At 43.5% G+C, this 57,671-nt stretch carries 53 protein-coding genes and 1 other annotated feature (2 of these 54 running past the window's edge); of the genes, 52 read left to right on the top strand and 1 reads right to left on the bottom strand.

The window, feature by feature from the left end:
* The 43 genes from ACR65H_RS07925 to ACR65H_RS07715 form a co-directional block, all read left to right on the top strand.
* A protein-coding gene (locus tag ACR65H_RS07925; protein ID WP_440499607.1) for an enoyl-CoA hydratase/isomerase family protein crosses the window boundary here: on the top strand, window positions 1-629 show its 3' portion. Its footprint begins 130 nt before the window's first position; 629 of the gene's 759 nt are visible here — the last part of the coding sequence; its start codon lies off the left edge, out of view; it ends in the stop codon at window positions 627-629.
* 137 nt (window positions 630-766) lie between these two features.
* The gene (locus ACR65H_RS07920) at window positions 767-2,128 is read left to right on the top strand and encodes an acetyl-CoA carboxylase biotin carboxylase subunit (protein WP_440499606.1); all 1,362 of its coding nucleotides are present in this window, start codon (window positions 767-769) and stop codon (window positions 2,126-2,128) included.
* Window positions 2,125-2,340 carry a biotin/lipoyl-binding carrier protein gene (locus ACR65H_RS07915; RefSeq protein ID WP_440499605.1) on the top strand — a complete coding sequence of 72 codons (216 nt, stop codon included), beginning with the start codon at window positions 2,125-2,127 and terminating at the stop codon, window positions 2,338-2,340. The genes ACR65H_RS07920 and ACR65H_RS07915 overlap by 4 nt, the downstream gene beginning before the upstream one ends.
* Before the next feature lie 65 nt (window positions 2,341-2,405).
* Complete coding sequence (locus ACR65H_RS07910; protein WP_440499665.1) at window positions 2,406-3,947, top strand: acyl-CoA carboxylase subunit beta; 1,542 nt, start codon at window positions 2,406-2,408, stop codon at window positions 3,945-3,947.
* A 66-nt stretch (window positions 3,948-4,013) separates the two neighbouring features.
* Window positions 4,014-4,904, top strand: coding sequence for a 2-dehydropantoate 2-reductase (locus ACR65H_RS07905; protein ID WP_440499604.1), 891 nt, complete (start codon window positions 4,014-4,016; stop codon window positions 4,902-4,904).
* A 5-nt stretch (window positions 4,905-4,909) separates the two neighbouring features.
* A complete protein-coding gene (locus ACR65H_RS07900) occupies window positions 4,910-5,302 on the top strand; it encodes a DUF3397 domain-containing protein (protein ID WP_440499603.1) in 393 nt (130 codons plus the stop codon).
* A gap of 93 nt (window positions 5,303-5,395) precedes the next feature.
* Window positions 5,396-7,003 (top strand): bacillithiol biosynthesis cysteine-adding enzyme BshC, encoded by a 1,608-nt coding sequence (gene bshC, locus ACR65H_RS07895; protein ID WP_440499602.1) that lies wholly within the window; start codon window positions 5,396-5,398, stop codon window positions 7,001-7,003.
* Between the two features lie 258 nt (window positions 7,004-7,261).
* The gene (mraZ, locus tag ACR65H_RS07890; protein ID WP_060209308.1) at window positions 7,262-7,693 is read left to right on the top strand and encodes a division/cell wall cluster transcriptional repressor MraZ; all 432 of its coding nucleotides are present in this window, start codon (window positions 7,262-7,264) and stop codon (window positions 7,691-7,693) included.
* A 39-nt stretch (window positions 7,694-7,732) separates the two neighbouring features.
* On the top strand, window positions 7,733-8,665 hold the full coding sequence (rsmH, locus tag ACR65H_RS07885) for a 16S rRNA (cytosine(1402)-N(4))-methyltransferase RsmH (RefSeq protein WP_440499601.1): 933 nt from the start codon (window positions 7,733-7,735) through the stop codon (window positions 8,663-8,665).
* Window positions 8,666-8,681: 16 nt separating this feature from the next.
* The gene (gene ftsL / locus ACR65H_RS07880) at window positions 8,682-9,062 is read left to right on the top strand and encodes a cell division protein FtsL (protein WP_440499600.1); all 381 of its coding nucleotides are present in this window, start codon (window positions 8,682-8,684) and stop codon (window positions 9,060-9,062) included.
* A 35-nt stretch (window positions 9,063-9,097) separates the two neighbouring features.
* Window positions 9,098-11,293, top strand: coding sequence for a penicillin-binding transpeptidase domain-containing protein (locus ACR65H_RS07875; RefSeq protein WP_440499599.1), 2,196 nt, complete (start codon window positions 9,098-9,100; stop codon window positions 11,291-11,293).
* 131 nt (window positions 11,294-11,424) lie between these two features.
* Window positions 11,425-13,266, top strand: coding sequence for a penicillin-binding transpeptidase domain-containing protein (locus ACR65H_RS07870; protein WP_474762017.1), 1,842 nt, complete (start codon window positions 11,425-11,427; stop codon window positions 13,264-13,266).
* 106 nt (window positions 13,267-13,372) lie between these two features.
* Window positions 13,373-14,347, top strand: coding sequence for a phospho-N-acetylmuramoyl-pentapeptide-transferase (gene mraY, locus ACR65H_RS07865; protein ID WP_440499597.1), 975 nt, complete (start codon window positions 13,373-13,375; stop codon window positions 14,345-14,347).
* Entirely contained in the window at window positions 14,348-15,697 is a 1,350-nt protein-coding gene (gene murD, locus ACR65H_RS07860; RefSeq protein ID WP_440499596.1) for a UDP-N-acetylmuramoyl-L-alanine--D-glutamate ligase, read from the top strand. It begins immediately after the preceding gene.
* 36 nt (window positions 15,698-15,733) lie between these two features.
* Window positions 15,734-16,825 carry a putative lipid II flippase FtsW gene (ftsW, locus tag ACR65H_RS07855; protein ID WP_440499595.1) on the top strand — a complete coding sequence of 364 codons (1,092 nt, stop codon included), beginning with the start codon at window positions 15,734-15,736 and terminating at the stop codon, window positions 16,823-16,825.
* 14 nt (window positions 16,826-16,839) lie between these two features.
* Window positions 16,840-17,634 carry a cell division protein FtsQ/DivIB gene (locus ACR65H_RS07850; protein ID WP_440499594.1) on the top strand — a complete coding sequence of 265 codons (795 nt, stop codon included), beginning with the start codon at window positions 16,840-16,842 and terminating at the stop codon, window positions 17,632-17,634.
* A complete protein-coding gene (locus ACR65H_RS07845) occupies window positions 17,609-18,334 on the top strand; it encodes a DUF881 domain-containing protein (RefSeq protein ID WP_440499664.1) in 726 nt (241 codons plus the stop codon). The genes ACR65H_RS07850 and ACR65H_RS07845 overlap by 26 nt, the downstream gene beginning before the upstream one ends.
* Window positions 18,335-18,360: 26 nt before the next feature.
* Complete coding sequence (locus tag ACR65H_RS07840; RefSeq protein ID WP_440499593.1) at window positions 18,361-19,080, top strand: DUF881 domain-containing protein; 720 nt, start codon at window positions 18,361-18,363, stop codon at window positions 19,078-19,080.
* Between the two features lie 2 nt (window positions 19,081-19,082).
* The gene (locus ACR65H_RS07835) at window positions 19,083-19,454 is read left to right on the top strand and encodes a small basic family protein (protein WP_440499592.1); all 372 of its coding nucleotides are present in this window, start codon (window positions 19,083-19,085) and stop codon (window positions 19,452-19,454) included.
* Window positions 19,455-19,548: 94 nt separating this feature from the next.
* Complete coding sequence (gene ftsA / locus ACR65H_RS07830; RefSeq protein WP_440499591.1) at window positions 19,549-20,832, top strand: cell division protein FtsA; 1,284 nt, start codon at window positions 19,549-19,551, stop codon at window positions 20,830-20,832.
* A 40-nt stretch (window positions 20,833-20,872) separates the two neighbouring features.
* A complete protein-coding gene (gene ftsZ, locus ACR65H_RS07825; RefSeq protein WP_440499590.1) occupies window positions 20,873-22,045 on the top strand; it encodes a cell division protein FtsZ in 1,173 nt (390 codons plus the stop codon).
* Window positions 22,046-22,439: 394 nt separating this feature from the next.
* Window positions 22,440-23,300 carry a sigma-E processing peptidase SpoIIGA gene (locus ACR65H_RS07820; protein ID WP_440499589.1) on the top strand — a complete coding sequence of 287 codons (861 nt, stop codon included), beginning with the start codon at window positions 22,440-22,442 and terminating at the stop codon, window positions 23,298-23,300.
* Window positions 23,284-23,997 (top strand): RNA polymerase sporulation sigma factor SigE, encoded by a 714-nt coding sequence (gene sigE, locus ACR65H_RS07815; protein WP_440499588.1) that lies wholly within the window; start codon window positions 23,284-23,286, stop codon window positions 23,995-23,997. Before ACR65H_RS07820 ends, sigE begins: the two co-directional genes overlap by 17 nt.
* A 96-nt stretch (window positions 23,998-24,093) precedes the next feature.
* Entirely contained in the window at window positions 24,094-24,873 is a 780-nt protein-coding gene (sigG, locus tag ACR65H_RS07810; protein ID WP_440499663.1) for an RNA polymerase sporulation sigma factor SigG, read from the top strand.
* A 305-nt stretch (window positions 24,874-25,178) separates the two neighbouring features.
* Window positions 25,179-25,421 (top strand): PRC-barrel domain-containing protein, encoded by a 243-nt coding sequence (locus ACR65H_RS07805; RefSeq protein ID WP_440499587.1) that lies wholly within the window; start codon window positions 25,179-25,181, stop codon window positions 25,419-25,421.
* Window positions 25,422-25,492: 71 nt separating this feature from the next.
* The gene (locus ACR65H_RS07800; RefSeq protein WP_440499586.1) at window positions 25,493-26,188 is read left to right on the top strand and encodes a YggS family pyridoxal phosphate-dependent enzyme; all 696 of its coding nucleotides are present in this window, start codon (window positions 25,493-25,495) and stop codon (window positions 26,186-26,188) included.
* A complete protein-coding gene (locus ACR65H_RS07795; RefSeq protein ID WP_440499585.1) occupies window positions 26,185-26,640 on the top strand; it encodes a cell division protein SepF in 456 nt (151 codons plus the stop codon). Before ACR65H_RS07800 ends, ACR65H_RS07795 begins: the two co-directional genes overlap by 4 nt.
* A 19-nt stretch (window positions 26,641-26,659) precedes the next feature.
* On the top strand, window positions 26,660-26,956 hold the full coding sequence (locus ACR65H_RS07790) for a YggT family protein (RefSeq protein WP_440499584.1): 297 nt from the start codon (window positions 26,660-26,662) through the stop codon (window positions 26,954-26,956).
* Between the two features lie 56 nt (window positions 26,957-27,012).
* Window positions 27,013-27,789: a YlmH family RNA-binding protein gene (locus tag ACR65H_RS07785; RefSeq protein ID WP_440499583.1), complete on the top strand. Its 777-nt coding sequence runs from the start codon at window positions 27,013-27,015 to the stop codon at window positions 27,787-27,789.
* 94 nt (window positions 27,790-27,883) lie between these two features.
* Complete coding sequence (locus tag ACR65H_RS07780) at window positions 27,884-28,390, top strand: DivIVA domain-containing protein (protein WP_440499582.1); 507 nt, start codon at window positions 27,884-27,886, stop codon at window positions 28,388-28,390.
* Window positions 28,391-28,447: 57 nt separating this feature from the next.
* Window positions 28,448-28,661: a binding site (T-box leader), on the top strand.
* A 224-nt stretch (window positions 28,662-28,885) separates the two neighbouring features.
* Entirely contained in the window at window positions 28,886-31,648 is a 2,763-nt protein-coding gene (gene ileS / locus ACR65H_RS07775) for an isoleucine--tRNA ligase (protein ID WP_440499581.1), read from the top strand.
* 139 nt (window positions 31,649-31,787) lie between these two features.
* Window positions 31,788-32,264 carry a signal peptidase II gene (lspA, locus tag ACR65H_RS07770; protein ID WP_440499580.1) on the top strand — a complete coding sequence of 159 codons (477 nt, stop codon included), beginning with the start codon at window positions 31,788-31,790 and terminating at the stop codon, window positions 32,262-32,264.
* Entirely contained in the window at window positions 32,264-33,169 is a 906-nt protein-coding gene (locus tag ACR65H_RS07765) for an RluA family pseudouridine synthase (protein WP_440499579.1), read from the top strand. Before lspA ends, ACR65H_RS07765 begins: the two co-directional genes overlap by 1 nt.
* Window positions 33,170-33,373: 204 nt before the next feature.
* Window positions 33,374-33,916 carry a bifunctional pyr operon transcriptional regulator/uracil phosphoribosyltransferase PyrR gene (gene pyrR / locus ACR65H_RS07760; protein WP_440499578.1) on the top strand — a complete coding sequence of 181 codons (543 nt, stop codon included), beginning with the start codon at window positions 33,374-33,376 and terminating at the stop codon, window positions 33,914-33,916.
* A gap of 22 nt (window positions 33,917-33,938) precedes the next feature.
* Window positions 33,939-35,231 (top strand): uracil-xanthine permease family protein, encoded by a 1,293-nt coding sequence (locus tag ACR65H_RS07755; RefSeq protein ID WP_440499577.1) that lies wholly within the window; start codon window positions 33,939-33,941, stop codon window positions 35,229-35,231.
* A 152-nt stretch (window positions 35,232-35,383) separates the two neighbouring features.
* A complete protein-coding gene (locus tag ACR65H_RS07750) occupies window positions 35,384-36,298 on the top strand; it encodes an aspartate carbamoyltransferase catalytic subunit (RefSeq protein ID WP_440499576.1) in 915 nt (304 codons plus the stop codon).
* Entirely contained in the window at window positions 36,265-37,563 is a 1,299-nt protein-coding gene (pyrC, locus tag ACR65H_RS07745) for a dihydroorotase (RefSeq protein WP_440499575.1), read from the top strand. The genes ACR65H_RS07750 and pyrC overlap by 34 nt, the downstream gene beginning before the upstream one ends.
* 52 nt (window positions 37,564-37,615) lie before the next feature.
* Complete coding sequence (gene carB, locus ACR65H_RS07740) at window positions 37,616-40,813, top strand: carbamoyl-phosphate synthase large subunit (protein ID WP_440499574.1); 3,198 nt, start codon at window positions 37,616-37,618, stop codon at window positions 40,811-40,813.
* Window positions 40,810-41,586, top strand: a complete 777-nt coding sequence (locus ACR65H_RS07735; RefSeq protein ID WP_440499573.1) for a dihydroorotate dehydrogenase electron transfer subunit — start codon at window positions 40,810-40,812, stop codon at window positions 41,584-41,586. Before carB ends, ACR65H_RS07735 begins: the two co-directional genes overlap by 4 nt.
* Window positions 41,583-42,497, top strand: coding sequence for a dihydroorotate dehydrogenase (locus ACR65H_RS07730; protein ID WP_440499572.1), 915 nt, complete (start codon window positions 41,583-41,585; stop codon window positions 42,495-42,497). Before ACR65H_RS07735 ends, ACR65H_RS07730 begins: the two co-directional genes overlap by 4 nt.
* On the top strand, window positions 42,494-43,213 hold the full coding sequence (gene pyrF, locus ACR65H_RS07725) for an orotidine-5'-phosphate decarboxylase (RefSeq protein ID WP_440499571.1): 720 nt from the start codon (window positions 42,494-42,496) through the stop codon (window positions 43,211-43,213). Before ACR65H_RS07730 ends, pyrF begins: the two co-directional genes overlap by 4 nt.
* Entirely contained in the window at window positions 43,206-43,832 is a 627-nt protein-coding gene (gene pyrE / locus ACR65H_RS07720) for an orotate phosphoribosyltransferase (RefSeq protein ID WP_440499570.1), read from the top strand. Before pyrF ends, pyrE begins: the two co-directional genes overlap by 8 nt.
* 130 nt (window positions 43,833-43,962) lie before the next feature.
* A complete protein-coding gene (locus tag ACR65H_RS07715; RefSeq protein WP_440499569.1) occupies window positions 43,963-46,215 on the top strand; it encodes an S-layer homology domain-containing protein in 2,253 nt (750 codons plus the stop codon).
* 38 nt (window positions 46,216-46,253) lie between these two features.
* On the opposite strand, the gene ACR65H_RS07710 is transcribed toward ACR65H_RS07715, so the two are convergent.
* Window positions 46,254-47,945 carry an Rqc2 family fibronectin-binding protein gene (locus ACR65H_RS07710; protein WP_440499568.1) on the bottom strand — a complete coding sequence of 564 codons (1,692 nt, stop codon included), beginning with the start codon at window positions 47,943-47,945 and terminating at the stop codon, window positions 46,254-46,256.
* A 131-nt stretch (window positions 47,946-48,076) separates the two neighbouring features.
* Here ACR65H_RS07710 and gmk point away from each other — a divergent pair, with 131 nt between their 5' ends.
* The 9 genes from gmk to pknB all read left to right on the top strand — a co-directional run.
* Window positions 48,077-48,694: a guanylate kinase gene (gene gmk, locus ACR65H_RS07705; RefSeq protein ID WP_440499567.1), complete on the top strand. Its 618-nt coding sequence runs from the start codon at window positions 48,077-48,079 to the stop codon at window positions 48,692-48,694.
* Between the two features lie 4 nt (window positions 48,695-48,698).
* Window positions 48,699-48,923: a DNA-directed RNA polymerase subunit omega gene (gene rpoZ, locus ACR65H_RS07700; protein ID WP_381443280.1), complete on the top strand. Its 225-nt coding sequence runs from the start codon at window positions 48,699-48,701 to the stop codon at window positions 48,921-48,923.
* A gap of 160 nt (window positions 48,924-49,083) precedes the next feature.
* Window positions 49,084-50,289: a bifunctional phosphopantothenoylcysteine decarboxylase/phosphopantothenate--cysteine ligase CoaBC gene (coaBC, locus tag ACR65H_RS07695; RefSeq protein ID WP_440499662.1), complete on the top strand. Its 1,206-nt coding sequence runs from the start codon at window positions 49,084-49,086 to the stop codon at window positions 50,287-50,289.
* Window positions 50,286-52,697 carry a primosomal protein N' gene (priA, locus tag ACR65H_RS07690; protein ID WP_440499566.1) on the top strand — a complete coding sequence of 804 codons (2,412 nt, stop codon included), beginning with the start codon at window positions 50,286-50,288 and terminating at the stop codon, window positions 52,695-52,697. The genes coaBC and priA overlap by 4 nt, the downstream gene beginning before the upstream one ends.
* 33 nt (window positions 52,698-52,730) lie before the next feature.
* The gene (def, locus tag ACR65H_RS07685) at window positions 52,731-53,228 is read left to right on the top strand and encodes a peptide deformylase (protein WP_440499565.1); all 498 of its coding nucleotides are present in this window, start codon (window positions 52,731-52,733) and stop codon (window positions 53,226-53,228) included.
* Window positions 53,225-54,166: a methionyl-tRNA formyltransferase gene (gene fmt, locus ACR65H_RS07680; RefSeq protein WP_440499564.1), complete on the top strand. Its 942-nt coding sequence runs from the start codon at window positions 53,225-53,227 to the stop codon at window positions 54,164-54,166. Before def ends, fmt begins: the two co-directional genes overlap by 4 nt.
* Window positions 54,163-55,518, top strand: a complete 1,356-nt coding sequence (rsmB, locus tag ACR65H_RS07675) for a 16S rRNA (cytosine(967)-C(5))-methyltransferase RsmB (protein WP_440499563.1) — start codon at window positions 54,163-54,165, stop codon at window positions 55,516-55,518. The genes fmt and rsmB overlap by 4 nt, the downstream gene beginning before the upstream one ends.
* Before the next feature lie 69 nt (window positions 55,519-55,587).
* Entirely contained in the window at window positions 55,588-56,355 is a 768-nt protein-coding gene (locus ACR65H_RS07670; RefSeq protein ID WP_440499562.1) for a Stp1/IreP family PP2C-type Ser/Thr phosphatase, read from the top strand.
* Window positions 56,345-57,671: the 5' portion of a Stk1 family PASTA domain-containing Ser/Thr kinase gene (gene pknB, locus ACR65H_RS07665; protein WP_440499561.1), read on the top strand. The gene runs 638 nt beyond the window's last position; 1,327 of the gene's 1,965 nt are visible here — the first part of the coding sequence; it begins with the start codon at window positions 56,345-56,347; the stop codon falls past the right edge of the window. The genes ACR65H_RS07670 and pknB overlap by 11 nt, the downstream gene beginning before the upstream one ends.

The raw sequence follows: 57,671 nt of genomic DNA, 5'->3' as shown, positions 1-57,671 counted from the left end.
CTAGCATAGCGTATGCAGTCGTAACAGGTGAAGGCGACCGTGCATTTTGTTCGGGCGGTGACCTATCTGAATTCCATGGATTCCGTACCGCGGACGAAGCTTACCCGATGTTGAGCAAGATGGCAGGGCTATTGTACAGATTGGCGTCATTGCCTGTACCTGTCATAGCACTCGTCAACGGAGCTGCAGTCGGTGGCGGATGCGAAATTGCCACAGCATGCGATTATAGGCTTGTCTCATCGAAAGCGAAAGCGGGATTCATCCAAGGTACATTAGCGATCACGAGCGGATGGGGAGGAGCTTCTCAACTATTCGTTAAAATGAACAATCACGGTACAGCATTAAAATTATTATCAGAAGCAAAAGTACATACAGCGGAACAATTGCAAACAATCGGTTGGGCAACAGGAATTTACGAAGGAAATGCACAAGATGCTTTAGAAGAATTCATTTGCGATATGAAGAAAATACATCCATCCGTTCATAAAGCGTATAAAAAGATAGCGATAGTGGATTGGGAGCAAAAAGGGCTTAAAGAAAGAATGCTCGAAGAATCAGCGCAATGCGCAAAACTATGGGAAAGCGATGCCCACCATGAAGCCGTTGCAAATTTCTTAACTAGAAAATAAATGAAATCCGTTATGTAAGAATATATGCAAGATCAGATTTTCAAAGGAATTCAGACAAATAGTTGAAAACGGTTTCATTCATCGTATAAACTAGTAATGGGGAGAAGTTTAAACAATGCAGCTTGGGGGGTTACTATATGAATAAAATACTTATTGCGAATCGTGGGGAAATCGCATTAAGGATCATGAAGACGTGCAAACGGCTTGGCATAAAGACTGTCGCTGTCCATTCTGAAGCCGATGTGCATATGCCGTTTGTCAAGTACGCGGATGAGGCAATTAGTATCGGACCTGGTCCTGTAGTGCAATCCTATTTGAAAGCGGAAGACATTATCGACGTAGCTTTGAAAGTTGGGGCGGACGCTGTTCATCCTGGCTACGGACTGTTATCCGAAAATGCATCCTTTGCACGTAAAGTGCGGGACGCAGGTTTGACATTTATTGGACCGGATGCGGAAACGATCGAATTGATGGGCGATAAAATTGCCTCGAGAATAAAAATGAAAAATGCGGGTGTACCGGTTGTGCCTGGCACAGATGAAGGAGTCTCCTCTATTGAGGAAGCGATTCAGGCTGCAGAAACGATTGGATATCCGATCATGTTAAAAGCGAGTGCGGGTGGTGGCGGCATCGGAATGGTGCGATGTGAAAATGAGCAAGCGCTCAGTCAACATTTTCAATCTGTTAAAAGCCGAGCGAAAGCGTATTTTGGTGATGATATCGTTTTTCTTGAAAAGTTCGTCGAAAACGCACGCCATATTGAAGTGCAAATTTTCGGGGATGATAAAGGGAATATCGTCCATCTATTCGAACGTAATTGTTCCGTACAGAGAAGGAATCAGAAAGTGATCGAAGAATCTCCATCGCCTTCCTTGAAGGGAGAAGTGGCTGAGCGGCTATATAAGGCTGCTGTTGCCGCGGGGGAAGCGGTCGGGTACCGGAATGCTGGTACTGTCGAATTTATTTTATCGGAAAATGATGAGTTTTATTTCCTCGAAATGAATACCCGTCTTCAAGTGGAGCATCCCGTTACGGAAGAAGTAACCGGATATGATTTAGTCGAGTGGCAGATTGAAGTGGCCAAAGGTAATGAATTGCCGGTAAAGGATCAGCAACAGATCAAAAGCCATGGGCATGCGATTGAATTCCGTATTTATGCGGAGGATCCAGTTACGTTCATGCCTTCCCCAGGGACAATCCGTAAAATGGCTTGGAATAATCATGCAAATGTGCGCATTGACTCGGGCTATGAAGAAGGCGGAAATATAACACCGTTTTATGATCCAATGATAGCGAAGGTGATCATACATGCGGAAGGACGACAAGAAGCGATTAGCGAAGCGGTTAATTTTTTTGACACTTTCACGATTGAAGGAGTGAAATCAAATATTCCACTCTTTAAACATTTCATAGGTTCAGTAGAATTTAAGGAAGGCAATTATAATACGAATGTACTGACAGAATGGTTGAAAACCGAAAAGGAGGAAGCGGAAAAATGACACAGATAAAAGCGGCAATGGCAGGTACGGTATTTACAGTGAATGTATTTGAAGGGGAAGAAGTGCAAGCGGGCCAAGTGGTCATCGTTCTGGAGTCGATGAAGATGGAGATTCCTGTCGAGACGGAGGTTTCTGGAAAAGTGACATCCATTAATGTCCAAGTTGGAGATTTTGTAAATGAAGAGGATGTATTGGCGGTAATTGAGGGATAAAAACTGTTTTGGTAAAGCAATGAACTGATGGGAATGTGATCGGAGGGGGTATAACGATGACGAATATGACAAAACAGACTAGTTATAACGAAAAGCTGGGAAAAAGAATTGAGAAGGTGCTCTCAGGAGGACATCCAAAATATCATGAAAAATTAAAAGAGCAGGGTAAACTGTTTGTACGCGATCGCCTCAAGCTGCTATTCGATGATGGCAAGTATATGGAGGATGGACGGTTCGCAAATTGTGAAGCTGAAGATTTACCGGCGGATGGCGTTGTTACTGCTATTGGGAAAGTGAATGGGCAAACTGTTTGCGTTATGGCAAATGACTCGACGGTAAAAGCGGGTTCTTGGGGATCGAGAACTGTTGAGAAAATTATCCGCATCCAAGAAATTGCTGAGAAGAACAGAGTGCCGATGTTATACCTTGTCGATTCCGCAGGAGCGCGTATAACAGATCAGCTTGAAATGTTCCCAAACCGCCGTGGTGCGGGAAGGATATTCCACAATCAAGTAAGATTATCGGGTTTCATACCGCAAATCTGTCTGTTATTCGGACCTTCAGCTGCCGGAGGGGCTTATATTCCAGCGTTTTGCGATATAGTCATCATGGTGGAAGGCAATGCTTCCATGTATTTAGGGTCTCCACGGATGGCGGAAAAAGTGATTGGCGAAAAAGTGTCACTGGAAGAGATGGGCGGCGCTAGAATGCATTGCACTGTAAGCGGATGCGGCGATGTGCTCGTAGAAAGCGAAGAACAAGCGATTAGCGAAGCGCGGCGCTATCTCAATTATTTTCCAGCTAACTACACTGAAAAACCTTCCATGAAAGAGGCAATTGCAGCTAAGGCGGGCAGGTCTTTGGAAGAGATTATTCCTGAAAACCAAAATGCACCGTTTGATATGTATGAAGCAATTGGTGCTTTGATTGACGAAGGTAGTTTCTTTGATATTAAGAAATTATTCGCACCGGAACTTATTACAGGACTCGCTCGGATTGAAGGGCAGTCAGTAGGAATTATCGCAAATCAGCCAAAAGTGAAAGGAGGCGTCCTTTTCGTCGATTCGGCGGATAAAGCGGCCAAATTCATTAACTTATGCGATGCATTTTCTATCCCGCTATTGTTCTTGGCGGATGTCCCTGGCTTCATGATCGGTACAAAAGTGGAGCGTGACGGTATTATCCGGCATGGTGCGAAATTGATTATGGCGATGAGTTCGGCAACTGTTCCTAAAATTTCTGTCGTCGTCCGGAAAGCTTATGGTGCTGGACTTTATGCAATGGCAGGACCTGCTTTCGAGCCCGATGTATGCATTGCGCTGCCGACTGCGCAGATTGCAGTGATGGGTCCAGAGGCTGCGGTCAATGCAGTCTATTCAAATAAAATCGAAGCGATCGAGGATCCGAAAGAGAAAATAGCTTTCGTTCAGGCGAAACACAAAGAATATAAAGAGGAAATCGATATTTATAAAATGGCTTCTGAGCTGATTATCGACGAGATTGTCTCGCCTTCGGATTTGAGAAGCGTACTTGCCGATCGTTTCCGCTTTTACTCAACAAAAGAACTTCCATTACCACCTAAAAAACATTCTGTCTTTCCTGTATAATTGAATATAAGGAAAAATAAAGGGCGCCTTTCTAGAGGTCGCCCTTTTAAAAAAGGGGAGAAATGGATGGAGGTTGTTATCGCAGGTGCGGGTTCTATTGGTTTGCTCATAGGCTCCTATTTAATAGAGACGGGGGCAAAAGTTGTGTTTTATGTAAGACGCGAAAAACAGGCGGCTACTATTAGAGAGCATGGAATAAGGCGGATCAATAGCGACGGTTCAGAAGTGGATTTGAACGCGGAAGCAGAAACCGATATTGAAAAATTGCCAGGAAATGCCCCGTGGATCGTCGCGACGAAGTACGGTGGAGTCGCATCGATTGTTGATGACATTCTTGAAAGAAATATAAAGAGTCCAGTCATGTTCGTTCAAAATGGATATGAACATTTCCATTTTGTAAGCGAAACTTCAATGCCCAATGTGTTTTTTGCGACTGTTGAACATGGCGCGGGACGTTTGGATGATCGCACTGTATCACATAACGGAGTAGGTACTATAAAGATTGCTCCTTACAGAGGAGATGGGACAAGTTTTGATTTTATGAAGGATGCAAATTCATCTTTGTTTCCAGTGGCGTTTACAAATGACGCACAACAAATTGTTTTGCGCAAAGTATTGATAAATTGCATGATCAATCCATTAACAGCTATTTTGCAAGTGAGGAACGGGGAATTAGTGGAGAATAGGTACGCTAAAACACTCTTTGATCAATTGTTTGAGGAAATCAATGCTGCTTTTCCTGAAATGCAAGGAGATTTATCGAAAGCGGTCGTTGAAGAAGTTTGTATTAGAACCGCAAAAAATAAATCATCCATGTTGATCGATCGGATGAATGGGAATCCGATGGAGATTGAAACGGTTGTTTCGTCAGTTATTCAAATGGGCGAGAGGCGTGGGGCGCGTTTGGGTTTATTGCAAACTCTCGAAAAAATGCTGCTTGCGATAGATAGGAGTTGATCGGCATGATAAATGGCTTCTTGTCTATACTTACAGGAATCATCGTTTTATTTCCATTTCTCATAACGATTCTATTCCTGATCGGAATGAGGAAAATGGGCACAGCGCCTGCCGCAGTTATCGGGAAAGCGGCAGACTTTACAACCCCTTTTTTGTTTTTATCGGTGTATATTACATCTATGACGATTTTTGGTAAAGGAACTGGTTTTTATATTTCAGCTATCGCCATTTTGATCGCCATTCTCTTTACGGTTGTTGAAAGGCTGAAGGAAAAGGAGTTCCAAATAACTCGTGTCATGCAGAAAACCTGGAGATTGTACTTTCTCGTATTGTCCTTTACTTATATCGTACTTCTCATTATCGGTCTTAGCTTTAAAATATCGGAATATGTAAAATGACGTAATTCAGTTCAGATGGTAAGCGTATATTTTTCATTCCGATGATTGAGAATGATATACTCTGTTCATACAAGTAAAAAAGGGGCATCAATGATGGAAATCAAGTCAATGACATTGAATAATGGAAATAAAGTAATGCAAGCTTACAATCATGATGAACAATTCATACATAATTTTTTTGATTATAGAAATGAAAGCAGGTCCTATCCAGAAAGGTTGAAGGAATTATCCAATCGGCCGTTTCTTAGGAAAGAGCTTTCTTCAGTAATTCGTTCCTTCATGGAGCCATTTGGTATTTCAAAAAAGGCATCTATGCATCTTGAAGAACTTACTGGAAATGGAGTTGTCGTTATTGGCGGGCAGCAAGCAGGCATCATGACTGGACCGCTCTATTCCGTTCACAAAGCGATTACAGTTATTCTACTTGCAGAGGAGAAAAGGAAAGAGCTTGGGGTTCCTGTCATCCCTGTGTTTTGGGTCGCGGGGGAAGATCATGACTTGAATGAAATCAATCATGTCTATACAGAATCCTCCCAAGGAACGACAAAACATAAGTACCCGGAGAAATTCATTCTGAAATTAATGGCGTCCGATGCAACATATAATCGCAAGGAAATGACTTCATTCGTAGAAGGTGTGTTTCGCCAATTCGGTGAAACGGCGCATACTCGTGAATTGCTTGTGGAAGTGTTGACTGCAGTCGAGGCAGAAGAAACTTTCACTAGTTTTTTCGTTCGATTAATGAATGGTCTTTTCCAAGAGCAAGGACTCCTCTTCATCGATTCAGCGTACAAGCCGTTGCGTGAAATCGAAAAAAGCCATTTTGAAAAAATGATAACGGGATCTGATGAGATTGCCCGATTGGTCGTCGAAAAGGAAGAACAATATTCCGGTTTAGGATTTGGAAAGCCAATCGAAGCAGAAAAGGATGGGGCGCATCTGTTTTATGTACATGAAACTGGCCGAGTCCTTCTGTCCAGGGAGGATGGGCATTTTGTGAACGACAGTACAGGCATCCGCTTCACTCGCGAAGAAATGCTGAATATCGCTGTCGAAAAGCCTTGGCTATTAAGCAATAATGTTGCCACACGTCCTATCATGCAGGACCTTGTGTTTCCGGTGCTTGCATTCGTCGGAGGACCTGGTGAAATTGCATACTGGGCTTTATTGAAAGACGCTTTTCATCTTTTCGGAATTCAGATGCCGATCATCGTTCCCCGTGTATCGATGACATTGGTTTCCAAACGGGCAAAGCAGGCAATGGAGTCAGTTTCTTTGACGCTGGAAGATGTGTTCTCTGGAAAAGTTCTAGAAGTCAGAGAGCAATTTATTGATTCGTTACAAAACGAACAATTTGAAAAGCTGCTTACGGAAACGGAAATGCTATTAAAAGGGAAATACGAAAAGCTCAGAGAAGGCTCAAGCACGGCAATGTTGCAGTTGCTAGAGAAAAATCTGAAGTTCCATGAAAAGCAGTTGGATTATATAAGGAAGAAGGCGGAGGAGGAGTTGTTGATTCAACACGAAACGGCCCTTCGCAAATATAGCATCCTTGAAAACGAGCTATTGCCGGAAGGATCTTTGCAAGAGCGTATTTTTACTCCATACATTTTCATGAATCAATATGGACCTGAATTAGTACAAGACTTGCTTCGCCAGCCGATTACAATGGACGGAACTCACCAAATCGTATATTTGTAAATAATGAAGAACGCCGATGCGGGCATTTGTTGTCTGCATTTGGCGTTTTTTTGTTTGTTTAAGACAGGGAATGCGAAACTTTTTTTGAGCAATTATGAGCTATTTAGAGAGTTAATGCATTTATGTAATCTAAGCGTGAATTTTATCGATATCTCAATGAAACAAGTACTATATACACATTTTACAAGGAAAATAGAATTTGAGTGGAGGAATGTGGAGGGATGTGGTACATTAAAAACATATAGTGGGGTGAAGAGTATGTTCATGGGCGAATATCAGCACACTGTAGATGCAAAAGGCCGTTTGATAGTCCCTTCGAAATTCAGGGAATATCTAATGGATGGTTTTGTGCTGACTCGTGGATTGGATAACTGCCTCTTCGGTTACCCTATGGAGGAATGGAAGCGACTAGAGGAAAAATTGAAGGCGTTGCCGGTTACGAAAAAGGATGCCCGCGCATTCGCCCGATTCTTTTTCTCAGGTGCCACAGAAGTTGAAATTGACAAGCAGGGCCGTGTCAATATTCCATCCTCATTACTCGATTACGCGAAAGTTGAAAAAGATTGTGTCGTTATCGGTGTTTCAAGCCGCATAGAAATTTGGTCAAAATCGTCTTGGGATTCTTATTACGACGAGTCGGAGCAATCATTCAATGAAATCGCGGAAAACATTATTGATTTTGATTTTTAACTTGATGATTTATTAAAAAATGGAAAGTAGGCGGTTTCAATGTTCGATCACACAACAGTATTACTTCACGAAGCCGTCGATGGGCTCAACATTAAACCTGATGGCATTTATGTCGATTGCACGCTTGGTGGTGCAGGGCATAGCTTAGAAATTGTGAAGAAGCTAACAGCTGGCGGCAGATTGATTTGCTTCGATCAAGATACGACAGCTATTGACGCTGCGGAAGTGAAGTTGAAGGATTATTTGGAGCAAGTTACATTTATCCATTCAAATTTCAGGAATTTGAAATATGAATTGGAGAAGATTAATGTTCATTCGGTGGACGGCATTCTATATGATTTAGGTGTTTCCTCGCCCCAGCTCGACACTCCGGAACGAGGATTCAGTTACAATCATGATGCTTTGCTTGATATGCGCATGAACACTGAGGCGGATTTGACTGCATTTGACGTAGTGAATGAATGGTCTTATGAAGATTTGGTTCGCATCTTTTTCAGATATGGGGAAGAGAAGTTCTCCAAAAGTATTGCCCGAAAGATCGAAGAGGCACGGAAAAACGCACCCATCAAGACAACGGGCGAGCTTGTCGAATTGATCAAAGAAGGGATTCCTGCCGCAGCACGCAGAACTGGTGGACATCCAGCGAAAAGGGTTTTCCAAGCAATCAGAATAGCTGTGAACGACGAACTTGGAGCAGCGGAAGATTCCTTGACCGAAGCATTGACGGTTATGAATCCGGGTGGACGCATTAGTGTCATCACTTTCCATTCACTTGAAGACAGATTGTGCAAGACGATTTTTAAAGAAGCGTCATCCATGCCGGAACTGCCGCCTAATTTGCCAATTGTTCCTGAAGGTATGGAGCCCGATTTTAAATTAATCACAAGGAAACCGATCCTTCCAAGCGAGGAAGAAATCGAAGTGAATAAAAGATCCAGATCTGCAAAATTGCGGGTCATAGAGAAAAAATAAAGGGGGAACTTGTTAAATGGCATTGGAACAGAGAAGCTTTCAAATGAATACAATACATGAAGTACATGCACCTCAACAACCTAAGACACATGAGACCCAACAGCCTGCGAGGCGTTCACGAAAACTATTCTCGACAGGGGAAAAATTCCTGTTCGTGCTGTTCGCGGCAGTTCTCGTTATCCTCTCTACAATGGTTTTGCATACACAAGCTCAAATTAATGATACAAACAAGGAAGTACAAGAAATCAACAAAGAAATTGCAGAAACTACAAAACAAAATACAGAGTTGTCCATACAAGTGAGCGAAAAATCTACATATGAAGTAATTTGGAATAAAGCGAAGGAGCTCGGCTTGAATCTTAACGAGAAAAACGTAAAGGTCGTGCCTGGACGATGAAAAAGAAGTTTCGATTTCAATGGGGAGCCTTTCTGATGTTCGTAGTTTTCGGAGGGCTCTTTTTTCTTTTGTTTGGGCGGTTGTTAAGCATTCAAATCACGGGACAGGCCGAAGGAAGACAGATGGCTGCCATGGCTGAAGCGAAATATGCAAGGGAGTCCATCCTTAAAGCCGAAAGAGGCAAAATCGTCGATCGAAATGGTGAATTAATTGCTTCCGATACTTTGAGCTATCGATTGATCGCAATATTGAATGAAAAAGCGACTGAAAAAGGCGCAAAAAAGAAAAGGCATGTAACTGACTTTGATAAGGCTGCGGATTTGCTAAGCAGGTTCATCCCGATGGAGAAAGAAAAAATGATCCAGATTAGGGATTCGGCTGTAAAGAAAAATTCGGAAGTCTACCAAATCGAGTTTGGAAAAGCAGGACGCGACATTAGTCATGAAACGATGCTAGCCATTAAAGAAGCTGCGGAAAAAGAAGGCGTTACGGGTCTGCAATTCATTGAAGATAAAAAACGTTTTTATCCAAATGGTGATTTCGCATCTTATTTGATTGGGTTTGCGATGCGAGAAGAAGATAAGGACAAGAATGTGTCTACAGTTGGTAAAATGGGTCTCGAAAAGACATATAACGAAGCGTTAACCGGAACGGACGGTAAGGTGGATTATAAAACTGATATATGGGGATATCTCTTGCCAAAATCAGAGGAGAAAATTGTTGCGGCAAAAGATGGAATGACGATTCAATTGACGATTGATAAAACGATCCAGAACTTTGTCGAAGATGCAATGAATCAAGTCAATCAGAAATATTCTCCTAAAAAAATGCTTGTCGTCGTCACCAATCCGAAGACCGGGGAAATCTATGCGATGAGCCAACGTCCTTCTTTCCATCCTGCCACTCGTGAAGGATTGACGGAAAACTGGCTGAATGAAGCAGTTCAGAATACGATTGAGCCTGGTTCTACGATGAAAATGTTTACATTGGCCGCTGCAATCGAGGAGAAGAAATGGGATCCATACGCCGAGTATCAGTCAGGACAATATACAATCTATGATAAAACAATTAGGGACGTTAATCGTACCGGCTGGGGTAGAATCACTTTCTTAGAAGGGTTCCAAAGATCATCGAACGTATCGATGGCCTATTTGTTAGAAAGAATGGGCGACCGGACATTCATCGAATATTTACATGGTTTCGGCTTTGGTGAAAAGGTCGGAATCGACTTACCAAATGAAGTACCGGGCATAATTTTGGATATTAATCCAAGTGAAAGATTAACAACTTCATATGGACAAGGATCTACTGTCACCCCTATCCAAATGATCCAAGCCGCGAATGCAATTGCGAATGACGGCAAGATGATGAAGCCGTATGTCATCGATAAAATTGTTGATCCGAACACTGGTGAAGTCGTAGAGGATCATAAGGCGGAAGAGAGGAAATCCCCGATCTCAGCGGAAACTGCGAAGCAGGTCCGAGAGGTTTTAGCTTCTACAGTCACTTCTGACGTTGGTACAGGGCGGAAATTTGCGCTTTCTGGATATTCCGTCGGTGGAAAGACGGGAACTGCTGAAATTTCGGAAGGCGGGGGCTATCTGTACGGGGACGGCAATTATCTTTATTCATTCCTCGGAATGGCTCCAATCGATGATCCGCAATTATTGACATATGTAATTGTCCAACAGCCAAAACTTGAACCAGGACAATATGGATCGGATCCCGTCGCCGAGTTGTTTACTTCCATAATGGAAAGCAGCTTGAAGTATATGAATATACTTCCAGAGGATAGTCAAACATCATCGACAAAATCACTCTCAAACCATATTGGAGAAGATGCAGCATCCTCGATGGCAACACTTGAACAACAAGGATTTTCTCCGGTGTTGATCGGTGAGGGGGGCAAGGTGAAAAGCCAATACCCAGAAGAGGGTACAAAGTTGAGTGATGGCTCACTAGTCTTGTTGGAAACTGAGGGAGATACAACCCTTCCAAATTTTTCCGGGTGGTCGAAAAAAATGGCTCTATCATTTAAAATGTTATCTGGACTTGATATTCGATTGAACGGCGATGGATTTGTGACCGAACAAAGTCTTTCTGCGGGAGCTGTCATTAGTAAAAATGATCCCGTTGTACTTCAGCTAAAATCACCCGAAGATCAGCATACACCAATTGAACAAAATGAAGCGGAAGAAGATGAGGAAGTAGAAGAGATAATTGGTGGATGATGTATAGCTGTCCCCGCCCATTCATAGGTTGATAGAAAAACGAAAGGTGTGGGGCTCTGCGTAAATATGCTGATTTGCAATCAAAGAAGCGATTGCGGGCAGTTTTCATCATTTTTCTCATATCCATTTCCATGGTTATAGCAAAGCTCTTCCACGTTCAAATCATTAAACATGAATGGTTGAAAGCGCGTGCGGAAGAGAACTGGGATCGGGAAATCCCTTTTGGCGCAATCAGGGGGGAAATCCAAGATCGAAACGGTCAGCTGATCGTTGGAAACCAACTTGCTCCGACGCTATATTTTATGCCTTCTCAAAACAAAGAACCGGAAAAGGCGGCAGCACTGCTAGCGGATATATTGCAAGTCGACAAGGAAGTATTGTTGAAAAAGATGACAAAGAAATCTTATATGAACAAGTTGGCTCCTGAAGGCAAAAATATCACTCAGGAACAGGCGACAGAAATTTCCAAGTTGCAAATCGATGGCTTGTATACGGGAGTGGATTTTGTTAGGAACTACCCGTATGGTGAAATGCTTTCGAGGCTGATCGGTTTTACGGGTTTCGATGGAACAGGCCTTGCGGGCATTGAATATGCGTACGATGAAATTTTGCAAGGCACAGGTGATAAAATTCGCCTTTACACTGATGCGAAGGCGATACCGTTGCCACATGTCGATGATGGTTTCCAAACAGGTAAGAATGGTGCTACATTAGGACTGACAATTGATGTCGATATGCAAAAAGTTATGGAACGGGAACTTATTCAGGCGATGGAAAAATATGATGCGACACAGGCAATCGGAATTATTATGAATCCGAAAACAGGTGAAATTCTTTCGTTAGTTTCAATGCCTACTTTCCATCCTGCGGAATACCAAGATACAGATCAGGCGATTTATAACCGGAATTTGCCGGTATGGATGACATTCGAACCGGGATCGACTTTTAAAATCGTTACACTCGCTGCTGGCCTTGAGGAAAAGGTGATCGATCTTCATAATGATTTTTTTAATGACCCTGGCTACACGATGGTTGCCAACGCTAGACTGCGTTGCTGGAAGCGGGAAGGGCATGGTCACCAGTCATACTTAGAAGTTGTAGAAAACTCCTGCAACCCAGGATTCATCGAAATCGGCCAGCGTTTAGGCGGTGTAAAGCTTGATCAATATATACGGGATTTTGGCTTTGGCGAAACGACAGGCTCTGGTATAGCCGGCGAAGCAAAAGGGATTCTTTTCTCAAAAGATGCATTCGGCCCAGTTGAACAAGCAACGACTGCCTTTGGCCAAGGGATTTCCGTAACACCGATTCAACAAGTGCAGGCTGTGGCGGCTGCTATAAATGGCGGATATTTGTATCGTCCGTATATTGTAAAGGAAATTAAGAATGATAAGGGAGAGACGTTGCAAACGTTTGAACCTGAAATGAAACGCCGCGTCATTAGCGAGGAAACTTCTGCCCAAGTAAGAGAAGCATTGGAATCTGTTGTCGCGAATGGCTCCGGCCGAGGCGCGTTCAACGATGGTCTCCGTGTCGGCGGCAAAACAGGGACTGCACAGAAAGTCGTGAATGGCACTTACAGCGACGGCGATTACATCGTTTCATTCATGGGGTTTGCTCCAGCAGACGATCCCGAATTACTTGTCTATGTAGCAGTTGATAGCCCGAAAAATTCAATTCAATTCGGCGGAGTCATTGCAGCACCGATTGTCGGCAGGATTATCGAAGAAATCGCGCCAATTGCCGGTATTGAAAAGAGAGAAGGGCAAATTGAGAAAGAATATAGATGGGGCGACCCTATTACACATCGAGTTCCTGATTTGACGGGCATGACGAAAGGAATGGTTGCCCGCCAATTACACACGTATCGTATAGAATGGCATGGTGAAGGCGACGTCATTAAATACCAAATGCCAGTCCCAGACTCATTAATGTCGGTGGACGATATCATCCACGTTTATACCGAAGAGTAGAAAAGCGGAAGGCGTTAGAAATGAAAAAACTTTCTAGCGCCTGAAGCTGGACAATAAAAATTAAGACAAACAACTACAGTTTCAAAACAGGTAAGGAGAACATACTATGACACTCGTCAATACAATTACGGTTATTGCCGTAGCATTTGTTATAACAGCAATTATCGGGACCGCTATCATTCCGTTGCTTAGAAGACTGAAATTCGGTCAGAGCATTAGGGAAGAAGGTCCTGAAGCCCATAAAAAGAAAGCGGGCACGCCTACAATGGGCGGCCTTATTTTCCTGGGCTCCATTATCATTACGATGATTGTCCTATCATACATATATGAAGACGTACTGACTACACAATCCATCGTATTGATGATTGTGCTTGCCGGCTTCGGTGTGATCGGATTTTTTGACGATTTCATCATAGTCGTCATGAAACGGAATTTAGGATTGACTTCCATCCAAAAACTTATTGGTCAAATCATTATTGCGGTTATCGCGTTTTTCTTATTAAAGATGGGTCCATTTGAAACGACGGTTGTAATTCCTTTCACGAATTTCACAGTAGATCTCGGCATTTTCTATGTCGCTTTCCTCATTTTTTGGCTTGTCGGTTTCTCGAATGCAGTCAACTTGTCGGATGGTCTCGATGGGCTTGTTGCAGGTACATCAACAATTGCTTTTGCCGCATTCGGTGTGCTTGGACTTGTTTATGAGCAATACGACATTGCAACTTTCGCATTTGTTGTAGCCGGGGCGATGCTTGGCTTTTTATTATTTAATATGAAGCCTGCTAAAGTATTTATGGGAGATACGGGTTCTTTAGCGCTAGGCGGTACGATTGCAATGCTTTCGATCCTTGTGAAACAGGAACTTCTCCTCGTTGTAATAGGGATTGTATATGTAATCGAAACATTATCTGTCATGATTCAAGTGACAAGCTTTAAGTTAACCGGAAAACGGGTATTTAGAATGAGCCCGATTCATCATCATTTTGAATTGTCGGGCTGGTCTGAGTGGAAAATCGTCATCGTTTTTTGGGGTGTGGCCCTTTTGGCCGCAATGATCCCTATTCTGTGGGAGGTGATGTAAATGCGAGAGCGATATGAATTCGAGGGCAAGAGATTTCTTGTGCTTGGTCTTGCTAAAAGTGGCTATGCCGCAGCGGATCTACTACATTCGCTAGGGGCTGATGTGGTCGTCAATGATTCATCTCCAGAGACGGGCAGCAAAGAAGTAACAGCATTGCGGGAAAAAGGGATTACAGTAATTTGTGGCGGACATCCGGAAAATATTTTGGATAAAGGCTTCGATACAATTGTTAAAAACCCGGGAATCCCGTATCATAATCCGGTTCTCAAACAAGCTGTGCAAAAAGGGATTCCGATTTGGACTGAAGTCGAGCTTTCTTACTTAATTAGCGAAGCTCCAATCATCGCCATCACTGGTTCCAACGGTAAGACAACAACGACTACACTTCTTTATCACATATTAAATATTGGTGGTAAACAGCCGTTAATCGCAGGAAATATAGGAACTGTTGCATGCACAGTCGCACAAAATGCAAAACCAGATGAAGTGATCGTCATGGAAGTATCCTCTTTTCAATTGGCAGGTACGGAAAGCTTCCGTCCAAAGATCGCCGTATGGACAAATTTATATGACGCGCATCTTGATTACCACGGAACGTCTGAAGAATATGCATTAGCTAAAGCGAAAGTGACAGATAATCAGACCGAGGAAGATTTCTTTATTTATAATGCCGATCAACATGAAATGCTGCCATATATCGAACGATCTGCTGCCATGAAGATCCCTTTTTCATTACAAGGGAAAAAAGCGGAAGGAATTTCCGCAGACGATGAGATGATCTATTGGCAAGGGGAACCGTTTGTGAAAAGATCGATCATCAAATTGCTCGGTCAGCATAATTTGGAAAATATTTTGGCTGCTACAGCTTCTGCAATTCTTATGGATTGCGACAAAGAAACGATAGAAAATGTTTTAAGTTCATTTACAGGGGTACGTCATCGGATGCAGTTTGTCAAAGAATTGAAAGGTAGGACGTTCTACAATGATTCGAAGGCAACAAATACATTGGCAACGAAAAGCGCTCTTTCCTCCTTTCAATCACCTGTCGTACTAATAGCTGGCGGATTGGATAGAGGGCACTCATTCGAGGAATTGCGACCTTATATGGGAAGAGTGAAAGCTGTCCTAGCACTCGGAGAAACTGCTGAAAGGCTCGTCGATTTCGCTGCTACATGTGGTGTCCCGCTTGCGGTAAAAGTGAGGTCAATGGAGGAGGCGGTACAGGAAGCCTATGGGGTCTCAGTTGAAGGGGATCAAATCTTGCTGTCGCCGGCTTGTGCCAGCTGGGACCAATATCCGAATTTTGAAGAACGTGGCGATGCATTTATAGAGGCTGTAATAAAACTTTAAGTCTACCATTCACTCCTTTACCAATAAGACGGAAGGATGCGTTCACTGGATCAAAAATTAAAAGCTGCCTTTATTATTTCGGCAGTGTCGTTATCGTTAATCGGATTAGTTTTTGTACATTCGGCAGGCTCTTACTGGGGGCAGGTCCATTATGCGGATTCATCTCCATTTATCGTGAAGCAAGGAATTTACATGGCTGTTTCAATATTTGTTGCCTTTATGCTAATGAAAGGGCGGTGGACTTCCAGTGAGTCATTTTGGACTGCCTTTTATTACATAACAATCTTATTGTTAGTTGCCGTTATGATTCCAGGCATAGGCGCTGTAAGGAACGGTTCCCAAAGTTGGATAGCTCTTGGTCCTTTTAGCATTCAGCCTGCTGAGTTCGTAAAAGTGGCGCTCATTGGTAAACTCGCTTGTAATATGAAGCAATCTTCTGGAAGGAATCCATTTAGGCTAAGCCATTTTGTTTTAATTTTATTGCCTGCAGCCTTAATCATGCTCCAACCAGACTTAGGTTCAGCAGTAATTATGATTGTTTCAGCTTTCGTCATTTTGTTTTTGGCGGGGTATCCGCTATCGTTCTTCGGTATACTGGGCCTCACAGGAATTGGGGCATTTGTTGCACTTATCGCAGCAGCTCCTTATCGTTTGGAACGCATAAAATCGTATATCGATCCGTGGAATGATCCGCTTGGAGCAGGCTTTCAAGGGATTCAGTCTTTATTCGCGATAGCGCCTGGAGGGTTGTTCGGTCACGGCTATGGCAATAGTAGGCAAAAGTATTTGTATTTGCCGGAACCGCAAAATGACTTTATATTTTCGATCATAGCCGAAGAGACAGGTTTCATTGGGGCGACATTCATTTTAGTCCTCTTTTCTGTTCTTCTTCTGTCTGCATTCGGAATTGCCATTCGGACGCATGATTATAAATCATTCTTAATGACGGCAGGGATGGCTTCAATGATCATCTTTCAAACATTCCTGAATGTCGGTGTTGTCTCTGGTTTATTGCCGGTTACAGGTGTGACATTGCCGTTCATTAGCTATGGAGGTTCATCGTTGCTAACAACTTGGATGGCGGCGGGGACTATTTTGCATTTTGCTTTTTATAGAGAACGAAGTTGAGGGGAGGGCAGCATATGGATAAAGTAATAGACATCGAAGAACGAATTCCATCCATGAGGGAAAAACGGAGAAGGAAGACGAATAAAAAATTTTTATTCATCATCGCCATATTCTGTATCGCCCTCCTTGTACTTTTGTATTTCCAATCTCCTCTAAGCAAAGTTGGTGAAGTGAAAATCCATGGGGCTGCACTTCATGATGACCAATTTTACTATGAAAAAAGTGGGGTTTTAAAAGGAACATCATTTTGGGGATTTACAACAAAAGAAGTGGAAGAAGAACTTTTGAAGCTCGATGGCGTCAGTAGTGTTGCTGTTACGAGGAAATGGATAAGAGATATCGATATTACAATTAGTGAATGGAAAACGGTCGCGTATATGGAGAGCGGGGGAGAGTATGGATTATTGCTCGAAAACGGAGAAGTTTTTCCGGAAGACGGAAACTATCCGAACGTACCGATTTTAAATCATGTGGACAACCCTGACCTTCGGAAAAGACTGACGAAACAATTGTTAAAAATGGATAAAAATGTTCTCCAATTGATTTCCGAAATCATCTATACTGGGACAGAGGAGAATCCTGATACGATTGTTGCTTATATGGATGATGGTTATGAAGTCCATGCAATCCTCCAAACCTTTGCAGAAAAAATGGAATATTACCCGGATATCATATCCCAGCTAGGTGATATGGAAAAAGGAATTGTCAATATGGAAGTTGGTATATTCTTCACGCCTTTTAGCGAAGTTTATGGAAAAGATAGCGTGGAGGAAGGGGAAGGTGATGAAGTTGGCGAAGAAAATGAGTGAGGACTACAAAAATAGAGGAAGATATATCTTATACTCTTTTGTCTTTCTCATCCTCGGTTTCATCTTCGCATTCTCCTATCGAACATTAGGGAAGGACAATGGAGAATCAGCTCAATCTCCTGCGCTTCAACAGGAAGAACAATATCGGGAAGAATTGATTGTTCAGAAAGAGAGAAATAAAGAGCTCGCTGATGAAATTCAGGCAAAACAAGATGAAATTAGAGACTTTGAAAAATCTTTTTCGGAGAATGAAGACAATCACACCGTGCTAGTTGAAGAGGCAAAAGATCTTCGATTGCTTTTAGGGGTTATTCCGGCTAAAGGACCTGGAGTACGTGTCACATTGAAGGATGGCGATTATGATCCTGTAGAACAAAACCCTAATGATTATATCGTTCATGAAAGCCATGTGCTGCGTGTTGTAAATGAATTGAAGATTTCCGGTGCACAAGGAATTGCGATAAATGGGCAGCGAATTTCTTCAAATTCAAATATTAAATGTACTGGCCCCGTCATTACAATCGACGGTAGAACACTTCCCGCTCCGTTTGTCATCGAGGCGGTAGGCGATACAGATGTCTTGTCAGCATCATTGAATTTAGGCGGCGGAGTGATTGATGGATTAGTGCATGACAATATAGTTGTCACTTTAGAGCAGTTGAAAGAGATAAAGCTTCCCGCATTAAGGGAGGAGGCATGAGTGGCCATTAAGAGGGAGGGTGTTCGTTGAAGAAAGCTGTCAATTGGAAGTTTACAATTGTCCTCCTGCTAATCGGATTTATGATTGCTGTCCAATATAATACGTTGGAACATCCTAAGGAACGTGATACGAGGGATATTTGGGCAATTCGCCAAGAGCTGGCAGAAGAGAAAAAGCTCCATTCAGAGCTTTTAACTGAAATTCGCGATATAGATAGAACGATCGCATCGTACAGAACGTTAAGCGAATCAAGCACAGGACAAGCCTTAAAGGAAACAGTGGACAAGCTGCATAGAAAAGCAGGTACGACAGATATTACAGGTCCTGGCTTTACGATCGAAGTCCGCCCTTCGGTGGAAAGCATGGCGTATGGAATACCAATCACGAGTATTTCATCTGATTTACTAACCCGTTTCGTCAATGAAGTAAATCGTTTTAAAGGCATTCATATGGAGATTGACGGAAAACGGTATACGATGATGAGCTCGATTCGTGTCATCAACGGAGCGACTTCCGTTAATGGACTGAACGTCTCAACTCCCCCATTTACAATAAAAATTGTTTCACCTACAATGTCGGATAGTGAGAAGCTTTATAATTATTTGTTAGCATCGTCCATACATGACGATTTTTATATTGATAATCTAGTACTTGAAATAAACCAGCCGGAAAAGGAAGTGACGATTCGGGCATATCCCGACAAATTTAAAAATCTTTATTTACAAGAACTTCCGAAAGGGGAATGACAATGTGGTTGCCACTGCTAGGTTTAATACTTGGGGTTTCGCTGGGATTGTTATCAGACATACAAATCCCACAAATTTACAGCAACTATTTGTCCATCGCCGTGTTAGCTGCATTGGATACACTTTTCGGGGGAATTCGGGCGCACCTGCAACAAATATATGATGATAAAGTGTTTATTTCCGGCTTCTTCTTCAATATTGTTCTTGCGGCTGGATTAGCATTTTTAGGAGTGCACCTTGGAGTGGATTTATATTTGGCAGCCGTCTTCGCATTTGGAGTAAGGTTATTCCAAAATATTGCTGTGATTAGAAGGATTTTGCTGACGAAATGGTCAGATCGAAGTAAAGTTTCTGAAACGAAAGTTCAGGAATGAAGGGAATTGATTATCGGATGGAGAAAATATTTAGACAATACGACTCTAATACAATAGAATGTAAGATAAGGACTGTAATGGGAGGTGCCGAAATTTGAGTCAATCTACAATATATGTATCACTAGATATAGGATCTTCGTCAGTCAAAGTACTGATCGGCGAAGTGGATGGCGGATCCCTCCACGTAATCGGAGTTGGTAACGTTCAATCTGCAGGCATAAGAAAAGGGACGATTATCGACATTGATGCGACTGTCCAATCGATCCGTAAAGCGGTGGAACAGGCTGAACGGATGACAGGCATGCAAATACGAGACGTCATTTTAGGCATCCCGGCCAACGGCGTGCTTTTACAAGACGTCAAAGGCGTTGTAGCCGTCAATTCGGAGAACAGGGAAATTACCGATGATGACCTGGACCGGGTTATGAAATCTGCACAAGTTATGTCGGTACCACCTGAACGGGAAATCGTAAACATTATACCGAAACAATTTATCGTGGACGATTATGATGAAATAAAAGACCCACGTGGAATGATCGGCGTCCGATTAGAAATGGACGGTACACTTATAACGACTTCCAAAACGTTAGTGCACAATATTTTACGATGTGTCGAACGAGCGGGTCTCGTAATACGTGAAATTTATTTGCAACCGCTCGCAGCGGGAACATTTGCACTGACGGATGATGAAATGAATCATGGAACTGCATTTATCGATATCGGTGGAGGTTCAACGACGATTGCCATTTTTGGCGATAACCGCTTCATTTCAACTGCTGTCATTCCGGTGGGCGGAGACCATATTACAAAAGACTTGTCGATCATTCTGAAGACACCTACAGAGCAGGCACGAAAAATTAAACATCAATATGGACATGCTTTTTATGATGATGCATCGGATGATGAGCTTTTTGAAGTTCCTGTCATTGGTGCTGATTCGAAAGATCAATATAGTCAACGATACATATCGGAAATTATAGGTGTCCGATTGGAAGAATTATTCGACTTGGTTCTTGAAGAGCTGTACCGCATGGGTATCCATGATTTGCCGGGTGGCGTCGTTTTAACTGGCGGCACGACGAAACTCGATGGGATTTTGCAACTTGCAAGACATGTATTGAGAACAAGAGTCCGAATCCACACACCAGAATATATCGGTGTGCGTGAACCGATGTATTCGACTGCTGTGGGTCTTATCCGTTATGCTAGTATGGAAGATAGCTATTTTGGGATTGCAGCTGAATCTCAAACAGTAGCTACGAATAGTGAGATGGACTATCCAGCTCCTAGTAAAAAGAAGGTAGCTGTCCAGTCAAAAGAGAAAAAGACAAGCTTCATGAGCAAAACAAAGAAATTTTTCGATGGATTTTTTGAGTGACTGTTTAAATATGGTCATATAGGGATTAGGAGGAGAGAGCATGCTAGATTTTGAAACGAATGTCGATGCACTCGCAGTCATTAAAGTGATTGGAGTCGGTGGCGGAGGAAATAACGCGGTTAACCGCATGATTGAACATGGTGTGCAAGGCGTGGAATTCATCGCCGTAAATACGGATGCGCAAGCACTTAAATTATCTGAAGCTGAAGTGAAATTACAAATCGGAGCTAAATTGACTCGCGGACTTGGTGCAGGGGCAAATCCTGATGTCGGAAAAAAAGCGGCTGAAGAAAGTCGTGAACAAATAGAAGAAGCTCTCCGCGGTGCGGATATGGTTTTCGTAACTGCAGGAATGGGTGGGGGAACAGGTACTGGTGCCGCGCCTGTCATTGCACAAGTGGCAAAAGATCTTGGAGCGTTGACAGTAGGTGTTGTCACACGTCCATTCACTTTCGAAGGAAGAAAGCGTCAGACACAAGCAATCGGTGGAATTGCAGCTATGAAGGAATCGGTCGATACGCTCATCGTCATTCCAAATGATAAGTTGTTGGAGATTGTCGACAAAAACACGTCGATGCTTGAGGCGTTCCGTGAAGCCGACAATGTATTGCGCCAAGGGGTTCAAGGTATTTCAGACTTGATCGCTGTCCCTGGACTTATTAACCTTGACTTTGCCGACGTGAAAACGATCATGTCCAATAAGGGATCTGCATTGATGGGTATCGGTATGTCTACAGGTGAAAACCGGGCTGCCGAAGCTGCGAAGAAAGCTATCTCGAGCCCGCTACTTGAAACATCAATTGACGGAGCAAAAGGTGTTCTGATGAATATTACGGGCGGTTCCAATTTAAGCTTGTTTGAAGTTCAAGAAGCAGCAGATATCGTAGCTTCCGCTTCCGATGAAGACGTCAATATGATCTTCGGTTCTGTCATTAATGATGACTTGAAAGATGAAATCCTCGTTACAGTCATTGCGACAGGGTTCAGTGAAGAACAATTGAATCAACCGAAGCCTTCGAGGAATCCAGGGTTTGGTGCTACGCGTCAACGTGAATCACAATCGCAATCAGCGCCGCAACCGTCTTATACTCGTCGAGAAGAGCCTCAGCAACAATTCCAACAGCCTGAGCCGACTCGACAACAACAGCAAAGCCATCAGCAAGATGATGCATTGGATATTCCGACATTCTTGCGCAATCGCCAAAGAAGATAATAAAAAAATTGAAGGAAACTCTCCAGCAGTCCAATTGGACAAGCTGGAGAGTTTTTTTATGACCGTTGTTCCGCAACAAATAAACGGGGCGCGCAACGCAACAAATTCGGGCCGCAACACAATCAAACTCCAACAACGCAATCAACGTGGCGCGCAACGCAAAGAAATCGGGCGCTACACAATCAAACTCCCGCAACGAAATAAACGGGGCGCGCAACACAACAAAATCTGGCCGCAACACAATCAATTAAGAATGCAACACGACGATCTCAGCTCCTAGCACAACTTCTTGGGTCTCCGCTATTCATGTCGAATATTTACTTTATTTTCTCCTTCGTTCCGACAAACATTGCATTCACGGAGTGTTATCCTTACGTACAAGGAGGGCGGGCAGATGTATGGGGAACTCATTGTTGCTATTAACATGGTATTCAACTATGCAATTTTGTCCTTTGCCAACCGGATGGTCAAGGCACAAGCTACTAGGCGCCGTTTATTCCTGGCTGCATTCGTCGGCGCGTTGCCGGTTACATTTTTCCCTGATTCCCGTCTCGCCATCTTCATCGCTTTCGGTGTAATGATTGTCTGTGCATTCGGGTTAACAATTGCCTCACTAGGAAGCCCAGCTTTCATCGTATTGATCGGTGCGCTTTTTGCCGGAGGAGCACTGACGGTCATCACAGAAAAGTTCTTGTTTTCGGATGCCAAATTCACAGTCTTTATCAGCGCACTACTTGCTTATATTATCCTCTATTTACTAAAGACTAAGTGGCTCGATGTAAGAACAGCTCGCCAATTGTCTTCCTATTCCGTAGCAACGGTTTTATCCATTTGGAATGAAACAGTTTCCATCCCAAGTTTTATCGATACAGGAAACCGCTGTACGGAGCCGCTAACTGGCGAACCAGTACATTTTGTTTCATTTAAGTTTGTGGAGCGCTTGATTCCTGAAGAGTTGAGAGGGCCGTTAGTTTCATGGAATGCAGAAAACATGCCACAACTTTCAACATTCCCAAAGCGCTACCAAAAAAGTTTAAGACTCATCCGGCTGCAAACAGTCCAAGGGGCTTCGTGGGCTGTTGGTTTTAAATTCGACCAATGGGTCATCGGGGAAGGAAGTGAGCTGCCAGCGGGCTATATCGTGTTTACAAAACAAGATAACCGTTATCCGGAAGGTGCAGGTGCTATTTTGCATGTCTCGGCATTGGAATCCATTATGAATGAAAGGGGAGCAAATCATGTTGCAGGGACTTAAGAAATGGTTATCGATCGTTAAAAGCTTCTTCACTAGAAAAAAAAGTGGGACTTATTATATCGGTGGACATGAATCACTGCCAAAACCGTTGTCCAGGGAGGAAGAAGCGATTGCGATCAGGGCTTTCATGGAAGGAGACATGGATGCCAGAGATACGCTCATTGAAAAAAATTTAAGGCTAGTCGTTTATATTGCCCGTCGTTTTGATAATACGAATACGCATATTGAAGATTTGATCAGCATTGGAACTATCGGACTTATAAAGGCGATCGAAACATTTAAAAGCGATCGCAATATTAAATTAGCGACATATGCTTCAAGATGCATTGAAAATGAAATCCTTATGCATTTAAGGAAAACGAACCGGACTCGCTCGGAAATTTCGTTCGACGAACCGTTAAATTCTGATGCGGATGGGAATGAGCTGTTGCTATCTGATATATTAGGCACGGATGAACATATTATTATTGATGATGTTGAAAAAAAATTAGAAAGGCAACATATGATTGAAGCGATCAGCACGTTGGATGAACGGGAGAAATATATAATGGAATGCCGCTTCGGACTCACAGGCCGTCTTGAAATGACACAGAAGGAAGTCGCAGAATTACTCGGTATTTCACAATCTTATATTTCACGTCTTGAAAAGAAAATAATCTCCGAACTGCGTGACAGATTAAACCATCCTATCGCTTGATGGTTGAAATTGGAGAATTGGATTTCGCATATTCCGCAAGTGTGAGGACAAACTATTTTGTACAGTCATCTACAGAATGCGGAGGAAAAGCGAATGATGCGTACAAGAGTTGAAATCTGTGGTATCGATACGTCCAATTTGCCATTACTGACGAATGAAGTGATGAAAGAAACGTTTATCCGGCTTCAAAATGGTGACGAATCGGCAAGGGAAGAGCTCGTAATTGGAAATTTGCGGTTAGTATTAAGTCTTGTCCAAAGGTTTGCTTATAGGGGGGAGCAGGCAGACGACCTTTTTCAAGTTGGCTGTATTGGTTTATTGAAGTCCATCGACAATTTTGATTTGAAACATAATGTCCGATTTTCAACATATGCCGTTCCAATGATCATTGGTGAAATCAAAAGACATTTGAGAGACCATCATGCCATTAGGGTATCCAGATCACTTCGGGATATAGCTTACAAAGCAATCAGAGCAAAGGAACAATTTGTTAACGAGCATCAAAAAGAACCTAAAATCTCTGATCTTGCGGAAGCGACGGGCATTCCAGAAGATGATATTTTATTCGCGTTAGATGCAATCCAAGATCCAATGTCCCTTCATGAACCGATGAACGGCGACGGCGGCGATCCTGTTTATATAATGGATCAATTACAGGATAAAAAGGTGTCTGAAGAGCGTTGGTTGACGTATGTGTCGGTAAAGGAAACGGTTTCGGGCATGACGGAAAGACAGCAGCTGATTCTTTCTAAACGTTTCTATTTAGGCCAAACCCAAACTGAAATTGCAAAAGAACTAGGCATTTCACAAGCCCAAATTTCAAGATTGGAGAAAAATGCCATTCAAATAATTCGAGATGGCATGGAGAATAAATAGTTGACTTAAAAACGCAATGCTCCGGCATTGCGTTTTTTTAGGTTGTTGAGCATAAGCTGTATAAACACAAAATTTATTACTGATATCCATTGTGTAAGGATTATCAATAACATTAAAGCTGTTGCTTGGATTGCAGGCGCGAAACTCCTGAGAAAGCCGTTACGTAGAACGGCTTTTGCAAAAAGCGTAGAAATACTCTTCGTGGTTCGATTGACTGAGGCAACGCCCCCGGAAAGCGAGTGCCGGAACGGAAAGCAACAGCCCCTGTTAAGACCAAGATCAAAATTAACATTGGAGGGATAAGAATGCGTTTCTCGGATTTGCAGAAGAAAGAAGTGATCGAAGTGAAAAAGGGCTCTTTTTTAGGATTTGTGCAGGACGCGACAATTGATATGAAAAACGGTAAAATTGACGTTCTTCAAATTGGCGGAGCTGAAAGGTCGCTATTTTTAGAATCAAAGATGAAGGATTTGAAGCAAATCAAGTATGATGATGTCCTCACCATCGGAAAAGACATCGTTTTAGTGGGCAAAAGGGTTGATAAATAAAGACTAATCATTGATATGTGTCCTTCCAATTGATACAATAAAGCAAAGTAAGCAGAAAAGTAGTGATTTCAATGGACACACTTCAACAACGTATGCAAAAAATAGAAAAAGCAATACAAGCAGCATGTGATCGTTCAAATCGGAAACGTCAAGACGTAACAATCGTTGCAGTGACAAAGCAAGTATCTACCAATAGAGCCAAAGAAGTTATCGAATTAGGAATTACAAATCTCGGAGAAAACCGGCCGGAGGGACTGCTTGCAAAGCAGGAAGACATCCAATCAGAAAAACTAAACTGGCATTTCATCGGAAATGTGCAAAGTAGAAAAGTGAAAGATATTATTAACAAAGTCGATTTTCTTCATTCACTGGACCGTCTTAGTCTCGCCAAAGAAATTCAAAAGCGTGCGTCATCTACGGTCAATTGCTTCGTACAAGTGAATGTGTCAGGGGAAGAATCTAAATCAGGGATAAATCCCGAGGAATTAGAGGATTTCATCCTTCAATTGGCCAATTATAATAAAATCCGAGTTGTAGGTTTAATGACGATGGCTCCATTCACTGAGGACGAAGAATGGATTCGAACTGTATTCCGTTCATTGCGCAGCCTTCGTGATCAAATCGCTGCAAAAGAAGTAGAACACGCGCCGTGCACACTATTATCAATGGGAATGTCGAATGACTATAGTATCGCAATCGAAGAAGGCGCAACTCACGTTAGAATCGGAACCGCATTAGTCGGAACGGAGAGCGAGGGAGACGAATGAGCATAAAAAGACGATTTGAAAAATGGTTCTATCTTGATGAGGAAGAGGAATTCCAACAAGAGCAACAGCCTGTCCGAGAGCAACAGCCCGTACAAGAGCAGCAGCCGAGAAGAGTGGTTTCACGGAAACCGCAAGTGGCGGAAACGCAACAGCAACAGCAGGGAACTGTTGTCAGCTTGCAAAGCATCCAGAAATCTTCAAAAGTTGTTCTTTTTGAACCTCGTGTCTATGCGGAAGCGCAGGACATTTCGGAGCATTTAAAGAATAAAAGAGCCGTTGTAGTCAATTTGCAAAGGATTGAGCGTGATCAAGGAATCCGCATCGTCGATTTCCTAAGTGGCACCGTCTATGCACTTGGCGGAGATATTCAACGGATTGGCACAGATATTTTCCTTTGCGTGCCAGAAAATGTGGAAGTGGCAGGAACCATTTCGGATTTTTTTGAAAGATAGAATTAGATGAGGTGTACAGATGGGATTAATAGATATAATTAACTTGATTTTTTCGCTCATTATTAGAGCAATAGATATATACTTAATACTCCTCATTATTTACATTTTAATGTCATGGGTACCTTCTACAAGGGAAACGAAGTTCGGCATCCTTTTAGGGAAAATTACGGAGCCTTATTTAGGGTTTTTCCGTAAATTCATCCCACCCCTTGGAATGATCGATATTTCACCGATTGTAGCTATCTTTGTATTGAATTACTTGATTTCTAGAGGTGTATATGAAGTTTATCGATTGATCGTTACCTCACTCATGTGAGGTTTTTTCTATAAGGGACCCGTGTATGAAAAGGGTTCTGTAAGGAGTCGTTAACTATGGATTCGATCATACAACATTTTAGAAAAGATGAGCAGCCATTCATCGAAACGGTAATTGGCTGGACGCGTGAAGTTGAGGATACATATTCTCCGAAGCTCACCGGTTTTCTTGACCCGAGACAGATTTTTATTTTAGAATCCATCGTAAAGAGTTCCGGTCTCCAATTCGGAGTCCATGGCGCGTTCCTTGAGCCCGAACGCCAACGAGCATTGATTTATCCGGACTATTTTGAACCGGTAGATGAGGATTTCCAAGTATCTGTTTTTGCAGTTAGATATCCTGCGAAATTTATGACACTGGAGCACAGAGATATTTTAGGTTCTCTCATGGCGCTTGGAATCGACCGTTCGAAATTTGGAGATATCCGCTTGGATGGAGATGTCGCCCAATTCTCCGCCGCAGAGGAAATGAAAGATTATCTGATCGCCAATCTGACATCGATCGGCAAATCAAAAGTACGAGTTGTAGAACTCGGTTCCACTGATAAACTGATTGTATCGGCAGAAACGTGGAAGGAAGAGAACCACACGATTAGATCACTGCGTCTTGACACGATTGTCGCTTCATTAGTGAACTGTCCGCGACAAAAAGCTGTTGCGCTCATTCAGAATGATAAAGTGAAAGTGAATCATGTCGTCCGAGACCAGCAAGCATTCGAAGTGAACGAATCAGACATTCTTTCAGTCAGGGGATCCGGCCGCTTCAAAATCTTATCGATAGAAGGAAGGACCCGGAAAGACAAAATACGGTTGTTGATTGGTAGGTTAGAATGATTTTTCAGACAACCGACTTAAAAACTGCTGTCTTATCTGTTGATGGTATGTATAATAGGGGATAGAAGATTTACTCGAAAGGGAGGAACAGAAGATGGCATTGTCACCACTCGATATACATAATAAAGAATTCAGCCGCGGCTTCCGGGGTTATGATGAAGATGAAGTGAATGAGTTTCTTGAGCAGATCATGAAGGATTATGAAAACGTGCTGGAAGAGAACAAAGCATTGAAGAACAGTTTGAAGGAGACGAAAGACAAAGTTTCCCATTTCAATTCTATTGAAGAGACTTTGCAGAAATCGATTTTGATCGCCCAAGAAGCAGCTGAAGATGTAAGACGGAATTCGATCCAGGAATCGAAACTGATCGTGAAAGAAGCGGAGAAGAATGCTGATCGTATTGTGAATGAAGCATTGTCGCGTGCCCGTAAGATAGCGATGGACATCGAAGACTTGAAAAAACAATCGAAAGTGTTCAGAAACCGATTCCGCATGCTCATTGAAGCCCAACTCGATATGATTAAAACGGACGATTGGGAAAAACTTCTTGAATATGAGCCGGATGCGGAACTACTGGAATCAGCAGCGGATGTAGAATGATTCGAAAGCTTGACATTTTGTCATATACAAACATATAATAATGACCATATAAGCAGGAAACAGGCGTTGAAAGAGAGAGTACTTTTCGAAATTCATGCAAAGCGAGCCGGGGGCGGTGGAAGCCCGGTCTGAATCGAAAACGAAAATCACTCTAGAGCCGGATTGACGAAAATCAATCCCGGATGCACCCCGTTATGGTGTTCTGAGAGGCAGTGTGATTTTTCATGCTGCAACTAGGGTGGTAACGCGAGAACAAATCCTCGTCCCTTTTATAGGGATGGGGATTTTTTATTTTCTGACCCCTAACTAATATACTGATTGATTATTACGGACTTTGTTGATTGAAGTGGAAGGCGGCGACTCCAGCGGGAAAGCGAGACAGGGGAGACCCCGCAGGGAGCGAAGCGTCTGAGGAGGCTCACCGCTCGCCCGCGAAACGCGTCCGCCTGGAGCGAAAATCAACAGTTCAAAGCCATTTACCAAGGAGGAAATAGTATGGATTACAAAGACACATTGCTCATGCCGAAAACGGAATTCCCGATGCGTGGCAACTTGCCGAACAAAGAACCCGATATGCAAGCGAAATGGGAAGAAATGAACATCTATGAAAAAGTACAAAAACGCACAGAAGGACGCCCTTTCTTCGTCCTACACGACGGACCTCCATATGCGAACGGCGACCTTCATATGGGCCATGCACTTAATAAAGTGCTGAAAGATATGATCGTCCGCCATAAATCGATGACAGGCTTCCATGCACCTTACGTACCAGGTTGGGATACGCATGGTCTACCGATCGAGCAAGCTCTCGTCAACAAAGGCGTCAATCGCAAAGAGCTTACCGTCGCCGAATTCCGGAAAATGTGTGAGGAATATGCTTATAGCCAAATCGATAGCCAACGTTCACAATTTAAACGGATTGGCGTACGCGGAAATTGGGAAAATCCGTATATCACGTTGAAACCTGAATTTGAATCGAGACAAATTCAAGTGTTTGGAGAAATGGCAAAGAAAGGCTATATTTACAAAGGTCTGAAACCAGTTTACTGGTCACCTTCAAGTGAATCAGCGCTAGCTGAAGCGGAAATCGAATACAAAGATAAAAAATCACCATCCATCTACGTTGCGTTTCCGGTCAAAGATGGTCTCGGTGTAATTGACGAGGATGTACGAATTGTTATCTGGACGACGACGCCTTGGACGATTCCTGCGAACCTCGGGATTTCGGTCCATCCTGAATTCACTTACGTTATTGTCAATGTGGACGGTAACAAGTTCCTCTTGGCCAAAGATCTCGTTGAGTTTGTTGCAAAAGAAATCGGATGGGAAACGTATGAAGTTATTAAAGAACTAAAAGGTTCGGATCTGGATAGAGTAATTGCAAAGCACCCTCTTTATGACCGCGATTCTCTCGTTATGCTAGGAGAGCATGTAACAGCAGAAGCTGGTACAGGATGCGTTCATACTGCACCTGGCCATGGTGAAGACGATTTCTACGTTTCGAAACAATATGGAATCGACGCTTTGTCTCCAATCAATGACCGTGGTGTTATGACAGACGAGGCTCCAGGCTTTGAAGGACTCTTTTATGAAGATGCAAATAAAGAAGTGACGAAAAAATTGGATGAAGAAGGCGCTCTTTTGAAGCTTTCATTCATCACCCACTCGTATCCGCATGACTGGCGTACGAAGAAGCCTGTCATTTTCCGCGCCACAGCTCAATGGTTCGCTTCCATTGAATCATTCCGTGGTGAATTGCTTGAAGCGATTCGCAATACGAAATTCACTCCATCATGGGGTGAGACACGGTTGTATAACATGGTTCGCGACCGCGGTGACTGGTGTATTTCACGTCAACGTGTGTGGGGTGTTCCAATTCCGGTATTTTATGCTGAAAACGGCGAAGCGATCCTTACAGATGAAACAATCGCACATGTTGCAGAATTGTTCCGTAAACACGGTTCAAATGTTTGGTTTGAACGGGAAGCGAGAGAATTGCTTCCAGAAGGCTTCGAGCATGAAGGCAGCCCGAACGGCCAATTTACAAAAGAAACGGATATTATGGACGTTTGGTTCGATTCCGGCTCAACACATCAAGGTGTGTTAGTGGAAAGAGACGATCTAGTCTACCCGGCAGATTTGTACTTGGAAGGCTCCGACCAATATCGTGGTTGGTTCAACTCGTCCTTGACGACAAGTGTCGCCATCAATGGCATTGCACCCTATAAAGGTCTATTAAGCCACGGCTTCACGTTGGATGGTGAAGGGCGTAAAATGAGTAAGTCGCTGGGCAACGTTATCGTGCCTTCGAAAGTGATGAATCAGCTAGGTGCTGATATTCTCCGTCTTTGGGTATCATCCGTCGATTATACAGCAGATGTGCGTGTTTCTGATTCAAACTTCAAGCAAGTGTCGGAAGTGTATCGTAAAATCCGTAATACTCTGCGCTTCTTGCACGGTAACGTAGCAGATTTCAATCCTGCTGCCGACCGGGTTGCGTTCGAAGATATGCGCCCGATCGACCAATACGTTTATGTGAAGTTGCAAGATTTAATCAAAGATGTGCTTGAGGCCTATGAGAAGTATGAGTTTGCTGGTGTTTATCACGCAGTGAACAACTTCTGTACAGGTGAATTGAGCTCCTTCTATTTAGATATTGCAAAAGATGTCGTTTATATTGAAGGCGTCGATCACCCACACCGCCGTGCGATGCAGACTGTTATGTACGATTCGCTACTTGCGCTCTTAAAACTATTGACACCAGTCATCCCTCATACGACCGATGAATTATGGGCTTATCTTGAGCATGTCGAAGAGGAGAGCGTCCAATTGACAGATATGCCGCAAGCGGAAGATCTTGGAGAGGCTGCTAATGCACTTCGCGAGCGTTTCAGCCGTTTGATGCTCGTCCGTGATGATGTATTGAAGGCGCTTGAAGAAGCTCGGAATGCTAAAGTGATCGGTAAATCGCTTGAGGCAAAAGTGACTGTCGCATTGCCAGAAAAGATGGCTGGCATTTTGGCGGCAGACGATATCGATTATGCTCAATTCTTCATCGTTTCCCAGTTCGAGGAAAGTGAAGTAGAAAAAGTGGGCTCAGATGCGTTGCAGCTCGATCATGCAACTGTCCTTGTTGAAAAAGCAGATGGTGAAAAATGTGATCGCTGCTGGACAATTTCTGAAACCGTTGGCGACGATGCTGATCATCCTGCACTCTGTGCACGCTGTGCGGATGTTGTTAAAAAATATTATTCATAAGCATTTTGGTAAAGGCTGTTTGCAACTGTGGCTGAGTCCCGGTTGCAACAGTCTTTTCTTGTTAGATGCACGCTGATTTCATGATTGATATCATTTTGTGGTAAAATGGAGCAGAAACTGTCGGACGGGGGTTTTTGGATTGGTACTTTACTATGGATTGGCTATCGTTTTAATTTTGTTTGATCAACTGACAAAATGGCTTGTTGTACAAAACATGAATCTTGGGGAACGAATCCCAATCGCAGAACCTTATTTGGCACTCCTCTCGCATCGTAATAAAGGGGCGGCATGGGGCATGCTAGAAGGGCAAATGTGGCTGTTTTATATCGTTACGTTACTAGTTGTAGGCGGCATCATTTACTTTTTCCATAAGGAAGCGAAAGGCAGCAAGCTTTTAAGTATCAGCCTCATGTTTTTATTAGGCGGAGCACTCGGAAACTTCATCGATCGTGTCTTTCGGAAAGAAGTGGTGGATTTTGTGGATGTACTCATTCCGATCATCAATTATGAATTCCCTATCTTCAACGTAGCAGATGCTGCATTGACTGTGGGAGTCGTCCTCATGATCCTTCATGTTTTTGTGGATGAAAAAAAGAATAAGAAAAAGGTGGCATAATGGAACCATTTGAAATAATTATTACAGAAGAGTATGGAAGCGGCAGAATCGATAAAGTTCTGTCGGATGCGAATGCCGATTGGTCCCGTACACAAATCCAGCAATGGTTGAAAGACGGGGCAGTTCTCGTAAACGAAGGAACTGTAAAATCGAATTATAAAGTGAAAGTTGGGGACGTCATCCAAGTGGTGGTGCCTGAACTTGAGGAGCTTGACATTGTAGCGGAAGATTTAAACTTGGATATCGTTTATGAGGATTCAGACGTGCTCGTTGTGAATAAACCACGTGGAATGGTAGTCCATCCTGCGCCAGGGCATGCGTCAGGCACTCTTGTAAATGGCTTGATGCATCAAGTGAAGGATCTTTCAGGTATAAATGGCGTCATGCGTCCCGGAATTGTTCATCGAATTGACAAAGACACTTCAGGTTTGCTCATGGTTGCGAAAAATGATCAGGCTCACGTATCACTCGTCGACCAACTCGTTGAGAAATCGGTAACGCGCGTTTATACAGCGCTCGTTCACGGCCATATCCCTCATGATCAAGGCACAATTGACGCACCTATCGGCAGAGATTCGAAAGATCGGCAAAGTATGACCGTTACAGATAAAGGGAAGCACGCTATTACGCACTTCAAAGTCTTAGATCGTTTTGGTGATTTCACATTAGTCGAATGCCGTCTTGAAACAGGCAGGACACACCAAATAAGGGTGCATATGAAGTATATCGGCTACCCGCTAGCGGGAGATCCGAAATATGGACCGAAGAAGACAATTGACTTCAACGGTCAAGCACTGCATGCCGGCACAATCGGCTTCAAGCACCCGCGCACTGGAGAATATTTGGAGTTCACAGAACCGTTGCCGGAAGAGTTTGAATCATTATTAAAAAAATTACGATCATAAAATCGTTGACAAAGCGAAAATGGGCAACTATACTTAACTAAGAAATTGAATAGCGACACCTTTAAAGTCAGTCCAGAGAGGCTGGGAAGGTTGCACGGAAGTACAGTGGGATAGCTGCGCGCTATTCTCCAGTACGTTTTTTCTGCACGTATACCCCCTGCCATCTTGGCAGGGGGTTTTTATTTTTACTAAGGAGGAATTATCATGACAGAAAAGGCAATCATTCTTGACGAACAGGCAATTTCCCGTGCGGTGACAAGAATCGCATATGAAATTATCGAAAAGAACAAAGGAATCGATGAATGCATCCTGGTCGGCATTAAAACAAGAGGGGCCGTACTTGCGAAAAGACTTGCAGATCGAATTAAGCAAATTGAAGGAAAACCGATACTGACTGGTGAGTTGGATATTACGTTATACAGAGATGACCTTCAATTGAAACATGAGAATAAGGAACCTTACGTCCACCAAGTTGATATCGAACACGATGTAACGGAAAAGAAAGTGATCCTCGTTGATGATGTGCTTTACACTGGAAGAACTGTGAGAGCAGCGATGGATGCGGTCATCGATCTGGGAAGACCTGCTGCAATCCAGCTTGCTGTACTCGTCGACCGTGGGCACCGCGAATTGCCGATTCGGCCTGATTTTATCGGAAAAAACATTCCGACATCAAGTGAAGAGCGCGTAGTCGTCAATCTTATAGAAGAAGATGGATCGGATGGCGTAGCAATCCATTCAAAATAAAACTGGAGACAGGTGAGAATTGATGAATGATAACAAAGTGTTAGACGTACTCGATAAGCCGGCTCCGGGAAGATGGCTAGCCCTCAGTTTGCAGCATATGTTTGCAATGTTTGGTTCGACGATCCTTGTACCACAATTGGTCGGTTTGAGCCCGGCAATCGCTTTACTCACAAGCGGACTTGCGACGATCATTTTCATCCTTGTCACGCGATTCAAAGTTCCCGCTTACTTAGGTTCATCATTCGCTTTCATTGCGCCGATTCAAGTGGCGACAAGCACAGGCGGCATAGGGAGCGCAATGATTGGCAGTATGTTTGTCGCGCTCGTGTACGCGCTCGTATCGTTGTTGATTTGGACGACGGGCTCAGGTTGGATTATGAAATTCCTTCCGCCAGTCGTAGTCGGACCAGTAATTATGGTTATCGGATTAGCGTTGGCACCGACGGCTGTGAGCATGGCAAGTACGATTCAAGTGAATGGCGAATCTCAATATAATCTACTTCATTTCTCTGCTGCAATTGTCACATTAGCAGCAGCGATCATCTGCCTCATGTTCTTTAGGGGGGTTATCAGTTTGATGCCTGTCCTGATCGGAATCGTCGTCGGGTACATATATTCTGCGGCAATCGGAATATTGGATTTTACAAAAGTTCACGAAGCTGACTGGTTTGAAATACCGAAATTCCTCATTCCTGGAATAGATTATGAGTTTGTTGTAACACCTGCATTGCTAGCAATCATGGTTCCAATATCGATCGTTACGATTTCAGAGCATATCGGTCACCAACTCGTTCTTGGCCGCGTAGTCGATAAAGATTTCATTAGAGACCCTGGCTTGAACAGATCATTGTTAGGAGATGGGCTTGGAACACTTCTTAGTGGATTCATCGGAGGTCCACCGAAAACGACGTATGGTGAAAACATTGGAGTCATGGCGATTACACGAGTCTATAGTGTTTACGTCATTATTGGTGCAGCGGTATTCGCGATATTGTTTTCCTTCATCGGGAAACTGATGGCGATTATCGCGACGATTCCCCAAGCAGTGCTTGGCGGAATATCAATATTGCTGTTTGGAATCATCGCTTCATCCGGATTAAGAATGCTTGTCGATCACAAAGTAGATTTTGGACAGCAACGGAATCTCGTCATCGCTTCAGTCATTCTCGTCATCGGAATCGGCGGCGCTTCCATCCATATAAGCGAAACGTTCCAAGTTGAAGGAATGGCGCTCGCTGCAATCGTCGGTGTACTACTGAACCTCATCTTGCCGGGTAGATCGAATGATAGCTTGGCAGATAGTCCAATTGAATAGGAAGACCTTTTAACATTGTACTGAGAGACAAGGAAAGGTTCAGTTGACGAACAGTCATTCAAGAATGAATGACGGTAGTTCAGTCATGCCCAACTGGCCTTTCCATGAAGTGGAAAGGCTATTTTTTATCCAATCGAAAGGGGAATTTCAACATGAAAAACCTATTATCAATGAAGGACCTAACAATTGATGAAATTTCAGCAATTTTAGATCGCGCTGCAATGCTAAAAAGGTATGGAATCCGTGCATTACCTCAAAAATATATGGTTAGCAATCTTTTCTTTGAGCCGAGCACACGAACAAAAATGAGTTTTGAAGTGGCGGAAAAGAAGTTGGGTCTTGAAACGATCCCGTTTGAAGCCGGTTCTTCCAGTGCGGTCAAAGGGGAGACATTATACGACACGCTTCGGACACTTGAGGAAATCGGTTTGGATGCAGTTGTCATTAGACACCCTGAAGAGCGGTATTATGAGGACCTCGTCGGAAAAATGAGGATGGCAATTATCAACGGAGGAGACGGTTCAGGTCAACATCCAACACAATCCTTGTTAGATTTGTTCACGATAAAAGAAACACTCGGCGGTTTTAAAGGACTGAATGTGCTCATTGCCGGTGACATTTCTCATAGTAGAGTTGCAAAGTCAAATGCAGACGCCCTTACAAAGCTTGGTGCAAATGTAAAATTCCTATGTCCTCCAGAGTGGGCAGGTGATTTTCCATACGTGAGTAACTGGGACGAAGTAATCTACACAAGCGATGTCGTCATGCTTCTCAGAGTCCAGCATGAAAGACATGATGGCAAAATGAGATTTACAAAAGAAGAATACCACGAAAAATATGGATTGACAGTTGAACGGGAGAGGGAAATGAAGCCTGGATCGATCATCATGCATCCGGCCCCGGTAAACCGGGATGTTGAAATAGCCGGAAGTCTCGTCGAATGCAATCGATCCATGATTTACAAGCAAGTTGAAAATGGTGTATATATACGTGCGGCCATATTAGAAACGATTTTACAAAAGGAGGAATTGGCATGGGAAAGATCATCAAGAGTGCATATGTTTTAAACGAGGAAAGTGAAAAGGTTTTAGTAGATGTCCAAATTGATGGAGACCGGATAACTGAAATTGGTACTGATTTGAATGTAGGAGATTCCGAAGTGATTGACGGAAGCGGCTTGTTGTTGGCACCTGGATTCATCGATGTGCATGTCCATTTGCGCGAACCTGGCGGCGAGCATAAAGAAACGATCGAAACGGGTACACTTGCCGCTGCAAAAGGCGGTTACACGACAATTTGTGCAATGCCGAATACGAGACCGGTGCCTGATACGAAGGAAAACTTGTCGCATGTTAATAAATTGATTGCCGAAAACGCTCATATCCGTGTTCTTCCATACGCATCTATCACAATTAGGGAAGCAGGGAAAGAACGGACGAATTTGAAAGAACTGAAGGAGAATGGAGCTTTCGCATTTACAGATGACGGTGTCGGAATCCAACAGGCTGGAATGATGTACGAAGCGATGCAAGATGCTGCAGAAATCGGAATGCCGATCGTCGCCCATTGTGAAGATAATACGTTGATCTACGGCGGAGCGATGCATGAAGGAAAACGGAATAAGGAGCTTGGACTTCCGGGCATTCCGTCCATCGCCGAATCGGTTCATATCGCTCGTGATATCCTACTTGCTGAAGCTGCCGGCGCACATTATCATGTTTGCCACGTAAGCACAAAAGAGTCGGTCAGAGTCATTCGTGACGCAAAGAAAGCTGGAGTTCATGTAACGGCAGAAGTGAGTCCGCATCATCTTTTGCTTTCTGAAAATGACATTCCTAGTGATGATGCAGATTGGAAGATGAATCCGCCTTTACGCGGGATGGAGGATCTACACGCATTGCGTGAAGGCTTGCTCGATGGCACATTAGATTTTATCGCAACAGATCATGCACCTCATACGGCGGAAGAAAAGAATGCAGGGTTCCAAAAAGCACCTTTTGGAATAACAGGTTTGGAAACGGCCTTCCCACTTCTTTATACCCACTTCGTGAAAGAAGGAAATTGGACATTGAAGCAATTGATCGATTGGATGGCTCAAAAACCTGCTGATGTGTTCGGGTTGCCTTATGGAAAGATTGAAGTTGGGGCACAGGCTGATCTTGTCCTCATTGACTTGAATAAAGAACAGACAATCGACCGGAACACATTTGTGTCGAAAGGAAAAAACACACCATTCGATGGTTGGACGTGTGTCGGCTGGCCAGTAAAAACAATCTTCGGTGGAAACGTCGTCTGGCAGGACAATTATGCAGTAGTAGATCGTACGATTTAAATGGAAAGCTTCGCCGTTTAATTAAAAGCTAGCAACCGAAAGGGGAAATACGATGCCTAAACGCCAAGATATTGAAACAATCCTAGTGATCGGATCCGGACCGATTGTCATCGGGCAAGCTGCAGAATTTGATTATGCTGGAACACAAGCATGCCTAGCATTGAAGGAAGAAGGATACCGCGTCATTCTTATCAACTCGAATCCCGCAACAATCATGACCGATACGGAAATTGCAGACAAAGTATACATCGAGCCGCTGACGCTTGATTTCGTCAGCCGAATTATTCGTAAGGAACGACCGGATGCCCTTCTTCCGACTTTGGGCGGGCAAACTGGATTGAATATGGCGATTGAACTTCAACAATCAGGTATCTTGGATGAATTAGGAATCGAAATTCTTGGGACGAAACTCGATGCGATCCATAAAGCGGAAGACCGCGATCTGTTTCGCTCCTTAATGAACGAATTAGGGGAGCCGGTCCCTGATAGTGCTATTATCCACAATTTAGAGGAAGCGCAAGCATTTGTAGAACAAATCGGCTACCCTGTCATCGTCCGTCCTGCCTTTACGCTTGGCGGCACTGGAGGCGGCATTTGCTATAACGAGCAAGATCTTAAGGAAATTGTAACAAGCGGTTTAAAGTACAGTCCTGCTACGCAATGTCTTCTCGAAAAATCGATTGCTGGTTTGAAAGAAATCGAGTATGAAGTAATGCGCGATTCGGCTGACAATGTTATCGTCGTCTGCGGCATGGAAAATGTCGATGCAGTTGGCATCCATACGGGTGATTCCATCGTCACAGCCCCTTGTCAAACGTTGACGGAACATGAAAATCAAATGCTTCAAGATGTTTCATTGAAAATTATCCGAGCTTTGCAAATCGAAGGCGGATGCAATGTCCAGCTTGCATTAGACTCTCACAGCTGCAACTACTACATTATCGAAGTGAATCCACGGGTAAGCCGCTCATCTGCATTAGCATCAAAAGCGACGGGCTGCCCGATAGCAAAATTGGCGGCAAAAATTGCAGTCGGTCTTACACTTGATGAAATGATAAATCCTGTAACGGGTACAGCGTATGCATCATTCGAACCGACAATCGATTATATCGTCACGAAAATTCCCCGATGGCCTTTCGATAAATTCGAATCCGCAAAACGGAATCTCGGAACACAAATGAAAGCGACCGGGGAAGTAATGGCGATTGGCAAAACATTTGAGGAATCGATCTTAAAAGCGGTACGCTCCCTTGAAACCGGTCGATTTGATTTGACATTAAAGAATGCTGAGGATCTGACGGACGAATGGATTGAAAAACGAATCCGAAATGCAGGAGACGAAAGGTTATTTTTCATCGGAGAAGCGTTGCGAAGAGGTACTTCGATTGAGACATTGAAAGAATGGAGTCACATCGATTTGTTTTTCCTGCGCAAATTCGAAAAAATAGTCCAGTTCGAGAAGAAGATAGAAGCGAATCCTTTCAATGCAGAGACGCTGCGCGCAGCAAAACAAATGGGCTTTTCAGATGTGACGATTGCCCGTCTTTGGAACGCCCATGAAACGTCCATCTATAATTGCAGGAAGGCATATGGGATCATTCCAGTTTACAGGAAAGTGAACATAGAAACAGCTGAGAATGAATCCGAAACTCCTTACTTTTACGGGACTTATGGAGATGTAAATGAAAATTGTAAAACCGAAAAGAAAAGTGTCGTCGTTCTCGGGTCAGGTCCGATTCGGATCGGGCAGGGAGTAGAATTCGACTATGCAACGGTCCATTCAATATGGGCGATTCAGCAAGCTGGTTATGAAGCGATCGTCATCAACAATAACCCTGAAACAGTGTCTACAGATTACTCAGTTTCAGATAAGTTATATTTTGAGCCGCTCACTATCGAGGACGTCATGCATATCATCGATTTGGAGGAGCCTGAAGGCGTCATTGTCCAATTCGGTGGACAAACAGCGATTAATTTGGCGGAAGGGCTTGAAAATCGCGGAGTGAAAATAGTAGGCACATCTCTTGAAAATATCGATCGAGCGGAAAACAGGGATCAATTCGAACGTGCTCTCCGTGAATTGGGCATCCCGCAACCACTCGGAAAAACCGCAGTTTCCACCACTGAAGCAGCAGCCATTGCGAAGGAGATCGGTTATCCAGTTCTCGTGAGACCATCATATGTATTAGGTGGACGCGCGATGGAAATCGTCTATGAAGAGATGGAGCTTCTTCAATACATGGATCATGCAGTCGAAGCGAGCCCGGAACATCCTGTACTAATCGATCGCTACTTGACTGGGACGGAAATTGAAGTGGATGCAATTTGTGACGGCAATACCGTATTGATTCCAGGAATTATGGAGCATATCGAAAGGGCGGGAGTCCATTCCGGTGATTCGATTGCGGTTTACCCTCCTCAGAATCTATCGACGACTATGATGGAAACGATTGTGGATTACACGGAACGATTAGCGCTCGGCTTAAGCATACAAGGACTGCTCAATATTCAATTTGTCATTTCAGATGGTCAAGTGAATGTTATTGAAGTGAATCCGCGTTCTAGTAGAACAGTGCCGTTCCTAAGTAAGATATCGAATATTCCGATGGCTAATATCGCAACAAAGGCAATCCTTGGCCAGTCCATAGTGGATCAAGGATATAAAGGCGGTCTTGCGACTCTGTCTACTGGCGTCTATGTAAAAGTTCCGGTGTTCTCATTTGCGAAGCTGAGAAGGGTAGATACTACACTCGGACCAGAAATGAAATCGACAGGCGAGGTCATGGGCAAAGATATAACAATCGAAAAAGCGTTATATAAAGGGCTCGTTGCTGCAGGAATTCAATGTAAAGAGTACGGAGCCGTTCTCATGACTGTTGCCGATAAAGACAAAAAAGAGATAGTAGACCTTGCAAAACGATTTGCAAAAATCGGCTACAAGATCCTTGCAACCGAAGGAACGGCGAAAGCATTGAAGACATCCGGTATAGAAGTAGAAACTGTCAGTAAAATCGACTCAGCCGGAACGACATTAATCGATGTCATTCAAAAAGGCGAAGTGCAACTTGTCATTAACACATTGACGAAAGGGAAACGTCCAGAACGTGACGGATTCCGAATCAGACGTGAAGCAGTGGAGAATGGTATCCCGTGCTTAACGTCAATCGATACAGCTAATGCAATGCTACGCGTTGTCGAATCAATGATATTCCAAACAGAAAATATGCCAAAACAGCAGGTGATCGTATGATAACTCAAGACAGGATGAAAGTGACAGGACAACGGGAAATTGCTAACAATATATTTGAAATGAAGCTCTCAGGCAAGCTGGTAGGTGAAATTGCTTGCCCTGGTCAGTTTGTCCATATTCGAGTGTCAGACTCGTTCGAACCATTATTAAGAAGACCGATTTCCATCGCTTCAATTGACAATGAAGCAAACGAAATGACAATCATTTATCGAGCGGAAGGGCGCGGTACTACATTGCTGTCATTGAAAAAAGAAGGCGATGAAGTAGACGTGCTCGGACCATTAGGCAACGGTTTCCCAGTAGAAGAAACATCGCCTGGTGAAACTGCGCTACTCATTGGCGGGGGGATAGGGGTTCCGCCACTATATGAATTATCGAAACAACTGACCGCCAAAGGAGTTACGTGCATTCATATACTAGGCTTCCAAACAGCAGACGTGTCGTTTTATGAAGAGGAGTTCATGCGATTGGGAGAAACGTTTATCGCAACTGTAGATGGATCGAAAGGGACGCCGGGGTTTGTGACAAATGTGATGGAAACGATCGGAAATAATTTTGCGACTTACTACTGCTGCGGTCCGATGCCGATGCTGAATGCTGTGCAAACAGCTTACACTGATAAAAAAGGCTTCCTTTCATTCGAACAGCGGATGGGTTGTGGAATAGGAGCTTGCTTCGCATGTGTTTGCAAGACGACGGAGAAAGCAGATCAAGAATACGTAAAAGTTTGTTCGGATGGACCAGTATTTCCAGCAGGGGTGGTGTCGATATGAATAGATTGGCAGTGGAATTGCCTGGATTGCAATTGAAAAACCCAATTATGCCCGCATCCGGCTGTTTCGGTTTCGGCAAAGAATATGGGAATTTGTATGACTTGTCACTGTTAGGAGCCATTATGATCAAAGCAACTACTTTGGAGACTCGCTTCGGTAATCCGACTCCACGCGTTGCAGAAACAGCGTCAGGCATGTTGAATGCAATCGGTTTGCAAAATCCTGGATTACAAAGCGTCATGGAAAACGAACTTCCGTGGCTGGAACAATACGATGTTCCGATCATTGCAAATGTAGCTGGAACAGAAACAGCAGATTATGTTGAAGTGGCAAAAACAATTTCGACTGCTCCGAATGTAAAAGCACTGGAACTAAACATATCGTGCCCTAATGTGAAATGCGGTGGCATTACGTTCGGCACAGATCCGCAACAAGCGCATGATTTGACTGCCGCTGTAAAAGAAGTTTCAGAAGTTCCGGTTTATGTAAAGCTGTCACCTAATGTTACGGATATAAAAGAAATTGCCAAAGCGGTCGAAGCCGGCGGAGCAGATGGAATTACGATGATCAATACGCTTGTCGGCATGAGGCTTGATCAACGGACAGGTCGTCCGATCATTGCCAATATAACAGGTGGTTTGTCAGGTCCGGCTGTTAAACCTGTTGCGATCAAAATGGTGTATGAAGTGAGCCAAGTCGTACATATCCCAATCATCGGCATGGGTGGAGTTGCCGAAACGGTGGATGTCATCGATTTTCTTTCTGCAGGCGCAAGCGCGGTAGCTGTCGGGACAGCGAATTTTGTAGACCCGTTCATTTGTCCGAAAATAATCGAGGAACTTCCGACAAAATTAGATGAGCTCGGCATCGAACATATTTCTGAACTAGTAGGAAGGAGCCACCGGTTATGAAAACATCTCCGATCATAGCGTTAGACTTTGATTCATCACAAAGGGTTTTCGATTTTCTACAACCATTTGAAGCGGGCATTAATGTGAAAGTCGGCATGCAGCTTTATTACAAGGAAGGACCTGCAATCATTTCTAAACTGAAAGAATGTGGCTTCGATATTTTCTTGGACTTGAAACTCCATGACATTCCGAATACGGTGAAATCGGCAATGGAAGTATTGGCAAGCTTAGGTGTGGATTTGGTCAATGTCCATGCAGCTGGCGGAAGGTCAATGATGGAAGCTGCGCTTGAAGGGCTAGATAAAGGAACGCCTGTTGGAATGAAGCGTCCTTCAATTATCGGTGTAACTCAATTGACGTCTACTGACGAACGGCAAGTTAGGGAAGAACAGCTTATCCATGCCTCCCTGCAAGAGTCGGTCCTACATTATACAAAACTCACAAGTAGTGCTGGATTGGATGGCGTTGTTTGTTCAGTACATGAGGCTGCAATCATTTCTGAAGTATGCGGAGCGGATTTCCTGAAAGTAACCCCTGGCATCCGTCTTCCTGAAAACGGGACGCACGATCAAAAAAGAATTGCGACTCCAGAGGAAGCAAGGCAAGAAGGGTCGACTCATATCGTAGTCGGCAGGGCCATTACAGGCGCATCGGATCCACGCGCAGCATATGAACAAATTAATGGAAGATGGAGAGGGGTAGAGCGAATTGGGTAAAAAGGAAATCGCGGAAATTCTATTGAACGTCGGGGCTGTGGAACTAAGCCCTGAAGATCCATTTACATGGGCATCGGGCATAAAGTCGCCGATCTATTGTGATAACCGGTTGACGATGTCTGATCCTGTTGGGCGCAAACAAATTGCGGAAGGGCTCGCGGAATTAATTAAAACACATTATCCTGAAACGACGTTGATTGCGGGAACGGCAACTGCCGGCATTCCACATGCGGCATGGGTAGCAGATATCCTTGGTTTGCCGATGGTTTATATTCGTTCAAAAGCGAAGGGGCATGGTCGTAGCCGTCAAATCGAAGGGAAAGTAAAGCCTGAGGATAAAGCGATCATTATTGAAGACTTGATTTCCACAGGAGGCAGCAGTTTGAATGCTGTCGAAGCGTTGCAATCTGAAGGAATTGAAGTTGCTGGCGTCGTCTCCATTTTTACATATGAACTTGAAAGTGCAGATAAAGCATTTGCTGAAGCAGATTTAACTTATAAGAGTTTGACGGATTTCGGAGCACTTACTGAGATGGCTAAGGCAAGCGGGGCCATTACAGCAGAGTCTATGGACGGCTTACTGGAGTGGCATACGAAATTGAAAGCTGGCCTTTTATAAAATCATATGAATACAATAAAACGTTATGCGAAGTGTAAACGACGCATAACGTTTTGTCATTGTTCTGCAATATAACTACGATATGGTAAACTGTGTATGAACAATAATTAAAATGGAGGAAGATAACGATATGAATAGGGCATTTGCATATGCTGCTCCAATCGTGATGGCAATATCTGTTGCATTTTCTCCAGCCGCTTTTGCTGCAAACGACAATCATCAAACGATTGAAAAGAAGATAGAACCGATATTTACAGACATCAATAACGATTGTTGGGCGAAAAATGAAATCCTGCGGCTCGTTGACAAGGGTTGGATGGAAGGTTATCGTGATTTGCAATTCAGACCAGCAACTCCAATTACAGCTGGAGATGCTGCCCAAACATTTTACAAAGCAATGGACCTGCCAATAACTAACATTGATTCAGTTTATGACGATATCGATGTTAAAGACCATCAACTGAAAAATGCTGTTCATGCAACAGTCGCAGCAGGCATTTTACACGCCCGTTCTCGTTCAACATTTGGGGTAGACGATCCTTTGACCGTGGAACAATTGGCAGCTGCGCTTACAAAAGCATTTGATGTTGAAGTGACGAAAGAAGATATTATGAAAATGAATCCAGCCCGCATGGATTTCTTACGTCCTGCGAGATTGAGCAAGCTGCCTACACCCGCGCAAGAGTTCGTACAAGATAAATTGCCGGTCGATCGTGCAACTTTTGCGGTTATCTTGTCCAAATCTTTAGAGGAAAAGGGTTTCATTGCTAACCAAAAGGATTATGTATTATCCGAATCGATCGCTTCAGAGTCGTTTAAACCAGTCCAATCTTCAGTCGATTTAATGAAAGTATCTTTTGATGAACATCCGATTTACCTCAGATCGACCGACACCATCCATTTTGAAAATCATGAAAGGATCGACTATGGATTTTCGCGAGACAATATTTACACCTATTCGGTAGGGGAACAAGGAGCATCAATAGAGTTGACGGTACGTTCGTTTGACAACGGGGATTATTTCCTATTCTCAAAACTCGAAAATCCTTCGGCAAAACCGGTTCAAGTAGATGTGCTGCAAAAGGAAAACTTTGTTGCCTCCTATGAGCTTTATCGTTTTGATAAAAATGAAATTAAAAGAAACAACGAAGACTTCTTCAATGCCGACATGACCTCCTATCCGACAGGGGTTCTACGCTTTATCAATGAAGATGGAACTATACAAGAAAGGATGGTTGGCCAATCGTATCGGTCACAACAATTGTCGATGGAGTACGCACATGGCGGCCATAGCCAAATGCGTGAGCTGTTGAAGGAAGAGGAAGCCCTTTCGTTTACAAAGGTCGGCTCTACTTTCATGTCTGTCCATGCACTGCAATCGACTGGAAAGGACATAGTCGATCAATGGTATTTGAATTCCCAAAACCTCTTATTTGAAAATGATCAACACCGTGAGGATTGGATGTTGGAAAGCGCCCAATATTACAAGAAGCGGAACAGCTGGTACACAGCAATTGGTCCGTTCAATAAAATGGTGACGACGACCGAGCCATTGCCTGAAAACGGACAAGGCTACGGCCGTAATCTTTTATTATTGAAAGAAGACCGGGCGATGACGCTGTACCATCAACAGCAAGACCGTTACTTTGAAAACTTGATATTCAACTCATTCGTGAATCTGAAAAACTTCCGTGGCGAAAAGCCTTATTGGGAGACCGAAGTGACTAGCACCTATTTGAAGGATTTATACGGAATTACGGCTCCGTTCATCGATACGAGATTCAACGAACAAATCGCCTTATTCTATTACCGAAGTGGTGATGAATTTGGTATTGAAGAATCGAAAGAACCGCTGAGGAATTATGCAGATTTATTGGTCTCCCGTAAAGAAGAAGGGCATATTATCCCGATTGCAAAAGATGCGTTTTATGTCTCTGATTACTTCCCGCTTATTCAGGATGTGCAGACTCATTCTTCTATGAACCATGTGCTCGGCGGAATGAATATATTGCTTATGGCTTATAACGAATTCGGCGATGAGAAGTATTTAAAAACGGCAACGTCCATTCAAAAGGCAATTGCTTTTCAAAAAGATGAGTGGATCCGAGACAATCGAGACATTTGGTACCGCATCGCGCCAGACATGAGCTTCAAAGGAGACGATTATAAGCATCTCACTTTAGAGGATCTAATCAACTCCTATCAACTTTGGTCCACCATCGATACAACCTATCTACCAGTGCTCGAAGAAATGATCGAATCAAAAGCGGCATATTTATCCGATGAACAACTAGGGTACACAACAAAAATTAAAAAAGGCCTAGAAGAAATCGGTCTTCTTCAATACTTGCCTGAAGGGGAAGAGCGGACCGATGCATTGTAAAAAAGATTGCCATCCATTGTGTGATGGCAATCCTTTTATTACTTCCTCAATTTCCTAACAACATCCTCATCAGGCGTCACAAACAACGTTTTCTGCTCGAAATAAATAACAAAACCAGGCTTTGCACCGTTCGGCTTCTTCACATGGCGTATTTCCGTAAAATCTACCGGAACAGACGACGAACCTCGCGCCTTGCTGAAATAAGCCGATAGAATCGCCGCTTCCTCTATTGTCTGCTCATCCGGATTCGTATCATGAATAACGACATGCGATCCTGGAATATCCTTCGTATGCAGCCATACATGATCCCTTGCCGCAATCTTGAACGTCAAATAATCATTCTGTTTATTATTTTTCCCGACAGAAATCGGAATGCCTGAAGATGACATATACGACTCAGGTGATGGCTTTTTCGGCTTCTGTTTTTTCTTGCCTCGTCTTGCCCGCATTAACCCTAACTCCGCCAGTTCCTCACGAATTTCATCGATATCTTCCGGAGACGCTTGCATAACTTGCTGTTTAATCATCTCAAAATAATCAATGTCTTCTTTCGCCTTCTCCAACTGTTCAGCAATCATGATCAATGCATTTTTAGCTTTCGTATAGCGGGAATAATAACGTTGTGCATTTTCAATCGGAGTCTTCCTCGGATCAAGTGGAATCGTCACAGTCGTCCCTTCCTCATAATAATTGTCTACGACCGCTTCCTTATCCCCTTTGTTGAGTGCATAAATATTTGCGGTCAGCAGCTCACCATACAACTGGAATGTATCAAGTTTTTCAGCCGCTTTTTGCTCTTTGATCAACTTATCCATTTTCAGTTTCAATTTGGCAATCTCATTATCAAGCCAACGCTCCAAGTCCGCAGCTTGGGATTTCACCCGCTCCCGTTCTGCCCTTGCGAAATACACTTTATCGAGCAGTTCTCCGAGAGTTTCGAACGTCGCGACCACTTTGTCCGCATAGGTTAGCGTTGTCGCTGAAAATATAGTTTTCGTCCCGACCTCCGCAATTGTTGGTGTTTGTGTTCCGCCTTTAAATGAAGAAAGGAAAGTTTTATAGACGTCATATGAGTCCTCTTCTGAAGTTCCTTCCAACCGATGCAGAAGTTCCTCTCCGTGAATCGGGGAAAATCCTGAAAGTTTGCCGACGACCTGTTTGGCATTCTCCCATTCTGGCAATAATGCTAGGAATTCCTTTTCATCCAACTCAAAAGGATCCAATTTCTCTTGAGGTGGTGCAGGAATATACGGCTGTCCGGGTAAAACCGTCCGATAACTGTTAACAGAAGGGGGCAGATGCTTCATGCTATCGATGATCATATTGCGCTCCGGGTCAATCAGCAGCAAATTACTATGCCTTCCCATAATTTCTACAATCAGTCGGCGGTGCATATCATCGCCGATTTCATTTTTTGCCCGAATATCGAATGAGATGATCCTGTCATTCCCCGATTGTTGGATTGACTCGATCATGCCGCCTTCAAGATGCTTTCGCAATACCATGCAAAACATTGGGGGCTCGGCTGGATTTGCAATCGTTTCATCAGTCAATTGAACACGGGAATATGACGGGTGAGCAGAAATAAGAAGCTTATAATTGCTTCTACCCGCCCTTACAATCAAAACTACTTCCTGCGCATTCGGCTGATGGATTTTTGAAATTCTGCCGTCTTTTATTTGTTGCAGCTCTTGCGTGATCGCTGCGGTGAATAAACCGTCAAATGCCATAATAATTCCTCTTTCAAACGTTTTGTTCCATTTTAGCACTCTCTGGGTGCGATATGTTATAATATGAGAACATTGTTTGCTATGATGAATGGAACAATAGAACCTTGAGAATACATAAGAAGAGGGATTGCATGTATAAACAACGTGGACTATTGATTGTCCTGTCCGGACCATCCGGGGTCGGTAAAGGAACAGTCAGAAAAGAGCTTTTTCAACAACCTGACACGAACTACGAATATTCGATATCGATGACGACGAGAAGCCCTCGCGAGGGGGAACAAGACGGTGTCGATTATTTCTTCAAGTCGCGAAATGAATTTGAGCAATTAATAAAAGAAGGAAAATTATTGGAGTACGCCGAATATGTAGGAAATTATTACGGCACCCCTCTAGATTATGTGAATGAAACACTTGATGCTGGAAGGGACGTATTTCTGGAAATTGAAGTTGTCGGCGCTGCACAAGTTCGCAAGTTAGTTCCTGATGGTTTATTCATTTTCCTTGCTCCACCGAGTTTGTCGGACCTTGAAGATCGTTTGGTCGGCAGAGGAACGGAGAAGGCCGATGTTATTGCAAGTAGAGTGTTGAAAGCGCGTGATGAGCTGGAAATGATGAACTTGTATGACTATGTAGTTGAAAATGATGAAGTTTCAAAAGCTTGCGATCGTATCAATGCCATCGTGACGGCAGAACATTGCCGCCGAGAACGTGTGGAAAAAAGATATTTACTTATGTTGGAAGGGGAATAAAATTATGTTATATCCATCTGTTGACTCTTTAAAAGGCAAAATCGATTCAAAATACACATTAGTAACACTTGCCGCTATGCGCGCGCGTGAAATGCAGGAAAGCAAGAATTTGCTGCTTCACTCCTACAAGTCACATAAGAATGTTGGGAAAGCTTTGGAAGAAGTTGCAGCTGGCGCATTGTCGAAACAAGTGCAAGATGCTTCGATCGTATATGAAGACGAAGTATGATGAGCATTCGTTAAGTAGAAGTATTTGAATAGGTTTGCATACTCCCTTAGAAACAGATTTTCTTTGGGAGTTTGTCTTTTTTGAAAACATTTTCCTGCAAGTCCATATCAACTGGCATTGGACAAACTTGACATATAGCGTATTTACGGAAAGGGTGGGACTGTTGTTGAATAAAAAAATACTTGTCTGTGTAACTGGCGGAATAGCTGTCTATAAAGCAGTTGCACTAGTAAGCAAACTAGCGCAATCTGGAGCGGAAGTGAAAGTAATGATGACTGCCTCGGCAATGGAATTCGTGACGCCGCTTTCTTTTCAGGTACTGTCACGGAATGATGTGTATTTCAATACATTTGACGAAAAAGATTCGAGTGTCATCGCCCACATCGATCTCGCCGACTGGGCTGACCTTGTCGTTGTAGCGCCAGCAACTGCAAATGTCATTGGAAAGCTTGCGAATGGTATTGCGGATAATATGGTCACGACAACTCTGCTTGCGACGACGGCGGAAGTGTGGATTGCTCCAGCTATGAATGTACATATGTACGAGAATAAATCGGTCATTCGGAACATCCAGCAGCTTCATGAGGATGGCTACCGCTTCATAGAACCTTCAGAAGGCTTTTTGGCTTGCGGCTATGTCGGTAAAGGGAGACTGGAAGAGCCTGAAAAGATAGTTCAACTTATTGAGCAAAGATTTTCCAAACCTGAAAATCTTCCATTGTCAGGGAAAAAGGTCGTTGTTACTGCAGGTCCTACCCGAGAAAGAATAGATCCTGTACGTTATATTTCCAACTTTTCAAGCGGTAAGATGGGTTACGCAATTGCGGAAGCTGCAGTCGCATTAGGAGCGGAAACAATTTTGATTTCCGGTCCGGTTGAAATGCAGAAGCCGAATGGCGTCCAGCTAATCAACGTGGAAAGTGCAGCTCAGATGCTTGATGCTGTAATCAGTACATTCGCTGATGCAGATCTAGTTATTAAATCAGCAGCTGTTGCGGATTACAGACCGAAAGAGCAGCACACACAAAAGATGAAGAAAAAGGATGGAGATTCATCAATTGAGCTAGAGCGCACGACTGATATATTAAAAACTCTTGGTGAAATGAAAAAAGAGCAGATCCTAGTCGGGTTTGCGGCGGAGACAAATGATGCAATCGACTATGGCATGCAGAAGCTTTCCAATAAAAATTTGGACTATATCATTGTCAATGACGTAACTGATCCAGGCGGCGGCTTCGGCAACGATACGAATGTTGTTACATTATTATCAAGAAAGGGGAAAACATATCCTTTCGAAGCAATGCATAAAAAGGAATTAGCCAAAGTGCTGCTCCGGACGATTCTAGAATTGGAGAGTGACAAATGATAGCTGAAGTCATTGTCGATGTGTCGGCTTATCCAATCGACCGTCCCTTTGATTACGCTGTGCCTGGCCGCCTGGAAACAGTGATTGAATGCGGCTCTCGTGTTAAAGTCCCTTTCGGACCGAGAAAAGTGATTGGCTATGTCACTCGTTTAAAAGCTGAAAGTGATATCGAAGGAAAAAAGCTGAAAAAGATTGATGAACTAATCGATTTGGACCCAATTCTTTCTTCAGAGCTGTTAAGTTTGGCAAAAAAAATGGCTAAAGAGACGCTATCCTATGAAATTGATGCACTGCAAGTGATGTTGCCTGCAGCGATGCGAGCGAAATACGAGAAATTCATCAGTATTGAAAAACCTGATGAAATAGCCGATGCACAATTTTTAATGTTTTTGAATGGACGTACTCGTATTCCATTGAAGCAGATCACTGATTCCGCAATTTTGAAGTTAGTGAAGGATTATTCTGAAAAAGGGATAGTTACAGTTGATACGGCAATTAGCCAACAGACGAAAGTGAAAAAAGTACGAATGATTCAAATCGGAGATATTGCCAAGTTAATGGAAATCCTCGGAAAGATCCATCCGAATGCTAAGAAACAAGCGGAATTGATCAGGTGGATGATCGATCATGCAGGGGAGTCGATGGAGGCAGCAAAACTGCTGAATGATTCAGACGTTCAAAATCCGGTCCTCAAAGCGATTATTGAAAAGGGCGGAGCGGTAGAAGCATACGTTGAAACGTATCGTGAACCCGATGCCCCGAAGCTTTTAGATACACCAATCCCACTTCAGCTGACGATGGAACAGCAAACAGCTCTCGACAAAGTGAAAACAGCAGCGGATTCCGGTAAAACCGAAACATTCTTGTTGCATGGCATCACGGGAAGCGGAAAAACAGAAGTCTATCTTCGAGCGATCAATCATGTTCTGGATCAAGGGAAAGAAGCGATCGTCCTCGTTCCAGAAATTTCATTAACCCCTCAAATGACCGCCCGTTTCCAGGAACGGTTCGGCAGCCTAGTCGCAGTCATGCATAGTGGTTTGTCTGCAGGAGAAAAATATGACGAATGGCGAAAGATTCATCGACGTGAGGTGAAGGTCGTCGTCGGTGCAAGGTCCGCTATCTTTGCACCATTTGAAAATATAGGGATCATTATCCTCGATGAAGAGCATGAATCGACATATAAACAGGAGGATACCCCCCGTTACCATGCTAGAGATGTTGCGATTTGGCGTTCAGAGTATTATGGCTGCCCTGTCATTCTAGGAAGCGCTACCCCTTCGCTTGAATCATATGCCAGGGCCACGAAGGGCGTCTATACACTATTAGAGCTATCAAAGAGGGCGAAAAGCCAATCTTTGCCGGCTGTCACGGTAGTTGACATGAGGGATGAGTTGAAGGAAGGGAATCGGTCGATGTTTTCCGTTCAATTGGCAGAAGCAATCCGCCTTCGATTGGAGAAGAAAGAGCAGACAGTCCTTTTTCTCAATAAAAGAGGCTTCTCATCATTTGTATTGTGTAGAGATTGCGGAACAGTCGTCCAATGTCCAAATTGCGATATTTCATTAACGTATCATCGGGCAAATGAAAGCTTGAAATGTCATTATTGCGGTCATGAAGAGCCGGTGCCTCTCGTTTGTCCGGAATGTGAAAGCGAACATATCCGATTTTTCGGGACAGGTACGCAAAAAGCTGAAGAAGAAATAACAAAATTATTCCCTGAAGCACGAGTGCTCCGGATGGATGTAGATACAACACGCCAAAAAGGTGCCCACGAACGCATTTTGAGACAATTCAGCGAAGGGAAGGCAGATATTCTCCTTGGCACACAGATGATTGCAAAAGGGCTTGATTTCCCAAATATTACGTTAGTTGGGGTGTTAGCTGCAGATACGACTTTGCATTTGGCGGATTTTCGTGCTGCGGAAAAGACGTTTCAGCTAATGACCCAAGTAAGTGGACGAGCTGGCAGGCATGATTTGGCAGGTGAAGTTTTCATTCAGACATACTCGCCCGACCATTATGCAATTGAACTTTCAAAAACCCAGCATTACGAAACATTTTACAACTTGGAGATGTCTGCACGTAAACAATACGGTTATCCTCCATTCTTCTATATAACACTCGTACAGTTTTCGCATGAGGATTTATTGAAAGTCGCCGATTTTGCGGAAAAAGGGACAAGATATTTGAAAAGTTCACTGTCACCAGAGACTGTCATTATAGGTCCGGCGGCGGCAGCGATCAGTCGTGTGAACAATAGATATCGTTACCAATGTTTGATAAAATACAAAAAAGAACCGAAGCTGATTGAAACGCTTCAGCAATTAATCAGAATGTATCGGACGAACTGGATGAAGGAAGGTCTGCTCATGACAGTGGATATGGATCCGACTTCAATTTTTTAACCGATATGAACTAGTTGGAAAAGAGGAATTGAATTGGCAATACTTGAAATCGTAAAAAGCCCTTCAACATTATTGACACAGCGTTGCAAGGAAGTAGAAAAATTTGACGAGAAATTGGCTAAGCTGCTCGATGACATGTACGACACAATGATTGCTTCGGATGGAGTAGGGCTTGCTGCTCCTCAAGTCGGAGAGCTACTCCGAGTCGCCATTGTGGATATGGGGGAAGGGGACGAAGTGATCGAAATGGTCAATCCCGTCGTCACTGCAATCGGAGGATCGGTTGTGGAAATTGAAGGTTGTTTAAGCTTCCCTGGTCTTTACGGAGAGGTGGAACGACCATTTTACGTGAAGGTAGAAGCGCAGGAACGGGACGGATCTTTGTACGAACTGGAAGCCGAAGACTATGAAGCACGTGCCATCCTACATGAAATCGATCATTTGGATGGGATTCTATTCGATTCGAAAATAACAAGAATCGTAGACCCCGAAGAATTTGAACAGGTTGATGAGGAGGATGAAGAGCAATGACAAAAATCGTATTCATGGGAACTCCTGACTTTTCTGTCCCTGTTTTGAGAATGCTACATGAGGAAGGATACGACATCATTGCCGTCGTCACTCAGCCTGATCGTCCTGTTGGCAGGAAGCGGGTACTAACACATCCGCCAGTCAAGGAAGAGGCACTCCGGCTCGGTTTGTCAGTATTACAGCCTGAAAGACTGAGATCGTCCGAGGAACTTGCGTCACTTATCGAGATGAAGCCTGATTTGATCGTCACTGCGGCATACGGGCAAATTTTACCGAAAGACTTGCTTGAAGTTCCTCATCTCGGATGCATTAATGTCCATGCTTCATTGTTGCCGAAATACCGAGGTGGCGCACCGATCCACCAAGCGGTCATCGATGGTGAAGCGGAAACAGGTGTCACGATCATGTACATGGTGGAAAAGCTCGACGCGGGAGATATCATTTCACAAATAAAGATACCGATTCTTGAAGAAGATAATACTGGCATCCTTTTTGAAAAATTATCTGTTGCCGGCACAGAGTTATTGAAAGAGACATTGCCTTCTATCATAGAAGGCACGAATGAACGAATTCCTCAGGATGAGAAATATGTTTCATTCGCAGGCAATATAACACGTGAACAAGAGAAGATCGACTGGTCTAAAGGCGGCAATGATATTTTCAATCAAATTCGTGGATTATTCCCTTGGCCGGGAGCCTATTCAGTTTTCCAAGGGGAAAACGTGAAAATCTGGAAAGCAGAAAAGACAGATGTCACTTCTACAGCATCGCCTGGAACAATAGTAAAATTACTAAAAGATAAATTAATCATTAAAACAGGCGATGATACTTCCGTCGCCATTACTGAATTACAACCTGCTGGAAAAAAGAGACTATCTGCTGAAGAGTTCTTGAATGGCGTAGGAGCCAAATGGAATGAAGGGGACCAATTCGAATGACAAACGCCAAAAAAAGAATTTGGAATGGCAATGTCCGTGATGCTGCATTATCAATACTAATGGAAATCAATCAGAATCAAGCCTACAGCAATCTGCTGCTAAACCGAACGATTAAAAAATACGACATTGATTCAAAGGACAGAGGTTTACTGACTGAATTGACGTATGGGACTTTGCAACACCGTTTAACATTGGATTATTATTTGGAGCCATTCGTAAAAGGAAAATTGGATCCGTGGGTAAGAGAATTGCTACGATTATCCATTTATCAAATTGTTTACTTAACGAAAATCCCCCCACATGCTGTCGTCCATGAAGCTGTAGAAATAGCGAAAAGAAGAGGTCATAAAGGGATTGCCTCTACTGTGAACGGCATTTTGCGTTCTGTGCTGCGAAAGGGTGTCCGTCCAATCGATGATATTGAGGACGATATTGAAAGAATGTCCATTGAAACGAGTCATCCTGCATGGTTGATCGAACGTTGGGTAAAGCAATTCGGCAAGGAAGAAGCATTGGCAATGGCTCACGAAAATAATCATCCCGCGCGCATGACAGCAAGGGTCAATTCATTGAAATCGACAGTCGATGAAGTGATGACAGCTTTGGCGAAGGAAGGGATTGAAGCATCAAAAGGCGAGGTCATTCCCGGGAGCATCCAAACGTCTAGCGGAAGCTTAGCGAATACGAATGCATTTGTTGAAGGTTCTTTGACGATCCAAGATGAAAGCTCCATGCTGCCTGTCCTTGCCCTCGATGTGAAGCCCGATATGAAAGTTTTGGACATGTGTGCCGCTCCAGGCGGAAAGACGACTTTTATAGCCGAGAAGATGAACGATCAAGGCGAAATTTATGCACATGATTTACACGAGCATAAACTTTCACTCATTGAATCGAATGCAAAACGCCTCGGCATTCAATCTATAACGACGAAGAGCGGAGATAGCAGAGACTTGGAGTCTGTTTATGGGCCTGCATCATTTGACCGTATTCTTGTCGATGCACCTTGCAGCGGTCTTGGCGTCATCCGGCGCAAGCCTGAAATCAAATACAATAAAACGGAACAGGATTTAGCGAGTTTAACTGAGATTCAGGAGCAACTGCTAGATACAGCTTATCGTCTAATTAAAGATGACGGCATTATTGTTTATAGTACATGTACAATCGAGTACGATGAAAATGAAGGGATGGTTCGCAGATTCCTGAAAAAACATTCGGATGTTGAAATGGCTCCGCTCGATGCGCTTGCCAACAATGATTCTTTGACAGTCAAAGATCATATGCTGCAAGTATTGCCGCAACACTTTGGGAGCGATGGTTTTTTTGTAGCTGCATTCCGTAAAAAGAAAGACTAAAGTTCTGTATACGACATATAGCAAAAGATAAGGGGAAATTGATAATCGTTTATTGAAAAGGGGGGACGAGTGTTGCGATTCGAAGTAGTGACAGATATCGGAAAGAAACGGACAGTAAATGAGGATAGTGCGGCGGTCTTTTCAATTCAAGACGGACCGACGCTCGCAGTTGTCGCGGATGGCATGGGTGGACATCGTGGCGGAGACTATGCAAGCTCGACAGCGGTCAAGATACTGGGTGAAGAGTTCTTGAAAGTAGAGGATTCGGCAAGTATGGACGAGGAAGACTGGAAAGATTGGCTTCTCGAAACAATTTTGCATGTCAATCGTACATTATATGAAATTGCGGAAAATGATACAGAATATAAGGGAATGGGAACTACGTTGGATGCGGTCCTAATTTACGGGAATAATGGACTTGTAACGCATGTTGGAGATAGTCGTGTTTATATGATAAAGCGAAATGAAATTATTCAAATTACGAAGGACCATTCTTTCGTCAATATATTGCTTGATTCCGGCGAAATTACTGAAGAGGAAGCGGCGACACATCCTCAAAGAAATTGGATCATGAGAGCAATCGGTTCCGAAAAGTCGATCATGCCTGATTTTTACCAAATCCAAATGGACGCGCAGTCATATTTATTGATATGTACGGACGGCCTCAGTAATAAAGTTGACAATGAACGGATTCGTGACATTGTCACTTCAGATGGGAATTTGCATGACAAGGCGGTTAAATTGGTTGAATTGGCCAATGAATTGGGCGGAGAAGATAATATTTCCGTCATTTTGGCGAGTCTACCGTCTGCGGAGGTGGCCGACAATGATTGGTAAACGAATTGGCGGCCGATACGAAGTGCTCAGAGGTATTGGAGAAGGAGGCATGTCGAAGGTCTATTTGGCACATGACATCATCTTAGATCGAGACGTCGCCATTAAAGTGCTGAACTACGATTTCGCAAATGAGCAGGACTTGAAAAAGAGATTCCAGCGAGAAGCTTTATCTGCCACAAGCTTGACTCATCCACATATCGTCAATATATTTGACGTCGGTGAGGACGAAGAGCTTCATTATTTGGTAATGGAATATATTGAAGGGCATACGTTGAAGAAGTATATCCAAACGAATGGTCCATTGCCAGTCCAGCAAGCGATTAAAATTATGAGGCAGCTCGTTTCGGCGATTGCTAATGCCCATCATAATGGAATCGTTCATCGAGATATTAAACCGCAAAATATTTTAATGGATGCAGAAGGCAATGTGAAAATTACCGATTTTGGAATTGCGATGGCTTTAAGTGCTACAGCGCATACGAAAACGAATTCTGTCATCGGAACGGTCCATTATTTATCCCCAGAACAAGCAAGGGGCGGTATGGCGACGAAAAAGTCAGATATATATTCATTAGGCATCGTCTTGTATGAATTGTTGACAGGTGAATTACCATTTTCTGCAGAGACTGCGGTTGCAATTGCTTTGAAACATTTACAGGAGGAGACCCCTTCTGTAAGACTGGCGTATCCAAATATTCCGCAAAGTGTCGAAAATGTCATTTTAAAAGCGACAGCGAAAGATGCTACATACAGATACCAATCGGCTGATGAGATGTATGAGGATTTGCTCACTGTTTTATCACCCGAAAGGCAGCATGAAGATAAATTTACGATTCCGCATGATGATGACCGTACTCGAATCATTCCGGCGATTACCGATACTTCAAATTTTGACGATTCAGATGCGACAAAAATTATCGAGCCAGTTGTTCCCCATCCGGTTCCACAACAGAAGAAAAAAAGGAAAAAATGGCCGCTATTCGTTGGTTTAACGGCATTTCTAGTAGCAATTGCAGCGCTTTTAATTATATTTTGGCCGACTTTATTCGGTCCTAAAACAGCCTTGATTCCGGAAGTTGTCGGTTTAGAGGAAGCAGAAGCGACTTCGTTGTTAGAAGAGAATGGATTTGTTGTTGAAGAAAAAGTGGAGGATTATTCGGAAGAATACCCGGCTGGACAAGTTTATAGCGTAAATCCGGAGGAAGGGAAAAAACATGAGATTGGATCGTCGGTAACGATTTACGTCAGCCTTGGAAAGGAAACGGCGGAGCTAGCCAACTACGTCAGCAGAGATTATGAGGACGTTGTGACATTCC

Source organism: Sporosarcina sp. SAFN-015 (genome assembly GCF_059415085.1).
This window is presented reverse-complemented; position numbering and strand designations above follow the sequence as displayed.

Coding starts and splice junctions, on each gene's coding strand:
- rsmB (WP_440499563.1), top strand. CDS start 54,163: ATGACAAACGCCAAAAAAAGAATTTGGAATGGCAATGTCCGTGATGCT.
- ACR65H_RS07780 (WP_440499582.1), top strand. CDS start 27,884: ATGGCATTGTCACCACTCGATATACATAATAAAGAATTCAGCCGCGGC.
- mraY (WP_440499597.1), top strand. CDS start 13,373: ATGACACTCGTCAATACAATTACGGTTATTGCCGTAGCATTTGTTATA.
- ACR65H_RS07765 (WP_440499579.1), top strand. CDS start 32,264: ATGGAACCATTTGAAATAATTATTACAGAAGAGTATGGAAGCGGCAGA.
- ftsW (WP_440499595.1), top strand. CDS start 15,734: ATGCGTTCACTGGATCAAAAATTAAAAGCTGCCTTTATTATTTCGGCA.
- ACR65H_RS07910 (WP_440499665.1), top strand. CDS start 2,406: ATGACAAAACAGACTAGTTATAACGAAAAGCTGGGAAAAAGAATTGAG.
- sigE (WP_440499588.1), top strand. CDS start 23,284: ATGTTGCAGGGACTTAAGAAATGGTTATCGATCGTTAAAAGCTTCTTC.
- sigG (WP_440499663.1), top strand. CDS start 24,094: ATGCGTACAAGAGTTGAAATCTGTGGTATCGATACGTCCAATTTGCCA.
- ACR65H_RS07755 (WP_440499577.1), top strand. CDS start 33,939: ATGAATGATAACAAAGTGTTAGACGTACTCGATAAGCCGGCTCCGGGA.
- ACR65H_RS07710 (WP_440499568.1), bottom strand. CDS start 47,945: ATGGCATTTGACGGTTTATTCACCGCAGCGATCACGCAAGAGCTGCAA.
- ACR65H_RS07845 (WP_440499664.1), top strand. CDS start 17,609: ATGAAGTTGGCGAAGAAAATGAGTGAGGACTACAAAAATAGAGGAAGA.
- ACR65H_RS07715 (WP_440499569.1), top strand. CDS start 43,963: ATGAATAGGGCATTTGCATATGCTGCTCCAATCGTGATGGCAATATCT.
- ACR65H_RS07800 (WP_440499586.1), top strand. CDS start 25,493: ATGGACACACTTCAACAACGTATGCAAAAAATAGAAAAAGCAATACAA.
- pyrC (WP_440499575.1), top strand. CDS start 36,265: ATGGGAAAGATCATCAAGAGTGCATATGTTTTAAACGAGGAAAGTGAA.
- pyrF (WP_440499571.1), top strand. CDS start 42,494: ATGAAAACATCTCCGATCATAGCGTTAGACTTTGATTCATCACAAAGG.
- ACR65H_RS07750 (WP_440499576.1), top strand. CDS start 35,384: ATGAAAAACCTATTATCAATGAAGGACCTAACAATTGATGAAATTTCA.
- ACR65H_RS07805 (WP_440499587.1), top strand. CDS start 25,179: ATGCGTTTCTCGGATTTGCAGAAGAAAGAAGTGATCGAAGTGAAAAAG.
- rpoZ (WP_381443280.1), top strand. CDS start 48,699: ATGTTATATCCATCTGTTGACTCTTTAAAAGGCAAAATCGATTCAAAA.
- ACR65H_RS07905 (WP_440499604.1), top strand. CDS start 4,014: ATGGAGGTTGTTATCGCAGGTGCGGGTTCTATTGGTTTGCTCATAGGC.
- rsmH (WP_440499601.1), top strand. CDS start 7,733: ATGTTCGATCACACAACAGTATTACTTCACGAAGCCGTCGATGGGCTC.
- ACR65H_RS07795 (WP_440499585.1), top strand. CDS start 26,185: ATGAGCATAAAAAGACGATTTGAAAAATGGTTCTATCTTGATGAGGAA.
- ACR65H_RS07915 (WP_440499605.1), top strand. CDS start 2,125: ATGACACAGATAAAAGCGGCAATGGCAGGTACGGTATTTACAGTGAAT.
- ftsL (WP_440499600.1), top strand. CDS start 8,682: ATGGCATTGGAACAGAGAAGCTTTCAAATGAATACAATACATGAAGTA.
- bshC (WP_440499602.1), top strand. CDS start 5,396: ATGGAAATCAAGTCAATGACATTGAATAATGGAAATAAAGTAATGCAA.
- ACR65H_RS07785 (WP_440499583.1), top strand. CDS start 27,013: ATGGATTCGATCATACAACATTTTAGAAAAGATGAGCAGCCATTCATC.
- ACR65H_RS07920 (WP_440499606.1), top strand. CDS start 767: ATGAATAAAATACTTATTGCGAATCGTGGGGAAATCGCATTAAGGATC.
- ACR65H_RS07850 (WP_440499594.1), top strand. CDS start 16,840: ATGGATAAAGTAATAGACATCGAAGAACGAATTCCATCCATGAGGGAA.
- murD (WP_440499596.1), top strand. CDS start 14,348: ATGCGAGAGCGATATGAATTCGAGGGCAAGAGATTTCTTGTGCTTGGT.
- ACR65H_RS07835 (WP_440499592.1), top strand. CDS start 19,083: ATGTGGTTGCCACTGCTAGGTTTAATACTTGGGGTTTCGCTGGGATTG.
- ACR65H_RS07875 (WP_440499599.1), top strand. CDS start 9,098: ATGTTCGTAGTTTTCGGAGGGCTCTTTTTTCTTTTGTTTGGGCGGTTG.
- carB (WP_440499574.1), top strand. CDS start 37,616: ATGCCTAAACGCCAAGATATTGAAACAATCCTAGTGATCGGATCCGGA.
- ACR65H_RS07730 (WP_440499572.1), top strand. CDS start 41,583: ATGAATAGATTGGCAGTGGAATTGCCTGGATTGCAATTGAAAAACCCA.
- ftsZ (WP_440499590.1), top strand. CDS start 20,873: ATGCTAGATTTTGAAACGAATGTCGATGCACTCGCAGTCATTAAAGTG.
- ACR65H_RS07900 (WP_440499603.1), top strand. CDS start 4,910: ATGATAAATGGCTTCTTGTCTATACTTACAGGAATCATCGTTTTATTT.
- ileS (WP_440499581.1), top strand. CDS start 28,886: ATGGATTACAAAGACACATTGCTCATGCCGAAAACGGAATTCCCGATG.
- ACR65H_RS07735 (WP_440499573.1), top strand. CDS start 40,810: ATGATAACTCAAGACAGGATGAAAGTGACAGGACAACGGGAAATTGCT.
- gmk (WP_440499567.1), top strand. CDS start 48,077: ATGTATAAACAACGTGGACTATTGATTGTCCTGTCCGGACCATCCGGG.
- priA (WP_440499566.1), top strand. CDS start 50,286: ATGATAGCTGAAGTCATTGTCGATGTGTCGGCTTATCCAATCGACCGT.
- mraZ (WP_060209308.1), top strand. CDS start 7,262: ATGTTCATGGGCGAATATCAGCACACTGTAGATGCAAAAGGCCGTTTG.
- pyrR (WP_440499578.1), top strand. CDS start 33,374: ATGACAGAAAAGGCAATCATTCTTGACGAACAGGCAATTTCCCGTGCG.
- ACR65H_RS07870 (WP_474762017.1), top strand. CDS start 11,425: ATGGTTATAGCAAAGCTCTTCCACGTTCAAATCATTAAACATGAATGG.
- fmt (WP_440499564.1), top strand. CDS start 53,225: ATGACAAAAATCGTATTCATGGGAACTCCTGACTTTTCTGTCCCTGTT.
- ACR65H_RS07820 (WP_440499589.1), top strand. CDS start 22,440: ATGTATGGGGAACTCATTGTTGCTATTAACATGGTATTCAACTATGCA.
- ACR65H_RS07790 (WP_440499584.1), top strand. CDS start 26,660: ATGGGATTAATAGATATAATTAACTTGATTTTTTCGCTCATTATTAGA.